Source organism: Roseinatronobacter sp. NSM, from assembly GCF_052379845.1.
In the GTDB taxonomy this organism is placed as follows: Bacteria; Pseudomonadota; Alphaproteobacteria; order Rhodobacterales; family Rhodobacteraceae; genus Roseinatronobacter.
This window is the reverse complement of the sequence record NZ_JBQTCF010000020.1, coordinates 1-53840: the sequence shown is the minus strand read 5'-3', so window position 1 is coordinate 53840 and position 53840 is coordinate 1. Positions and strand designations below refer to the sequence as shown.

Here is a 53840-nt window from a genome sequence, read left to right as displayed (position 1 = left end):
CTGCTGCTGTGGCGCTCACACCGGCATCTGAACTCGCGGTGTCTGCTGCTTCAGCATACCCCAAGGCCGCCCCTGAGCTACTCTCGGCTGAAAGCGCAGAACTTTGCGCTTGGTCGCGCGCGGCGATGGTGACGTTTTTGGCGGCCTCTGTGCTGTCTTTATATGCCTCTGTCTCGTCCCTGATCCCTTGTGCTTGGTCACGCGCGGCTTGGGCGTCTATCAATGCTTGGTCTACAGCGGCCAAATCTGCAATCAGCGCGTCAAGATCTTCAGGCAGAATGTCAATCAGATTTGAGAGGTCGCTGATTGCGGCATCGGTTTTTGAGTTCAGCGCTACTAGATCAACAAGGATTTGATCGATGGCTTGACCTTGTTCGTCAACCGCTACCGCGATTTTTGCCATACGTTCAGCGCTTGCCTGGCTTTCTTGCGCGGCTGTGATCTTTTTCAAATCTTCGACGCGCAATGCCCTTTTTTCAGGATTGCCCCGATCCCCGATTAAAATTTGGAGCGCCTCAAAAAGGCGGCGTTCGGTGCTGTTCATTTTCAGCCTCCGGCCATTTCGGATATATCGCCTGCCATCAGATAGCCGGTGACTGTGGCGCTGCCTTCAAACTCAAACTGCCAACGATTGTGCAGCCCGTCAGGGATGCGAAATGCGGTGTCCGCGTCTGCTGTTTCCCGAATGACAACGCCGCTGGCGATCACGCGCGTAGTGATCGCTTGACCCTCATCATCGTTTGTTTGTGTCAACCCCGCTCCAAACCCTATCGCCCCGCTGGAATGCAAAAGTCCTGAACGCCAATGGAAAACCATTGGGTCACCGGCGTCCCATTTCTTGATATTGGTGCCAGAAGATATGCCTTCCAAAAAAAACAGGCTTCCAGTCTTTATATCGTAGTGCATAGCCGCCGCTTGTATGTCGGCATTCGTGATAAAGGGCTGTTCTCCGGTCAGGTCTACGACAAGAACCGCGCGCTCGTTTGGCGCGGTTTCATACGACACCACATAAGCGCCGTCATACTGGCTTGCCACCCATGTCGAGGGGTTCAGGGCTTCCCATTGCTCGCGTGTCCACAGCTTGCGCGATATGACATCTGCGCGGCCTTGCATGATCATCACCAGACCCTCCGGCGATGGGTAAACCGCGGCATATCCGAGATCCACGATCCCGCGCGAAGATGCGCAAGGATAGTTAACCTCAATGCGTTCCATCACCATGTTTTCCGGCGCCGTTCCTTGGGCAAGATAGGGCTGGCCGGTGGTGAGGATTGCGAGGGTCGAGCCGAAGGCCGCCAGGCCCACCACGGGCGTTTCTACTGTCAGCCGATATTTGATCGGCCAAGCGTGCGGGACAAACGGCTCGGAAAACAATATTTCCTTACCTGAAAAGGCTGCCATCATGCCGTTGGGCATAGAAATAATGCCCTGCATGTCTGTGGGTGGCGTGTCATAGTCGTTGGTTTGGATAACTTCTTGAAGCGGGTGCGACGATTGTTCGTATGTGAAGCTGGACTGCGCGATTGGCTGTTCAGCTACGAAATAGAAATCCGTCACGCCAAACGCAGAAGTTTCAGAACGATAAATGCGCCTGCGGCTAACCCCCCGGCCCGGGGGGGGAGGGGCGAAGTCCGTGATTGTAACCCCAAGTGGTGGGTTCCACATGATTGGTGCAGATGGTGGCGCGGGCGGGCTTTCTTCGTCTTGATCCGTGACGTATGTGAACGTGAACAAAACGGTCTGTTCTATTTCTGGGTCGGTATCCCCAATCGCCGCAACGGTCGGGGCTGCCGCAGGCGCGGGCAGCGCGAGGTTGCGCGTGCCCCCATTTACGATCACACGGGGTTGGGCGTCACCAGTCACATAAAGACGGTCTTGCGCGACCGGCCCCGGCACCGCGTTGACGACAGACCCCCAAGAAATCCAGTTGTCCGCATGGAAGGTGAAACTGGCTGCGCTTGCTGGAAGCACATGCTCAAGTGTCGCTTCACGCAGAGGATGGATAGTGCCGTCACTCAATCGAACATTTCGCGCGATCTGAGCAAACCCAGGTTGAAGTAGCCTTGGAGCTATTCGTGGAATTTCACCAGAGAAATTTGTCGATCTTAACAGCATGCGGCCTCACAAAAAACTGAAGCCGGAGCGGATGGGCGCGCGCTGTTGACCTTTGATGCCCTGTGCAAAGTGGCTGTCACATGCGCGCTCGAATTTCGACAGGTAGTAGGAGGCCATCTTTGGGTCTGTCCATTGCTTTTGCGGCAGGGTCAGGATCTTGGACAGCGCTCCGCACGCAATAGGCTCGCCCCATTGCGTAAGAAGGAAATCCGGCATCATGTTGTATTCATCGACAATAGGATCGTCTTCTGTTCCCGCTATCAGCGACTGGCCCATTCGCGGTTTGAGGAATAACGAAACTTCCAGATATCCGGGCGAAAGGGGGAATACCGTCACAGTGTTCGGGTTGACCTGAGTGATGTATTTCGGCACGCCTTCGCCTGCATCATGCAGATTCGCCACATTTTCATGCCAGTCAGCGTCTGATGGCACATCACAATTCAGGATTTCGCCGCCCAAATACCTTGGCATGGTTGCCCTGATTTTCCGCAGGTCTTCAGACATCTGGCCGCCGCGCTCTGTATTCCCCATGTCTGAATATTGTGTCGGCGTCAGTGGCGTCTTTGGGACGCTTTCAGATGCGAATGAGGCATATTCGATTTGATGAATTGCCGCGTAATTGGGCGCGACAAGCGCCACGGTGTTCTTTCGGTCCAAATGCGTGTGACAGATTTTACGCCAGCACTTGGTGCGTTCGCAAAACTCGATTGCGGCCATTCTGATGTATTGCTCGGCCAACACGTCAGGCACGCCAGGCGCATGCGGCAGGACGTATCGCAAAAACTCTGTCAGGCGGATCGGGTTTGCCATTTTCTACCTTACTGGCTGAAGCGGGACTTGGGGGTGTCTACGTTTTGCGCCATGTCGACTTGGGTTTTGATGCCCAAAGACTGTTGGAACAGCTGATAGTGCGCTTGGGCGCGTTGTGCGGCACCTGCCACAGCGATGTCCTTTGAAAACGCCCGATAGCAGACATAGTCCACCAGACAGTTTTCATAGATGTCGGGCACCATGACATCTGCGGTGTAGGATTCGATATCCATTGGACTTGAAGGTGCGGGGATCGGGGCGGGCAGCCGTGACATGATAACTTCGATTTCCCCTGTCCCATCATTACCGGGACAGACGTAGAAAACCGAAGTGTCAAACATGTCGTCGATGATGTGTTGAACTGTCCCATTGAACGGCAGTGTGGTGTTGCTGTGCCACCCCGGCATGTGCTGGTCCAGAATCTCGCGCATGATCGGCTTTATGACCCTGCCATTGCCGACATTTTGAATGGCCCCCAGAAGGCGGTGATAGCCCTCTGGTAGTGTTTGCTTGGTTCCCGACACAAGGTTCATTGTCGTGGTCACGCTGGTCGCCGTAGGCTTTTGCAGGGCGATTTCGCGCGTGCCTGCGTTCAGGTAATTCAGCAGTTCAGGCAAGACCCAGCGCACGGCCCCTGCGTCTTGCAGTGTTGCCTGTGCGGTTTGGATCACTTGGCGCGCGGTGAAGGCCATGGGCTATTACTCCGCCTGTGCGGCGCGGTGCGCGGTGATGTCTTCGATCAGCTTGTCCATACCGGCGCGGTGGTGCGGTTTGCGGCCAAGCTCGCTTTCAAACAAAGCGCGCAGGTCCGTTTCCGTCATCGCTTCCAGCGGGATTGCATCGTCGGTGTTTGGGCCATTGTCGTCATTTGACGCGCCACCCTCGCCATGTTCACCAGTAGCTTCGCCTTCACCCTCGCCATTGGCGGCGGGTTCGGGATCAGTCTGGGGTTGGGGGTTGACAGGGGTTTCCGGCGTCCTGACCAGATCATTGATAGCGGCTTCCACATCTGCGGCCGGAATGACCTTGCCTTCGTTATAGATGCCAAATCCTTCAGGAATGGCAAGCAATCGCTCGATATGAGTGGGGTTTTCAACATCTGCGACATGCGCGCCTTTATCATTCTCGAAAAAGGCGTAGCGTGTCCCATCGGCCATTTCGATGAATGTGCCCTTGGGGCGTTTGATTTTGCTTTCGATCTTCACGGCTGGGTTTCCTTGTGCTTGAGAAAAGGGGCGAGCAGATCAACCGCCCGCCCCTGCGTCAACTATCTCTGTCTGGTCAGGCTCAGTGGATGTATTCCAGAACCAATGTCAGCTTCTTGGTTGTGCCCGCTGTGACATTGGCAGACAGGGTCACACCAATACCGCGGTGTTTGTCGCTTGGCGCGATATTGAGGCATGCAAGGACAGTTCCGGCGACTTCAGCGTTGTTCACGGCCTGAGCGGCAAAGAATTCGTTGCCTACCGTCCGCGCGTCATTCATGTCACCAGGTTCACCAGACATCAGGCCCATCGTGGCGTTTGTCGCGCCAGTGTTTTGGCCAATAAGCGTTGCACGGACAGCGCGCGTATCGGCGGGCAACAGGCCGAGTTCCAGTTTGTCGGTTGCTGCGGTGAAATCTTGGGTAAATGTGTAGGAGGAGATTGCGACCATACGCGCGCCATGGACATAGCCGGAGGGGGGCGTTTCGCGGCGCGCGGCCATCGCGGATTGGAAAAGTGCCATTGGGGTTGATCCTTATCGTAGGTGTGCGTGAAAGGGGCGCTTGCGCGCCCCAGTGATGTCTTGGATCAGGTTCCGGTTGGCCGGATGGCGTAGGTATCCAGAGCCAGTGCGCCGAAATCACGGTTGTTGAAGCGGGTCTTGGAAAAGCCAAAGATCACGCCAGCGACCACGGTGGGTTCGTTGTCATAATCTTCCATTTCTTCCTTCCACATATACCGCATGCCGCCGGGTGTGCCGTAGGCGATCACCCCTGCCTGGCGAGCGAGAAACAGCGCGCGTGCTGCCGGAAGATTTCCGCCAGTCCCGAAATCGTTGAATCGGATGACGTTTTCATGGCTGTGCAAAACCACGTTTTTGATCATCCCCAAGCTGCCCTTGAAGATCGGGTTGTTGCGACCTTCTGCTTTGCTGGCGTCAGCTTGGATTTTCACCCAGCCGTTGGTATCGGCGGTGCGCATGTCATGTTCCTGATAGGTAGACATGACGGTAACAAAGCGGTCATCACCATCGACATTAACCGGCACCATGTCAGTCGCATCGGGGTCAACGGCGCGGATCATGCGCGCATGGGTTTCAGCACGCTCGATCAGATCACGGGACATCTTGTCCGAAGTGGTGATCGTGGCCTTGCTGGTCGCAGCGCCGCCATACAGCTGGTGCGTGGCATCGGGTGTGCGCAGCGGGTTGCCAGCGTGTCCGCTGTAATCGAAGGCTTCGATGAATTCCGTATTCATCCCGCGCGCGCCGGACAGATAGATGAATTTCAGCTCATCCAGATAGGTGCGCCAGTATTCGGCCAGCCGGTCCTTGGCGATCTTGCGCATATCGTGGATAGTGCGCTTGCGGGACATGCGGCCACCAGCCGAAACAGGGTGACGGAGTTGGTCAATGATGACTTCATCGGTGAAGAAGCGCAGGTTTTCTTCCTTTCCCTTCACACGCTTGTCGCCACTTGTCGGGCGCTGGCGCAGGCGAACGGACAGATCGAAAGAGACGCGATCACCTGCATCAGACGCGATATCGAGCTTTTCTTCGATGATGTTGTTTTCACCTTTGCCCATGAATTTGCGCGAAAAATAGCCGGTGCGGGCCACATCGCGGGCAAGGGTTGCTGACCATTTCTTTTGTGCTTTTGGGTCACCCCAAGGGATAATTGTTTGAGCCATGTGTATATCCTCGGCGTCCAGAATGGTTGCGGAGGACATCCATGCCCATCACTTTCATAAAATCTACCACATGTAGATATTCATTCGCAACAATCATCTATATGTGGTGTTTTTTCGAGTGGGATGCGCTCTATCCTGACCTCGCGGGGGGCCTCGATTTCGAGCCAGGTCTTGTCACCGCGGGTTCTGGTCCCGACCTTCACAACTGTATTGTCACCGAGCCTTACACTTTCCCCCGGTTTGAGCCTGATGCACAGCGCCATTCTTATATCCTTGATTGGTGGACGATGACCGGCGAGTGGTTATGCCCGCCGGTCGTCATTGTTGTCAGGCGTCTACGTCCAGCGATGCGAAGTATTCGGCGTCTTCATCGGACAAGTTGTTCATGATCTTTTCACGTCCAGCGGCATCGGCGCGGTTGAACTGCTGTTGAAGGGCGGTCCATTTGTTTTCGACTGTCGAATTCGCCGCTGCGGACGGAACGCGGGCCAGTGTGGGCACCACATCAGGCTTTGGAACGTGCATCTTCGCCCGTGTTTCGACCTTGGACTTCGGCTTGGGTGCGGGATTGTCGACCCCCTTGAGCGGCGGTGCATCAAAACCAAGCGCGGCTGCCTCGGCCACATAGAGCTTGTGGGCGGCCTCAAGCATTTCCCTGTCAGACAGACCGGCAAAGCGCGGTGATCCTGTGACATGGCGCACATGGCGGTCATATTCTGCCATATGCTCTTTGGCGGCCAGTTCGGGGTAATCCTTGGTGAGATACTCCCGCGCGGCGGAATGGAACGCAGCCTTACGCTCCTCAAAGGCTGCGGCTTCTCGCTCCTCTGCAGCTTGTTCAAGTGCGGCCTGACGGGCTTCTTCTTTGGCCTGATCGACTTGATCCAGCGCGGCTTGCAGTTCATCATCGGTCATATCGCCATCACGCCACTTGTCCATGGCTTCTTGACGTTCTTCCTTGGCCTTGGTGTTGATGAACTCGATCTGTTCAGCGGTCAGTTCAACAGGTGCAGTGCTTTGCTCCTGCACAGCGGCAGGGGCGGGCGCCGGCTCCGGTTTCGGTTCTGGGTCTGGCTGGGGGGCGGCGGCGGCCTGTGTTTCATCCTCGACCTGATCAGGATCATCGCCAGGATCATCGTCATCACCGTTCAGGGCGGCCAGTTCTTCATCCGACAGCAGTTCAAGCACGTGTTTTTCGTGATCCGCCAGTTCGTCATCGCCAAACTCATCTTCCCGTTCGGCGTCATCGGATGCATTGGCATCATCATCCTGATTGTCCTGATCATCTGCCAAGATGGGTAGATCGTCGTCGCGGTCCTTCAGTTCGTCTTTATCAGCCATAGTTGGGTCTCCTTACTACACGGGTTGCTGTTCTTGCGCGGCCATGGCGGCCCCTTGCTCCATCATCGCCTGTTGTTCAGGGCTGACGGGTGGTTCTTCACCACCTTGCAGGGCGGCTATGCCTTGCATGGACTTCTGTTCTGCTCCTTCCTGAATGACATCGGCGGTTGCAGTGGCCTGTGGCGGGCTGGCCAGCATTGTCAGCGCCAGTTCCAGTGCCGCGCGCTTCTGGTCGATGTCTGCGCCTGGGAGGGATTGCAGGAGTTTGGCGGCGTTGGCCCCCTCCTTTTCGGCTTGGGCCATGGACTTCGCGGCATCGCCTTCGGCTTTGGCGATCTGCGCCGCCGCCATCCTGCGTTCCATTTCTGCGGCCTCTGCCTTTTGCTTCTCGCGGGCGTCACGCTCAGGATCAGGCACATTCGGATCAGCGTCAGGATCTTCCATGCCGGTGATGTTGCGGATGCGCTTCACGATTTCTTCGCGGCTGGGCACGTCCATGGCTTCGACAACCAAATCAAGCAGCACCATGACAACCTGCGGGGCAACGGGGGCAAGTTGTGTCATTAGCTCCATAAGTTCGACAACCTGCGCCTGACGCAGCGATGCGTTCCAGTCGTCATCGGATATGATGTAATCGGCCTTGGTCAGTGTGATGTCGTTTTCCGGCATACCCTCGTTGTTGACGGTGACAAAATCGGGTTGCCCACGGCTGTTCGTGATGCGGAACTTCTTTTCCTCGGTCATAAACTGCTCGACCAAGGATAGCATCTTTTCACCGTGATACTGCTTGCTGGCGCGCAGAGCATCGAATGGCTTGGCCGTTGATACTGCACCTTGCTCTTGTCGGGCCATGATGGCGCGACCGGATACAGCGTTTGTTGTGCGCCCCATAGCTTCGTCTGTGACCCCGGAAAGCGTCTGGATCATCTGCATCGACATCTGCATCACTGACAAATGTGCAGCGGAAAGCTCGCGATCTGCATCGATCTTCAGTTCTTTGCCCGCCTTCTTAACGATCACGGCATCGGGGTTTTTGACTTCCTCGGCATATGCATCGATATCGGCAACTGCACCTTCATCCATGATGGTTTTATTGCTGGACAGGATAGCCAGTGCCTTGGAAAAGCGCTTGTTGATGTCTTTCTGGGCGTCCACCATGTTCCTGACCACACCATACGGCTCGCCGGTCTTTGCGCGGCGGTAGCACCACATCGGCGAGAACGGATAGCGGTTGTGGCGATACGGGCTTTCAGACAGCCAAAGCACGGATCGTGTGGTCATCACCATGACATAAGTGCGGAAGGTCAGCCGCTTTCTGATTTCAGCTTCACCGGATTCAACCTGTGCACGGTGCCCACGGCTGAGTTCGTCATATATTTCGCCGGTGAACTCGCCGCCGGACATGACATCGGTGGTTTCTGGCAGCTTGAACCATGCTTCGATCAGCCTGACACGCTCGCGGGTGGCTGAAGGATGCTCTATCGATGAGTATCCGTTGCGGACGCCATCATATTCAGCCGCATCCATGGCATCATCACCATAGCGGTCGATACTGCCCCCGAACTCCTCTGCGGCGGCGGCCGACATTTCGATATGTTCCTTGCGCTTGGGGAACATTGCGATAGCGGTGTCGGTATCCACCCATTTGGTGCGGAAGATGTAGCGCGCATCGGACAGATCGCGTTCGCGGGCCTGACTGTCCCAGATGATATTGCGCCACGATTCCGACCGGTCATAGATTGGCTCGCCATCGGTATCTTCCTGGACACCGCATTCCATGAACGACAACCCAGCTTTTACCATTTCTTCAAATGCATCAGAAAATGCGAACTGCGATTTGTTTGCGTCAGACAGATATTTCAGGATCTCGGATTTGCGCTGCGCGGGCTGGGATGCTTCTTTTTTGCGAGGCAGAATCTTGTAGTCGGTTCGTGCGCGCCGTTCGCTGCCAATGATCCAGTTGATGGATTGTGAAATCACGTTCAGAACCATCGGTTCCTGTCCACGATCCTTCAGGATTTGCTCGTCGTCGGGGTCCCATTGGTGGCTGTCATAGAAATCTTCATCACGTTCCATCCGGGCACGCCAATCGGCCTGTCTGTCCAGTTCGCGCAGGTAGTGACTGATCAGCCTGTCGTGCAGGTTTGATGCCTTTTCGCCATCCAGCTTTTTATCGCCAATGGCGGCCAGCGGTTTTTCACCGAAAAGGTGGCTGGACGTTTTGAGCCTGTCAATCGGGCTGTCCTGCTTGAAGCGCGATTCAATCGCTGATTTGCGTGTCTCAGATGATGCCATGGTCATCACTCACTTCGATATCTTTGACGCGGCCAGTGGCGTTGTCGATGACTTCCATTTCGGCGGTGACTTCGCGCGGGACATCTTCGAAGCGCGGCGGGATGGTCAGCAGATCATGCAGGCAGTCGCGCACGATGCCGATAATCTTCATCGGGTTACGGGGGTTGTAGGGGTTGTAGCCAAGGTTGGCGCAGAACATGCCGGCTGAAATCAGACAGTCCTGAAAATCGCCGGTTTCCTCGGCCCAGACATGGGCGCGGGATAGCGGGACGATGCAGGGTGTGATGCGCTGGTTGCTGATTATCGCGCCCTTGGGCACCAGAACCAGACAGGGTTCCCATTTTCCACCGCGGCGCAGCCATGTCTTATAGACAAGGACATCGCCCCGCGAGATGGGCGGGCCATAGGTCACAGTCAGATCGATGGCGGGCCGGTAGTGTTCGGTGCCATCGCTGTCTGATGTGTCCACATGCTGCGCTTTTTGCTGCACATTGTTGGGTGTGATTAACTGGTTCATGCCGCCATGCCCCCTTTGGTCCGCCTGCGCGGGCGTTGCTGCGAGTTGATCAGGCGCGGGTCATAGCCCTGCGCCCATTGCCGTAGTGCGTCAGCTGCTTCGGAATGACCGGCCAGCTTTTCGGGTTCATGCGACCAGACGCCCAGGCGGGCGTTCCACTTCTTGCCGTATAGTTCCAGATGATCCAGACCGGCCTTGCAGCCTTCTTCATCAAACCATGCGCGGCTGAACGCTTCGCGGGTTTCCTGAATGCCATGCTGAATGGTCTGCACGCGGGGGACGATTTCAAATGACCAGTCCGGTGCCAATTCCTCCAGCGCCTCAATGGGGGCACCTACACGGTCCTGAAGCTGCCGGACATGTGAGGCGTCATGCGGAAGGAAGTGCTTGCCAAACAGCCAGCCGGTTTCACGCAAGAGCCTGACGTAATAGGCATAGCCTTCGCCCCAGCCCTCGATATAGCGCAAGAACCGCTCCTGCGGGCCGATATGCTGCATGATCCAGATGCCGGTGCCATCGCCTGCGCCGATGTCCCAGAAGGTGTGGCACAATACATTTGAGACATGCGGGATTTTTGTGATACGGCCTGACGCGCGCGCTGCGGCCAGCTGCGCGGTATAGAACTTGCCCTCGATACTCCGGCGCCAGCATTCTTCAGGGCTGGATGGCATTTCGCGCCACATCTTTTCGTTGTCGCCCGAAAAGTCATTTTCGAGCTTGGCCACATACCACGCGCGCTGTTCGATAGTGATATGTGTAGATTGCTCGCGGGCTATCGTGTCGAAATATTCGTGCTGTTCAGGCGTGATGGTGATGTTCGCGGCTTGGTTCGCGTCCAGTCTGTATCCGGGGTCTTTCCACCATGGAAAGAAGTGGAATTTGAATTCCGTGATGCTGGGTTTCTTGCCTGTCTGGCTCTGCCGCTCCGCGCGTGTCGCTATCTCGAAAAATTCGCCTTCTTGCCCCTCTGCGGTGGATTCAATGACAGCTATACCGGTGGTTGGCACGGCAGGCAGTGAGCCTGTGACAATTTCGATAGCTTTTTCGGGGAATTTTGCCGCTATCTTGCCCATTTCGGATATGTGCAGGCGATGGATCGTGCCCGAACGCATTGATGTCGCTACGCGGATTGAACTGTTGTTGTGCGCGAACAAAAGCTCCTTGGCGCTTTCGCGCGCTAATAGGAATGATGATTTCACGCTTTCCGGCAGGTTGTGATAGGCGAACTTCACTTTGTCGCGGAAAATGACTTCTGCATCGTCTAGGCTGTGTGCAATGATGCCGCAGCGCTGGTCGGCATTGAACAACGCATGATCTAACCAGATGATTGCGATCAGCGTAGTAAACCCGAGCTGGCGCGCTTTCAGAATCACATTCCGATAGTGCAGCGCCGCGAGAAATTTCCGCTGGTTCACATTGGGGATGAACGGCGTGACAAATCCTGCACCATCCCCGCCTTCTGTCTTGACCATGATCTTGTAAAGCTGTCCGCTGAATATCCGCCATTCCCATGACGCCAGACATGCCTTCATTTCCTCCGCTGTTTGAGGAACAAAGTCAGGCGATATCTTTGCGTTGATCGGTGCGGTTGCGGTTGCTGTCACGGCTTATTCTTCCACCACCACCAGCCCCATGGCACCCAACGCGGCCAGACCGTCCATACCAGCGCACCACACAAGCGGCGCTTCCGGCGTGGCGTCATCGGCTTGCATGATCGGCGCTTCGGGGTCTGGTTCACCGTTGCAGGCTTCAGGCACCCAAGGCCCGCAGGGACCGGACGCAATCGCAAACGCCCGCCCGCCTGCGTCCTGCCAGATCGGGCGGTCCCCGGTCAGATGTGTGGCGCTGCGGCCCTCAATCAGTTCAGCAACCGTCACTGTTGGCGTGTGGTTCATAGCGTCACCCCCGATGCATATGCCAGCGCCCTCTCAACAATGCGGCGCTGTGTTGGTGTGATTGCAGCAGGGATCAGCGCCCCGCCGTAGATGCGGCCAGCGGAATATGTGGTGCCCGCGCTGCCGATATGCGCCAGGCCGACAAGCGGCGAAAAGCTGCCCGCCGTTGTGTTGATCGTCGCGGCCTGCCCGTTGCGCCACGCTTCTGGCGCTGCGGCCCCGGCCACGCGCACCATGTCCACCTGACGCCCCGCCACGGATTGCGTTGAAAAATCCACCTGATTATCGGTGCTTTCGTTGCGCCAGCGCAGCCCGCTGGACACGGTTTTGGTAAAGCGCCCTGTGCCGCCGAAAATGATCCCCTCATTCGGGGCGGCGGGCAGAAACGCCACATCATGCGCGGCCGCGAGTGTGTAGGATGTCTGCCCGCTGAACGCTGCTGATAGCGTGAGCCGGTCATCAACGCCGTCCTTGCGCATGTAATAGACGCTGCGCTGTCCCTCCTCGGTCACGTCAAACCCGTTTGCGCCCGTGACCTGCACTGCGCTGGGGGCGCTGGCCTGTTCCAGTTGCGGTGCCGATATGTCCAGGGTGATGTCGATGGGGCCGCTCGCATGGATCAGTTGCAGCACACCGCCTGTGTTCGTCACGCTTTCTGGTGCGATACCACCGGACGCAACGCGCCGCAGATCACTTTCTATCGTGCTGAGAAAACTGCCGCCATTGGTTGCGCCCAGAAACCCGCTTGTGCTGAAATGTGTGTTGATCAGCGCCACACCAGAAATGTTTGCACTGCTGCCGCCAACCTGCTGCACCCATGCTGACCCCGTCCATGTTTGGCCCGTCGCGCTGGAAACCGACGCGGGGGGCGTGAAGTTGATCTGGATGTTTCCCGTGGGTGTGCCGTTCAGCCGGATGCGGATATTCGGTCTGCCGCTCTTTGGGGCCAGCGATACGATCTCAACCTCGCCAGTGGCGATATTCACAAGGCTCCAGCCTGTCGGCAGCGCCCCCCCGGCACCCAATACGCCCACTGCCGCGCCATCCATACGGTTGTTCGGCAGGCGGTTGCGCAGCCCCGATGCGGGGTGCCGGCCATAGGCCGGACGGGCTGATGGTGTATCTTGCACCGCAAACAGTGCCCCGCCTGTGTCTCGGATGGCTGCGATACCGCCGCCAAACGTAGCGGGCGTGGTGCCTGCGGTGTCGGAAAATACCGTTTCGGGGTCGATCACGAATGCGTTGTTCGCGCCGACTGCTGCGCCAAGAGCCGCGTTGATGTTGTTGAGCAGGTTGAGTTTGGGACCGGCGGTCACGAAATATTCGCCGCACGCGATTTCGGACTGCCCGATTGCGGTCAGCAACGGGTTTATCCGTTCGCGCGTTGCGCCCAGATCGGGATCATCGGCACGCGCTGCGGCCCCGAAGTAGAAGTCATGGATGGCCAACGTTTTCAGCGCTTTGACTTCGCCGCTGTCGCCGCCCTGATTTGCGGGATCGGGGTTAATCGGGGTTGTGATAAAACTCATTCTTCGTCACTCCATGAACAATCAAACGGCGCATATGGGCCGTCATCTGGCGTTGTGCCGGGGGTTGGGTATGCGCAGTCAAACACGGCTCCGTTGATGCCCCCGACTGCGCTGTGCCAATGCGCGCTGGCGGGCACGGCGCAAACAAACCGCGACCCATCCAGATAGCCCGGAAACAGGCGCGTGATGCTGCGCAGCGCGGCGGGCAGGGTGCGGCCCGTCAGCCCATGGCCGGGCAGTATCATGCCGCGTGCGCGCAGGTTATGACCGGCAAGCAATCGCATCAGGTAACTGGATTCGCGGTGAGGACCACAGCTGTTCCAGACCCGCGCAAATATAAAACTTCGCCCGATTCGAGTTGCAGCGATGTCGGTTTGTCTGGCTCTGCTGACAGCCCGGTGGTTGTCGGGGCCGATGTCGCCACCCACCAGCGCACGTTGCGGTTTAGCGCTTCAAATGTGACCGGCCCTTCGCCCTCTGCGACTGCCTGCCAGCTTGTTGTAAGGTTCACGTCCACAGCTATTCCTCATCCATGTCTGTTGCGATTGGCGCAGCGCTGCCGCGCGCATTGATTTCCTTGATAGCTTCAGCAAGCGTATCGGTTCGTTGCTGTGCGGCCCTGTCACCGAGTCCCAGATGCTTGCCCAGTTTCTCCAGGGCTGACATCTTGTCCCAGGTTTTGATCTTGTGGACATGCTCAATGACCTTGTCGCCATTCTCATCGACGCCTGCGGGCTGTGCCACGACTTCCAGCGATGCGATTGCGCCGGCGGTATCATCATCCCAGTTCTGGGGGTTCAGAAGATGACCATCAGGGCTTAGGACTTTGCGAAGATCCGAGAAGGCGACTTTCGCCATCTCCTCGATGATCCGGTCAAGTGTGACCTCTGTTCGCTTCTGGGCGTCGAGTTGGCGTTCTTTGATACGGGCAACAATTGCAGGTTTCTGCATGTTTTCTGCACCGATACGATGAGCGGTCTTTTCGCTGTATCCAGCACGCTTTGCGGCCTGAGTTGCGTTCAGGTCGATCAGGTATTCGTCAACGAATTTCTCTTGTTTGTCTGTCAGTCCGGCCATAGCACCACGTCCTGCGTGCGTTTGGCGGATATTGTGCAGCATTTGGTGCCGCATCACAACATCTAGATTAAATGGGCTGATCTATAAAAAAAAAGCCCCGCATTGCGTGCGAGGCTCTACATGTTGTGGTTGTGCTGCATCTACATCGTCGCCATGGCCATGAAAACAATGACTGTATAGGGCAGGGCGATAAGCGCGGTGAAGCCAAGGCGCTTTGTGAATCCCCAGTTGTTTCGCTCCGCGATCCACATACAGGCGATGATGACAGCGAATATTGAGAGGGGTAGCAAATAGATCATGGTGTGGGTTCTCCTTTGGTCGCTCGGGTATTGTGCAGATCGGGTGGTTTTAATCCAGCTTAATTCCTCCCTCTGTCAGCTTTCGACGGAGCATCATCAAGCTGACAGATCGCGATTTGTATTTTCGTGGGGTGCAGGCGACATGGTGCTTGATCGGCTCGCTGGGGTTGTTGGGGTTCTCGACCAGCAGGAAGGGATGCCCTTTTCCCGTTGGCCGGTGCAGCTCATATGGAAGGCCAAGATCGTCAAGCAATCGCGCGCAGTCGATGTAGCATTGATTGCGGCGCACTTTCGCGATTAATCTCATGCGAGACATCAGTTTGCCCTCGCAAATTCACCATGAAGCCTTATCGCGGCTTTCCGATATGCATCATGGGCTTCTTCAGCCGTTTCATACTGGCCAAGCCTGTATGATTTTCTATTTACCATTATGGCAGAAAACCACTTGCCCGTGTCTTTTCGAAAATATGCGCCCTTAAGGCCTGACGTGTTGTTCTTGCTCTTGGGAGAATTGTGTTGATTTTGGGACTTGCAGGTAGAAAACGCCCCGCATGGGCATGATTTCTTAATCGTCATGTCGTTTCCTTTGGCTTGTTGAGGATTTGGTAGGTTTTCTGGGCGCGCAGCAGCGCCTTGACGGTGGGTGCGTAGGTTTCAGCGAACTCCCCGGCCCTTCGGTCGCGCAGGCTCTCGTAGAACGCGATCTTGCAAGGCAACTGGCTGGCGTGGAACGTCTCCGCCCATTTCCGGCCGCGCAGGTGGATATGCTGGCCATCGGCTGTGACAGTGGCGGTCAGCATGCGATCCCCATTTCTCTGAGCTTATCAGCGCTGACCTTGCCGCGATCGACAATGATGCGGGCGATGCTTGGGCTTATCGCTGACTGGACTACGTTCTTGCCCGCCGTGATCTGTGCCTCCCAGAATTCAGCGACCTTGGCAGGGTCTGCCGCTGGCCTGACTTCGCGCTTTGCCTTGCCCGCTGCGGTTTCAATGAAGCTGGACAGCGCCTTGGGGCTGTGGGGTGGATCACGATGATGCTCTCGGCTCTTGCGGACAGCCGCGATGATCTGGGCTTCAGACAGCCCCATTTCTCGCCAAGACCCGACCAGTGCTTGTGCGTCATCGTCCAGCCACCTATCGGGCGGATCATCAGCGGTTGGGTATCCAGCGGCCCAAGCCAATTCTTCAAGAAATCCAACCCCCGCCTTTGCGCGCTTGCGCGCTTTAGGAGGAGGAATAGATTTATCTATTTCTTCTCCTATATAGCCTCTAGCGTCTGGACTCTGGGGCTTAACGCCACCCTTAACCTTTGGGTTATCCAACGGCAAATTTTCCCTTTCTTTTAAAAGGCTTGGGTTGCCCCCCTTACGGCCATTATTGCGAGCATTTCCCGCCTTCTTCGCCATGCGTGACAATTTGCGCGAGTAGATCACGCCCTCTCTCGTGCGGGAGAAAACGCCAGCCGATTCGAGTTCACCAAGCAATGCTGTGATCTCGTCGGGAGGCGCTCCTACCAACACGGCGAGCTGCGTATCAGTCGGGCGATGGCCGCTGACAAGAAGATGACCGTAAGGTTTGGCTTCGTGCATAAGGCAAATTATGTCGATCCAAAGACCGCGTGCCGCCATGCTGCACATCTTAAGGCGGGGATCAGACCGCCAATCGGTTGTGTAGAACTTGACCCAAGGTTGTTTTTGAGTGGCCATTACAATGCCCTCTTGCGCTTGTAGACAAGATCACGGGGCAGGGGCGGTGCATTGGGCTTGCGCGGGGCGCGGGCCTCTTGTGCCATCATTCGGGCCAGATCCTCCTGTATTTCATCGTATGAGGCGTTGGGCGCGGTCACAGAAACGATGACGCCGCCCATGGGGCGGTGTGGGGCGTGAATCGTGTGGGATATCGCGAACAGGCTGTCATCGACGCCCAGTGCTAGCGCTATGCCATCCAGCGCGCTTTTCTGCGCACCTACTACGCCATCCTCATCGAACCTGCGCAGATTTGGGGGGAAGATATGCAGATGCACCTTCCACTTACCCTCACGGTCCCTTGGGACTTCCTGCCTGCCAATGACTTCCTTGGCGGCATAGTGGGCATACTCCTTCTGGACCTTCGCCTTGTCCTGCCACTTGCTCCAGTGGTTGGATCGGATGAAGTTCGGCCAGACCTCTTTGGCAGGCCATGGCAAAACCACCCGAATGATGCTCAATTTGCTGCTCATAATGCAAACTCCGGCTGCCGCCAGTCGTTTCGATCCAGCCAGCGAAAATCAGGGGTTGCGGGCGTATCATTGGGAAAGTTCAACCTCGCCCATTCGCCATGCAATGACGCCGCAAGCCGGTCATACTCACGGGCGGCGAGTTCCTCGGTTGCAAATCCGTGGACGGTGTGTGCTTTGCGGTTTATGTAGATTTGGGCGTAAAACTTTCCCGACCGCGATCTATAGACGCCCTTAAACCGCTTACCCAACTTCGCTGAACGATTGAGACCATTTTGCGCTTGAGTGCATGGACGAAGATTTAACCGGCTGTTGTTTAGGCCATCACCATCTATGTGATCCGCCCTGCCACCGATGATCAGGTTGTGCAGGTATATACCACCTTTGCTTTGCCCCCTTCGTCGCAGGCGAATATAGCGGGTGCGACCCCGCGCCTCGGAGTGCGGGCGAAAGCCTTTAAGAACCGAAAGGTCATTTTCGTCGATGATGAATGATCTGCCGCAGGGTAATGAAACTTTGATCATATCGCCAGCACCCCTTGCCTGTAATCATTGCGATTCAGGAGCCGGAATCCCGGCTCTGGTAGCCCCCGCGCGCCACTCCATGAACGCGGGTCATCTCGGTCGAAAATAAACCACGCATTGCGCTGAGGCGGGGAACCTTGGCCGGTGAAGTCGATCTTAAACCGGAGTAGGTAGCAATAACTGAACGGGTTTTCGTCAAGCAACTCGCCAAGGCCGTTCTTACGCGCGGCGGGCCAGTCCCATGACAGAAGAAGGGCCATATAGCGCCAGTCTGGCATGTTCAAAGCATGGCGCAGCCATCGACCATGGCCATCGCGGGCATTGATCTGATCATAGGGCGGGTTTGTGATGATTGCGCCGCCCCGGCTGCGGTAGCAGGTGAAGTAATCTGCGGTCCAGCTATCAGGGCAGCCGCGGTCGATCAGGTCTGACGCACTGCAAGCAATACCGAATGCGCGGATCTCGCGCACCATGGCACCATCACCGCAGGCGGGTTCCCATACCGGGGCCAGTTCGCGGATGCGGTCACCATCAGCATGCAGTAGCGCGCGGATCGCTTCGGGCTGGCCGGTGCGGTAGAAATCATCCTTGCGCCGTGCTTCCACCGGCCTACGCTGGTCGGGCAGGTCGATATCGAAGCTGGGGGCGGTGTTCTTCGCCTTGGGCTTCATTGCGCGGAACAGGGACTTGGCTGATTGCGTCATGCGCTGGCATCCATCACCGGTTCAACTGCCAGATGCGCGCAGTTCGCGGCGACAAGGGCCTGCGCCAGTGGCGGGCAGACTGAATTCCCGCACATGCGGGTCTGTTCTGTCTTGGTCATCACGCGGTCGTCATGGCCGCGATCGATGATGTAGCTGTCGTCAAAGCCCTGTGCGCGGAATTGTTCGCGCGGGGTCAGCATGCGCATGCCAATATCTGTGATGGCATATGTCTGGCCGTTGATTTCGACCGTGACCAGACCAAAGGTGTCGCGTGTTGCCAGCGTGTGCAGTGGGTCGGACACGTCCTGCCCGATGCCTTGGCCGTAGTATTTCTGTAAGAATGTCGCAATCAGGGCGCTGTGCTGGCCGCCAGCGCATAGTGTCGGGTGGGGTGTATCAATGCCCACATCACGCCGCGTCTTGCCGTGCATGCTTAGAAGGGATGCGGCCACAACCTGCTGCTGTGTCCCGCGTGTCGTCAAAGTGCTGACCGGCGCTGTGGCGGAGCGTCCTGCATTGGACCCCATGCGCGGACCTGCATTGTGCTGGGCCAGAAAGGCGCTGACAGCCATCATATGCGCGCCGCCTGCGGTGATGGTATGGGTCGGCTCATCCGCCGCCGTGAAGGGCTTGCCTGCGTTGCGCATGGTCATCAGGTGGGGCGCAATGAGAGCGTGCCGGTTGGCAGTGGTCACCGTGGTAATTGGCGCGTCAAGCGTCTGAGCGCGCTGTAGGCCGCCTTCACCGTCGCCATAGTAGCTGACCAGCGTGGGCACAACCAAACAGCTATCAGCCTTTGTTGTCAGGGTCTGTAAGGGCTTTGTCGTGGGGCGTTCGGGGCTTTGCCCCATCCTGCCACCACAGCCGACAATGAAAGGCTGTTTCGCCTCGATCACATAGCGCATGACGCCGCGCGCGATGCGGCGCAGGGTTGCGCCCTTCAAGGGTCGGACAGCGCGCAGGCCGTGCTTGGCCATGATTTCCGCGCTGCTGTCAAAGATGGACGGGCAGGGTAGTGACCAGTCGATGATTTCCGCAGCCGTGCGCCATGGCAGCCGTGTGCCGGCATCCACTTCGGCGCTATCAGGTGCTGCATGTGTGGGCGTTGGCCAGATGATTGGCAGGCCATCGCGGCGGGCGATGATGAACAGCCGCTTGCGGATGGTTGGTGCACCATAGTCGCAGGCGCGCAGGATGCGCCATTCGACCTTATAGCCAAGGCGGCGCAAGCGCTTTACCCATTCACGGAACGTGTCACCCTTGTGGGCCGGATCGGGCTTGTGATCAGCGGTCAGCGGCCCCCAGTCCTGAAATTCCTCGACGTTTTCGAGCATGATGACATCGGGCGCGACACGTTCGGCCCAGTGAACAACCACCCAAGCAAGATCCCTGATGTTCTTCTCGACCGGCTTGCCGCCCTTGGCTTTGCTGTGGTGCTTGCAGTCAGGGCTGAACCACGCCAGCCCGACCTTGCGCCCACGGCAAACTTCTTCGGGGTCGATCGAATAGACCGAATTCGCCAGGTGCAATGTGGTCGGGTGGTTCGCTGCATGCATGGACAGGGCAGCGGGGTCGTGGTTAATCGCTACATCGGGGCTGCGATGCAGCGCCAGTTCTATGCCTGTCGACGCGCCACCGCCACCGGCGAAGCTGTCGACTATCATGGGGCGGGGATCAATCCGGCGGGGTTGCGCGGGAAAGCTGAACAACATGTCCTGCATAATGTGTGCCTTTTTTATTCGCGGGGACCGGATCGAAAAAGCGCTTTGCGCGCTGTATTGAGGCGTCAAAGCCCCTTTTCGTAGGGCAGCCCTGCAAGGCGGTTTGCGTGCGCCTTCCTGCGCCGCCTGACCAGATCAGCGGCGCGAATGTTGGCGGGGGTTGGGGTTCTGTTAGTCCGCGTTCTGGGGGGCGATGGGGGCGATGGGGGCGATGTAAGGCGCAATGCCTCGCGCGGCGCGACCTCGGCCACCCCGAGCGATCCAAATACGGATGCGAGTAAAGGCAAAACTGCCGATGAAATGCCAAGACGCTTCATGTCAAAATCCTTTTGATGTGGGGGTAGAGCGCGGGCCGGAACTGCGTAGGAGCGCAGACCTTCCAAAATGCGAGGCGGAGCATATGTGCCGCGCTCAGCATGACCAATAAAGTCCAAGGGCTTCATTGGTCGAGCAAAACGCGCCATGATATTTCTTTGCGGCGATATCGTAAGCCTTTGCCGCGTCCACTTCGTTTTCGTATGTTCCGAGATGGATTGTCTTTTTGTTGACCTTTATTCGAGACCCCCATTTAGATTTGCACTTCGCGACATACACACCTTTGAATTTGCTGGCCCCACCTCGCGGCTTGGTGTTTCGCCAGTTTCCGCTTCCCTCGTTGATGCGAAGATTGCATTGGCGATTGTCCATCTTGTCACCATTGATATGGTCAATGAATCCTGACGCATCTTCGCCAGCCCTCATTTTCCAAAGGACGCGATGTAAAAACAGAGGCCTGCGCCCCCACATGATTCTCGCATAGCCTTTTTGTGTAATCGTCAACCCGACAGGCACGCCTTTGAACCGCGATGTCTTTGGTTTTCGCCATAGCAGGGTGGTGCCATCTGGGGCGATTTCAAACCTTTCAAGCAATTCATTTATGCTTGGGTATGGCCTTGTCTTCATGGTGTTACCCTCGAAAAGGGGCGGGCCATGACAGCCCGCCAGTTTCCAACAGGGCAGTTGCGCGGATAACCCGCCGCGCGCGGGGTCTGGTGTGGGGTTATGACGCGGGCCATCATTCGCACAGCCCATATTGCGATGAGCACGAAAATTCATCCTCTGCGCTTGAGAGCAGGTCATACTGACGCCCGCCCCTCGTGGTCTTTGCCCAATCGAAAACCCTATGAGCATTCGGCCAATTCGCGGCGGCAATCGCGGCGGGGCGCTCATCTGTGGGCAGTTTCTTGATCCTTCTCCCCATAGTTGCGCCCTCTGGGGTCAGATCGGAGGCGAAGAACGTGGCCGCACCCCTCTTTGAGGCCTGCTTCACAATCCATTCCCATTGCGCCAGCTTCTCGATGACTTCAGAATACATGCGCCCGATTAGCGCCAGTTCGGCCTTGTTCGCATTGATGCACGGGAAACAGCCGACCCGACCAAAACCTTGAAGGTATAGCGGATTTGGCCTCAATCCCCTATGTGCCGCCCATGCGAAAACATTTTCGGCGGTCCAGTGGATGATTGGTCGAAACAACAGGATGTCATGCGGCTTATCCGACCGGCGCACGCGCTGAAACATGGGCGCGGTGCGGCGGTTTAGGCTCTCATCGCGCCGCACGCCGAGCCACTGCACCACTCTCCCGCACTCAAGCGCTGGATCAACCACGGCATCAGCCATGGCGCGCGCTTTAAGGAACTCGGTGCAAAACTGTGCGCGGCGACTGGGGAAGCGCCCCTTCCAGATGCACAAGTCAAGAAAGGGGTTTCCGGTCGGCTGCAAGATATCCAATGCGCGCGCAACAATGGTTTCTGGGACACCATCTTCGGGCCACTTTTCAGCAACATATTTGCGTTTTTTGGCAATCTGCTCGGAAAAATCAGCGCGCGCAATGTTCAGTTCCTTGCCTAGAAAATCGGCCAGATAGTGCGCGTAATCCCAAGTTATCTGATTTTCGTTGCCGGTGTCCGCCATCCATAGATCGAAGGCCTGTCCGCGATCTGCGGCAATCAGCGCGACTGCTGCGCTGTCTTTGCCGCCACTTATGTTGATGATGTGCCGTGACCGCTGGGAGGAGGAAGCGGCCACGGCTGGCCCTGCCACGGGAGGGTGTGACAGGGGCTTCATGCGGCCAGCCTCAGCGCTTGCTTGGCCCCTGGTATCGTGTCGCGGGCATAGTTGACCGCCCAGCCCTTTGGTTCGGTGACGTAATTCCACCAGTTTCGACTGGTGCGCTCATCGACTGAGAAAAACAGCGCGACATGCAAGTGTGACTGGAAGTGCGCATGCAGGAAATCGCCCCACTTGTCGCGGAACTGCCGCCGGTATGCCATCGGGTCGGCGGGCAATCCGGCGAACACGCCGCCACCAACGCCGGATGACCCGCCACCTTCAATAGTGGCATCGTGGGCCTGCAACTTATGCGGAGGCAGACATGACATTAAGCAGCCCCTTTTCGTTGCTGCCTATTTTGCTGCTCAACGGGCAAAAACCATACGGCAGGCGGAACCTCTCCATTCGACCAGGTGTCGATCTTTTTGATTGTATCGCGCCCCGGTTGCTTGGCGCGCGACATTATTTCGGAAAGATACGAGCGCGAGATACCGATCTCATTCGCTGCATCTTCTTGGCGCAACTCGCGCTTGCGTATGTAGTCTGTGAGCGTCATCATGAACGCAATGTCGCAAATAGCGATAATAAGATCAAGACCCAATGTCGTTATTTTCGACAGCGGGAAATTTGGCATTTGTGTAGAGCTTTGCCATGAAGTTGAGAATCAGAAAAATCAGGCAGGCGATGGGCCTGACGCTCGAACAACTCGCGACCACAGCGGGAATATCTCGCTCATACCTAAATGAGTTGGAGTTGGGTGCAAAAACCATCAATGCCAACAGGCTCGATCAGGTGGCGAGGGCACTTTCTGTTCGTGTTGAAGATTTAATTGACAGGGAGCCGGTCCCGATAGCTGTTGCTGGACGTGTAGGCGCGGGCGCGCGGATTCCGTTGGTAGATGGCTTTGAAAAAGGTTCGGGGTTGTTCCATGTGGCGTGCCCGCCGCAACTTCCCGTTCACAATATAGCCGCAGTCGAAGTGGTCGGCGATTCCATGATGCCAGCATTTTCTTCAGGAAGCGTTCTATTCTTTACAAGGCACGCACATGAAGGGGTGCTCGATGAAGACATAGGGCGCACCTGTATCATTGAGGATTCGGAGGGGAACGCGTGGGTGAAGCTGCTAAAACGAGGATCAGAGCCGGGGCTGTTCAATTTGGTATCGTTAAACCCGACATCCGAATCGGCGTGGGATCAAAGGGTGAAGTGGGCGGCCCGCGTCCGAATGTCACTTCCAGAAGACTTGGTAGAGCGGCTGGATTGATCTTCGCCGGTATCTTTGCGTCCGCTGTCGCGAGTGCTGACGATCATACCGTGATAGAGGGAGAAAAATTCAGTCCCAGCGCGCGCGAATGCATCAACGCATTAGAGAACGGCACCCTTATTGCACCACTTCAGGACAGCAACCGTAGGGGCCAAGTTTTTGTTTTCTATCGAGGTTCAGTCTATACAATTATAATTCATTTTAATGGTCTGGTCTGCCATGGAGTAAGACTGTCGCTATAATCGACATTTTCTATTGACATGATTTGTCGCTATGTGCGACTAATGCCTTCATTCGATAATGGAGGCACGCAATGCTTGATCGCCCCGATGACAGGGCCGCCCGACTGGCGGAAGATTTTGAAACCCACCAAGGCCGCATCCAGCCGATGACATGGGACGACTTGCCCGGTGTTGTGCAGTGGTGCTTATGGCTTTGTGCGCTGGCCGCGATCGCGATTGCGACATCGCTTCTGGCGCTGTTGGTGTTGAACCTATCTCTGGGTTCCGCCGCAGTTCTGGCCGATCCCCTTGCTGGGGCGCCGTGGTGATGGCTGGGGTCGATGATGATATCGTCGCGCTGGCAAATGCCGCGTTTATTGCATCCCGTTCAGCGAGTAAATCGGGCGACCATCGTGCCGCGCGCCTGCGCGAACTGGCCGGTGAAACGATGGATATGGCGGATGGCTTTGAGCGGCCCGCGCCAGTGTTCAGATCACGCCGTTCGGTGCCAGCACAGGCGGGGGTGGCATGATGGTCAAGGATATTCGCCCGATCCGCATTGATGGCGATGTGGCCTATGTGCCTCTCACCAAAGGGTATGAAGCCATCATAGATGCAGCAGATGTGCCTTTGGTTGAGGGGTATAATTGGACAGCGAAAGAGAGTGGCGAAACGGCCTATGCATATAGGAAAACCAGAAAGGGGGGAGTTCAGGAAATATACTATATGCATCGAGTTATCTGCTCAGCAAAAGCCGGAAAGGAAGTCGATCATAAGGACATGAATGGCCTAAACAATCGGCGGAACAATTTGCGTCCGGCGAGTCGAAGTCAAAATATAAGCAATACGCGCGTCAGGCGCGACAATAAGTCTAGCATCAAAGGCGTTCAGTGGAACGCGAACGCCAAAAAATATGCCGCCTCGATACACATTGAGGGCAAAAAAAAGCACCTTGGATACTTTCAGAACGCAGAAGAAGCTCATGCCGCTTATTGCTGTGCGGCGTCTAAGCTACACGGCGAATTTGCGAGGTTCGAGTGATGGCTATGCGAATGCCAACCCCGCCCAGCGTTGCTTTTGCATGGTGGAAGTCTGCAATCGCAGGCGAAGCCCCCCCGCGTCACGATGGCTTACCAGAGTGCGGTTACTACCGCACACGCCTTGTAAAAGGCGGACCTTTCGTTGCGGCAAGAATATGGCTGCACAGAGAAATTGACCTAACAACAGGGGAATTGTCTGAGCCAGAAGAATACAGATGTGAAATTGATGGCATGCCGAGAAATGCCGCAACAGCTTGGACTTATTTAGAGCCGATAAGTCGTGATGACTACAATCGGCTGCTTCACCGCCGCAACCTGATCCCCGAAATGCAGGCCAGCATGGCCAAGGTGGATCTTGTATCCATCCCAATCCTACCGGAGTGAGAATATTGCAAACCTACTGGCTTAAATTCACCGATGGCAGCACAGGCTATTGCGAAGGCCAAAGCGCATACGATGCTGTGAAGATTGCCGAACACATCACGGGCAAGACAGTCGAGTTGGAACCTAACCACAAGTATTCGCCGGAAAAAGGCGAAACGGTCAAGACGAACCCTTACCCAGTCGCGGGGATGATCTGGCAGCACGATCACCCAGTTCACGGTAAGACGCCCGCCTTTTGTTACCGCAAGGGTCAGTGCGTAGGTCGCACAGCGTGCCCGCAATCCTATTCCTGCACGGAGTGATGCTGTGGGTTGGAAAGCGCATCAAAGCACATGGCCGAACGGTCGCAAATTCTGGACCGTTGAGGATCGCCAAAACAACAAAGCGCGCGTTGGCGCGAAGGGCGGGATCACCAAGTTTCATGACCGCGCCCAAGCTAAGGCCGAAGTTGACAGGCTCAACGGTAAAGACGCGGTCGAGGAAAACCCGCTGATTGAACAGTAAACCCAAGGAGACGAAACCAATGAATGATCAAACAGGACTGCCCCCGAAAGATCACAACAATCCGCCGGAGGCGATTGTAATGCCTGTCCTGCCGGGGGAGGCGACACCGGAACAAATCGAGCGGGCGCAGAAGGCCGCTGTAGCCAAGACTGGCGGCGGCGATCAAGAGCTTGTCGCCTTCAGCCCAGACAAGCATGCGGAACTTTCCGCCCATGTTGCCGTGTTCTGCGATGCCGCTGGCAAGTGGCTGGACATCAAGCAGGTCCAGAGCGCGGAGCAATCCGAACGCCTGACCGATTTTGTGACCGGTGCGCGCGGCCTTTTCAAGCGTGTCGATGAGGCGCGGAAAGAGGCCAAGAAACCGTGGGACGATCTGGGCCAGATGGTGCAGGACGCTTACACGCCGTTGACTGCAAAACTGGATAAGCTGGGCAAGTCCATGAAGGCGATGCAGGCCGACTGGCTGGCGCGCGAGAATGCCCGCATCGCCAAGGAACGTGCCGAGGCCGAGGCAAAGGCCCGTGCCGAGCGTGAAGCCGCCCAGAAGGCCGCACAGGAGGCCGCAGCCCGCAATGACATCAGCGGGCAGGTCGAGGCCGAGGAAGCACTGAAAGCCGCGCAGAAGGCCGAGAAACAGGCCGCCAAGCCCGTCAAGGCGCAGGCCGGCTCCGCGACCGGCGGCGGGCGCAAGATGAGCCTGCGCACCACCAAGCATGCCCGCGTCACCAACAAGCGCGCGTGCTTTATGTATTTCCAGAACGATCCGGCGGTTGATGAGCTTCTGGAACGTCTGGCCACTGCCGCTGTTCGTTCCGGCAACATCACCGAGGCCAATAAGGCTTTGGCCGGGGTCGATATCTACACGAAGGAGGGCGCGGCATGAGCGCGATTGTCAGCACGAAACCGCTTCGCCAAGTCCAGCAGGTGCGTGAGCTTCTTTCAAACACCGCTGCGCGTGACCAGCTTTCGGCAGTAGCCGCCAAGCACATGAACCCTGAACGCATGATGCGGGTGGTTGCCAATGCGATCCGCACGACACCAAAGCTGCAACAATGCGAGCCGATGTCATTCCTTGGGGCGCTCATGCAGTGTGCATCTCTTGGTCTAGAGCCAAATACGATCTTGGGGCACGCTTATCTGATCCCTTTCGACAAGAAGGAGAAGAATGACAGGACCGGAAAGTGGGAGGTTGTCAGAACCGATGTGCAGTTGATCGTCGGCTACAAGGGCCTGATCGATCTTGCGCGCCGTTCCGGTCATATCACCAGCCTGTCGGCCAATATCCACTATTCCGATGATGAGTTGTGGGAATATGAGGAAGGCACGGAAGCGCGCTTGCGCCATCGTCCCGGCCCCATGGAGGGGGCCAAGCTGCATGCCTATGCCATTGCCAAATTCAAGGATGGTGGCCATGCCTATGTGGTGCTTCCTTGGGCGCATGTGATGAAAATCCGTGACGGTTCGCAGGGCTGGCAGTCTGCTGTGAAGTTCAAGAAAACCGCAGATTCACCATGGCTGAAGCATGAAGATGAAATGGCGAAGAAAACCGCCATCCGCGCGCTTGCCAAGTATCTGCCGCTTTCCGTCGAGTTCATGGACGCGATGACAGTTGATGACAGCAAGGCAGACTATCGGGCCTTTGCTATGGACCCAAGCGCAGGCATTGCCCCGATTGAGGATGATTATATCGAGGGCGAGGCTGACGAACAGGCCATCGAGCAATCAAGAACCGATCAAGAAAGCACCGCGCCCAAGCCCCAGCAAAACAAGGCCGAAAAGCCTACCGAAGCTGAAAAGCGCACCACCCAGTCAAGACCTGATCAAGAGCAGGAACGCCCGTCACGTCATAAGAAAGTGGAGCCATCATTTGACGGGCAGCTCCCCTTGGGTGGCGATGAAGACGCGCCAGAAGTTGATCTGGAGCGCTGGGAAGCTCTGGCCGACATGATCATCGATGAAGTCAAGGATTCCAGCCCTGATGAGGTCGAGGAAATGTATGGCGACCAAATCACGCAGATGGAGGGAACGCCAGCGCTGAAGAAACTGGCGGCGAGGGTTCGCGCCGCAATCGACGCCAAGAAGTAATCACCACACCAGAAAAGGAGAAGTGCCGTGCTTGATGACAGCGTGCAGGAATATTTAGAGGCTGGGGTTCGCGGGGCATCAGCAAAAGCCATTGCTGCACGTCTGGGCGGTTTCGGCCAGCAGACCGGAGACTACCCGCATGATGCGGATGATTTCGGGCGTTGCGAGGCGCTTCTGGAAGCTGTTCCGGAATTCCGTGCGCGGCTGGGTGAAATGGCCGATGTCAACGCCTACTGGCATCATCTGGTAGCTGTCTGGGATGAAATCTCAGCGGCAAACGATAGGTCAAAATACATCAGGCAAGTAATCGCGCCGATTGAAAAGCTGGACCCATCTTTCGCGCGCATGAGCAACATCGCGTCTATGCGTATCGGCAACTCAATCACCTTTTCAAACGAGCAATTCAAGGCCGCGCGCGCGGCAAAGGAGGGCCGCGTGCCGATGAAGGAAACGCCGGAAGATCAGGCTGTCCGCAATGACGCATACAATGTCACTGCCGACGAGTTGCGCCAGTTCATCGAACGGTTTGAGCATCTGGACGCTGAAAAGAAGGACATTGCCGATCAGCAGAAAGAAGTGATGGCAGAAGCCAAGGGGCGTGGCTACGACACCAAGGTTTTGCGCAAAATCATCGCGATGCGGAAACGCGCGCCCGACGACATCGCCGAGGAAGAAGCGGTTCTGGACCTGTATAAAGCCGCGCTTGGCATGATCTGACCAACCCCGCGCGCCGGGGCAATCCGGCGCGCATGTGCAGCATAAGGAGCGGCAAAATGCCCTTGAGTGATGACAAAATCAAAGCGCTTTCGATCGTATCGCAGCAACTGCGTGAGGAGGGTGCAGAACAGAAGATTGCCGATATGGCGCTGGCCATCACCAAGGGCCAATACCCTGACGAGGATCATGACAACATGGGCGCTATCAAACTGTTGGTGGATACCGCGGCGATGATGATGGTTGACGCCCCGAACCGCCCCAAATGCTGCCAGTTTTGTGAACTGAAGTTCATCGCAAACCACCTTCAGGCGATGAGTTTGGCCTATTCGCGCGCGCGCGATGAAAAGAAAGGGCGCGATCGTGCAGGTTGACCTTCAAACGATGAGGGCGTTGCGGTCAGGCTATGCGGCGCTGGCCATACAGAACCCCGAATTCTTCCCGATCTTCGAGCGCATTGATGAGGACTTTGCCGAGCAGGAAGCGCTTGCCTCTGGCGACCCGGTGACATTGGCGCGCGCGCACCTTGAAAAGCGGGGCAGGGCCGCATGAGCAGCGAAAAGTGCAGCACATATGAACTGATCTGCAAGGGCTACACGCCCAGCGGGCGGGCTATCGAGTTATCGCCGATCCAGCACCACCCGCGCGTCAGTTCGTTTCTGGTGCCCAAGCAAAGGGTCAGGATCATCGATGAAGCCTACCGGCAGGTCGGGCAGGTCATGCGCTGCCATGTCATGAAAATAGAAATGCCTGACGCACTGGCGTCATTCAACGGGCTGAACCCAGAAACAGACAGTATCGCAAGGAGTGAATGACCAAATGAATATTCCTGTGTTCAAAGACCACGACTTCGCATCGCGACACCAAGACATGATTGCCCGCGCTATGGCCGTGTCTGTCGGCAGGGAAAGCGGCCGGCACATTAGCTTGCGGTTCACTGCATCCGCCACCTCGATGAAAGGCAAGTTCAGGCCCGGAAGCATGGCGTCCAGGATCATCGAGAAAATGGACCCCGAACGGGTCTACACCGCGACCGATATGGCCAATGAGCTTGGGGTTGAGCGGGCGAAAGTTGGCTATGCGCTGTCAGACATGGTGGCGCGCGGGCAGGTGCAAAAAGTCGCGGGCAAGCCCGGTGGACCGAGTTTCTATCAGAAATCGCAGGGGTGAATGGAATGCGCAAGGTCGATGAGTGGATTGGAAAGAGCGACGACACCCCCATACCGGCACGGGTAAAGCTGCGTGTTTTTGAGGATCATGGCGGCAGGTGTGCGGAGTCAGGGCGCAAGATAGGCCCTGGCGATAAGTGGGAGTGCGACCACAAGATCGCGATCATCAACGGTGGCGAAAACCGTGAGAGCAATTTGCAGCCCGTTCTGGCCGAGCCGCACAAAGCCAAGACCAAGCAAGACGTGAAGCGCAAGGCCAAGATCGCGCGGGTTCGCAAAAGCCATCTGGGCATCCAGCAGACCAAAAAGAAGATACCGTATCGCCGCTTTGATGGAACAGCGGTTTTCCCGAAATGAAGGAACAAAAAATGCCCAACCACTCCGAGGACCGCGCATGACCGGCTACATCCAACAACTCGAACGCGCACTGGCGCAACACGCGGACCAGTGCATGGCGCTGCGCCTTGCGCTTGCCGCGCACCCCATGGTGCCCGCGCGCGCCCTTCAGCGCTGTCACCCCGCCGCAAGGTGCTGCGTGATGGCAGGCATCATGCACAACCCGACTGTGGACCGCGCGATCACTTACGCCATGCGCGGCACGAATGAAGCGGCCAGCCGCGCCGACCATTCCGCCGACCCGCGCGCAATCCACCTGCACCAGATCTCCAAAGCCCTGCATGCGCTGCTGTTTGCGAACACCCCCGACCAGCTGGCCGCGATCCGCATCATGCTGACCCATATCCAACCAGAAGGAATCACCATGTCAACGACACCGAAATCCAACATCCCCGTCATGATCACGACCAAGCACCGCGGCGTATTTGCCGGTCTGGTGCCGGGCGATCAGGACCTGACAGCCAGCACCATGGCACTGAACAGCGCGCGCATGGCCATTTACTGGGGCACCACGCGCGGCCTCATGGAGCTGTGTGAAACGGGCCCGACGGCAAAAAGCAGGATCAGCGCGCCCGCAGATATCCCGGTGCTGCATGACATCACCGCTGTATTTCACATCACGCCAGAGGCTTGGGCCAAATGGCAGGCGGCGTGAAGCCCGATGATCCGCTGCTCACCATTGACGATATTATCAGGAGCGGTGCCTGCGTGTCAGGCGCCTATGCCACCCTGAGACGTATCGCCAGGCGCGTGAGTGCAGCGATGCCCGCAAGTCATATCCGCAAGCTGCTGAGTGAAGAAGAGCAGCGATACGTGGATCAGGCAGAAGCGAAGCGCAACGGCTACGGCGACGGCGACGGCTACGGCGACGGCGACGGCGACGGCGACGGCTAACCGTAGGGATCGCGCATGCGCAATCGGTCCGGAACAAAATTCAACAGAAAGGAACTGTTATGGCATCTCGAATTCTTGCGGCCCGTCAGGCTGGTATGACTTTGCAAAGCGCACGTGCACTGATCGCCAACCCGACACCCACACACAGCCCGTTCCTGCGCCGCTTGGCATGCGCCGCTTGGCATGCGATGCCCTGCGCGCCGCGCGCGAAGCGCAGACCCGCCTTGAGTATAGTGCAGACACATTCAGGGATCAGGGCTGCCATAGCCGTGCAAAGGCATGTGACAAGGCCGCGTTGGCGCTTCAGGCGGCCATATCCAAAGCAGGTGCGTGATTACAGCGCCAGAGGCTTGATCAGATCACGCGCCAGTTCAAGGCTGGCACCGGCACCATAGCGTTCCCTGTTCAATCGGTGGCCAAAAACATCGCGGCGCACCCGTTCATCTATTCCCGCTGCCAGCATGCGATCCTCAAAGGAATGCCGCAGTGAATACATGCTGTGTTCAGGGGTTTCCAAGAGGCCATTGGCGCGCAGATACTTGTTCACCGTGGCTGATAAGGACGCACGATCACGATAGCGCGGGAACCCATCAGGAAACAGCTTGAACGCCTCCAGACTGACACCCAAGAGCGGGATCTTGCGCCGCGCATACTGGCTTTTCAACTGCCTGCCCACTGGCTCGATGCTGATATGTGGAACCGCATGATCCAGATGGATTTGATCTGGCCCAAGCGATGCACCTTCGCTCGGCCTGTAGCCGGTATTCACCATTCCCAACAGAATCGCGCGTGCTTCCGCGTTCAGCCCGTCCAGCGCGCCGGGGGCCAGTATCTTTGTGGTGATCCACTCCACCGAGAATGCCGGTCGCGTTTTCTTATCGCCTTCCTTGATGCTCAAATCGGACAATGGCAGATCAAGGCCAAGGCGCTTCATCTTGTTCACGGTGCGCAGGACATTCGCGATATGGATGATGTCCTTGTTTGCGCTGTTGGCGGTCAAGCCCTTATCCCTGATACGCTCAAGCCACCATTCACGGAAATCGAGCATGTCATCTGCGCTGACCGCCGCGATTTCGACATCACCGATTACACTGATCAGATTGTTGATGGCTTTGATGCGAGGATTGCGCCAGCGCCTGATCTGGTCCTCGCTTTTGCCCATGATCCGGTCATCTGCCAGCTTCCAGAATTCCTTGAGGCATTGCGACAGTGTGAGTTCGGGCTTGCGCACGCCGCCCATGATGGCCTCTGCCTCTACAGGATCAATAGACCCGTCCTTGCGCATGGTTGCCATCGCCCTGGCATAGAAGTCGGCCTTGGGCAGCTTCGCCACCTGTGCGGCCGGAAGATACCGGAACCCCCTGATGCCTGCGAGGCTCTTTGCCGCGGCAAGACGTGCATCATAATCATCGGTATCGCCATGCAGCTTGGCTTCCCATGCTTCCAACATTTCTTCCCAGACCGCACCGGCCTTTCGGCGGGCGACATCTTCAAGGTCCGTGTGCAAGCTGATCCACACATATTCGCGTGGTTCTATATCCGCGAACCGCTTGGGCACGCGCTTGCGAAAGTGGAGACGGCCGTTTCGATTTACGAATTTCATGGCCGGATCATGCCTTGATTCCGGTCGCCAACGCAAGCGCCAAATGTGCAGCAAAACGGACAAGAATGTGCAGCAAAAGTTTAGAAAATCGCCTTGGCGATTGTCTTATGTGTTGTTTTTATTTGATTTATTGCCAGAAAAGTGGCGGATGGGGTGGGATTCGAACCCACGGTAGGCTTTCACCTACGCTGGTTTTCAAGACCAGAGCCTTAAACCACTCGGCCACCCATCCGGTTTTTGCTTCGTATCCGCAGACATGGCGAAGTGCAAGATATGCCGTATTCGATTTTCGCGGATTGGCAAGAAAGGTGACATGCGAGAAGAGGCGCTTGGGGGGGGGGGGGGCGCGATTTTGGGGCGAGGAAAAAATTGCCCCTGGATCTGTAATCATTCCAGAGTTTGATCTGCATCAAGGCGGCATCCTCGCGTTTGCGTGATCTTACCCCTGACACGCGAGAGTTAAGCAGGGTAATGGCCCGAAGATGGAGGATCAAATGACCCCAAGACTGATGATGCGCACCAGTGCAACGGCGATGGTTCTGGCGATGGGCGCAAGTGCGCTGCAGGCCAGCGATGTTGCCGAATATCTGGATTTTTTCGAACCACTTCCGGCGATTGCCCCGATTCCAGCGAATAATTCGCTGACGCCTGAAAAGATCGAACTGGGCAAAATGCTGTTTTTTGAACCCCGTATTTCGGGGTCGGGTGTGATCAGCTGCGCAACCTGCCACAACCCCGCGCTGGGGTGGTCGGACCGTATTCCCACCGCTGTGGGCCATGATGGTCAGGTGGGCAACCGCAACACGCCAACAGTGCTGAACTCGGGCTTTTTGGGATCGCAATTCTGGGACGGGCGCGAACCTGATCTGGAAGGGCAGGCCCTTGGCCCGATCGAGGCCGAGATCGAGATGAACATGGATCTGGAAGCCGCCATCCGGCGCCTGAAGGAATTTGACATCTACCATGAGCATTTCGCCGCCGCCTTCCCGGGCGAAGAGGACCCGATCCGCGCTGAAAATATCGCTTTTGCGATTGCCAGCTTTGAACGCACACTGAATACGCCGAATTCGCCCTTTGACCGCTATCTGCGCGGGGATGAGGGCGCGATGACCGGCCAGCAGGTCGAGGGGATGAAACTGTTTGTCGATGCGGGCTGCGTGGCCTGCCATAATGGCCCCGCGCTGACCGACAGTAATTTCCACCGGTTCGAGTTGCCGGGCTCCACGGATGAAGGGCGCTTCATTGTGACCGGCGATGAGATGGATCGGTTTGCCTTCCGCACGCCCACATTGCGCAACGTGGCTGTAACCTATCCGTATTTCAACAACGGATCGGTGGAGAACCTGCAAGATGCCGTGCAGCTGATGGGCCAGCAAATGCTGGGGCAGGATTTCACCACAGATGAGTTGGACAGCCTTGTGGCCTTCATGCATGCGCTGACGGGCGAAATGCCTGCGCTGGAAATTCCTGCGCTGCCATAAGCGGTTGACTGTGAAACAGAAAACGCCCGCCATAGTCTGGCGGGCGTTTTTTTATACATGCGAAACGGGTGTTACAGGCTTGCGTCCAGCGCCGCGATAATCGCATCGCCCATGCCCGATGTGGTGACTGGCACGCCACCTTCTGGCCCCATCAGGTCGGCGGTGCGCACGCCATCGGCCAGAACCTGCTGGATTGCGGCTTCCAGACGCGCGGCTTCATTGCCCTGATCGAAGCTGTAGCGCAGCGCCATGGCAAAACTCAGGATGCACGCAATCGGGTTTGCCTTGGCCTGACCGGCAATGTCGGGGGCAGACCCGTGGACGGGTTCATACAGCGCTTTGGGCCGGCCATTGGCCATAGGCGCGCCAAGGCTGGCCGAGGGCAACATGCCAAGGCTGCCGGTCAGCATGGCCGCACAATCCGACAGCAGGTCGCCAAACAGGTTGTCGGTCACAATCACGTCGAACTGTTTGGGCCAGCGCACCAGTTGCATGGCGCCGTTATCTGCATACATATGTGACAGCTCGACTTCGGGGTAATCCTTGGCCACTTCGGTGACCACCTCGCGCCACAGAATGCCCGATTCCATGACATTGGCTTTTTCCATGGAACACAGTTTCTTGCCCCGGCGCATGGCCAGTTCAAACGCTGATCTTGCCACGCGCGCAATCTCGGATTCGGTGTAGCGCTGGGTATTGATGCCCACGCGTTCATTGCCTTCCTCAAAAATGCCGCGCGGTTCGCCGAAATACACACCAGATGTCAGTTCGCGCACGATCATGATATCAAGGCCCGCGACCACATCCTTCTTCAGCGACGAAAAATCGGCCAGCGCATCGAAACATTGCGCGGGGCGCAGGTTCGAAAACAGGTCCATTTCCTTGCGCAACCGCAACAGCCCGCGTTCGGGTTTGACGCTGAAATCAAGGTTGTCATATTTCGGCCCGCCCACTGCGCCCAGAAGCACAGCATCCACAGCCAGCGCGCGCGCCATTGTGTCATCATGCAAGGGCGTTCCATGCGCGTCATAGGCGGCCCCGCCGACCAGATCTTCGGACACATCGAAGGCCAGGCCGCGTTTGGCACCGAACCAGTCGATAATCTTGCGCACTTCGGCCATGACTTCGGGACCGATCCCGTCTCCGGGCAGGATAAGCAGGGTTGGGTTGGACATGTCAGCTCCTCTTGCAGGTTTGATGTTCGCTACCGCCAAGCATGGGGCAGGTCAAGGTGACGTGGCCTTTACTTTGGCACGGGGGCGCAGATGTGCTATGATACAACGCCTACGCAACTTATGGAGGGACGCATGACACGACACCTGATTGACCCCCCGCGCCACGGCATGGACACATCGCTTCTGGCGCGGTTCATCCGCATTGCCCGTCGGCAGGGCATGCACCACTCCAAGGAAGCCGTCGCACGCCGCAGGCCCATGCGCGACCTTGCCCGCGCGCCAGCCTATAGCCGCATTGCGCGCGGCAGGGCCGTTTAGCGCGGCGGGCTGTGCCCTTTGGCAAACGCAGTTTTGGCCCGCCCCCAAAGCGGCCTTCACCTTTGGCTGAAATATGCTAGACCCGCTGCCATAGCTTGATGCAGCGCGCGCGGGGCAGGTGATGAGTGCAGGTCAGTTCGATGCCATCCTTATTGGCCGCAACGAAGGCGAACGCCTGATCCGTTCGCTTGCCTGCGCAACCCGCCATGCGCGACATGTTGTCTATGTCGACAGCGGGTCCGTCGATAACAGTGTTGCGCATGCGCGCGCGGCGGGGGCGCAGGTCGTGGAACTTGACCCTGCGCGCCCCTTCAGCGCGGCGCGTGCGCGCAATGAAGGGTTTGCCGCATTGGGGCCAGACTGCGCCGAATTTGTGCATTTCATTGACGGCGATTGCATCCTTGCCCCCGACTGGCCCGCAACTGCGCTGGCGTTTTTGCAAGACCACCCCCAAGCCGCGCTGGTGCATGGTCACCACCGCGAGGACGCGCCAGATGCCTCGGTCTATAATTGGCTGACGGATCAGGAATGGAAAATGGCCCCCGGTCCGGCTGCGGGCGGGTTGGGCATGTTCATGGGGCGCGCGGCGGCCTTTGCGGCGGTGGGGGGCTTTCGGGATGGCATGATCGCCGCCGAGGATGACGAGCTGTTCTTGCGCCTGCGTGCCGCAGGCTGGCAGACATGGTGCGTGGCTGACGTGATGTCGGGCCATGATGTGGGACTGTTCAGCTTCCGGGGCTGGTTCCGCCGCATGATCCGCGCAGGGCACAGCTTTTCGGAACTGGGGGTGCTGCACCCCGGCGCGGCGCGCGCATCGCGGCTGCGCGCGGTGGTCTGGGCGGGGGTGCTGCCGGTGCTGGCGCTGCTGGGCCTGTTGGTCTGGCTGCCGCTGGTGGCGCTGGTGGTGGCGCTTTATGCGCTGTCGCTGGCGCGGCTGTGGCGGCGCTGCATGGCGCAAGGGCTGCCCGCAGGCCGCGCGGCCCGTGCGGCGGCGCTGTTGATGATGTGCAAATTCGCCAATCTTTACGGCATGGCAACCTATTGGGTGCGCAGATTTCGCCGCAGTGACGCCAGAATTATTGAATACCGATAACCCGCTGACGCAGAATCAGCGGATAGCACAGGGGGCAGAATGCCACAGCGGGAAGTGACGGTTGGTCTGGTGGGCGCAGGCTATATTGCGCAATGGCATGCAAATGTGCTGGCGCAGGTGCCGGGCGTGCGGCTGGTGGGGGTGTGCGACCCTGCCCAAAGCGCTGCACAGGGGCTGGCATTGGCCCATGGCGTGCGCGCCTTTGACAGCCTTGATGCCATGATGTCCGCGTGTCGCTGCGATGCCGTGCATATTCTGACACCGCCGCATCTGCATGAACCGCTGGCGCTGCAGGCGCTGGCGCTGGGCGCGCATGTGCTGGTTGAAAAACCCTTCGCGCCCAGCCCAACTGCGGCGCGCAATATGGTGGCCGCCGCCCATTCGGCACAGCGCCAGATTGCGGTCAATCACAATTTTCTGGGTCTGCCGTCCTACCGGCGGTTGCGCGCAGCACTGGATCAGGGGCTGATCGGGCGGGTGGATCAGGCGCGCATTCACTGGCATTTTCCGCTGCAACCGCTGCGCACAGGGCCCTTCGGGTTGTGGATGCTGCAAAGCGCTGAGAACCTGATGCTGGAACTGGGGCCGCATCTGCACGCCTTCGCGCAGGATCTGTTCGGGCCGATGGATGACATCGCGCTGCGCCTGTCGCGGCCTGTGACATTGCCCACGGGCGTGACGCTGCCACAGGGCTGGTGCGTGCAGGGGCGTGCGGGGGAAACCGAAATCACCTTGTCGGTGTCGCTGGTCGAAGGGGCTGATGACAGGTCTGTGTCCCTGCGCGGGTCCGCAGGCGCGGCGCGGCTGGATTTTGCCAATGACACCTTGCTGATTGACCGGGCCAATGCGTCCGATATCGTGCTGAACCCCTTGCGCGCCGAACTGGCGCGGGCAGGCGGGCATCTGCGCGAAGGGCTGCGCAATGCTGCCCTACAAGCCCGGTCGCTGAACCGGCGTCAACCCTATGCACTGGGGTTTGAGGGGGTGTTTGCCGCGTTTTACGGGGCCATCGCGCAGGGCGGCGCGGTGCCACAGGCCGTTGCAGGGGACAGCGCTGTGGCGGTCATGGACAGTGTCGCGCAAGTCAGCGCGCAATTGCCCCGCAAACCCGCCGCGCCCGCGCCCGCTGTCACGGCGCCCGCGCAGGCGCCGCAAGTGCTGGTCATTGGCGGCACGGGGTTTGTGGGCCGTGAATTGGTGGCCCAGCTTGCCACACAGGGCAAACATGTGGGCGTGTTAAGCCGTGCGCGCACCAACCCCTTCGCGGGGCTGGACGGGCGGGTTACCATGGTGTCCGCATCTGTGCAGGACAAGGACGCGCTGCAACAGGCCATGGCCGGGGTGGAATGTGTCTATCACCTTGCGCGTGCGGAAGAACCCACATGGGAGGGGTATTTGCAAAATGATGTGGGCGTCACGGAAAATCTGGCCAAGGCTGCGATTGCGGCAGGGGTGGGCAGGTTCATCTATACGGGCACCATCGCATCCTATGACGCATCCCGCCCCGGGCGCATAATTTCCGAGAGCACAGAGTTCGGCGACATGTCGCGCCGCAACCTGTATGCGCGGTCAAAAGCGCTGTGCGAAGCGCGGCTGATGGCGCTGCATAAGGATGCTGGATTGCCGCTGGTGATCGCGCGCCCCGGTATTGTGGTGGGGCCGGGCGGGCCGTTGCAGCATTGGGGCATTGGCCGCTGGCACGGGGCAGGGGCGGTGCGGGTCTGGGGGGACGGGCGAAACACGCTGCCCTTCGTGCTGAATGAGGATGTGGCGCGTGCGCTGGTTCTGATGGCGCAACAGGACGGGATAGACGGGCAATCCTTCAACCTTGTCGGTGCGCCGCTGCTGTCCGCGCAAGACTGGTTTGACGCCATCGCCGCCCATACGGGCACGCGGATTGCTGTTTCCAAGGGCAATCTGACGCTGTTCTGGGGCATGGACTGGGTGAAATATGCGCTGAAACGCTATGCGCTCAAGCGCAAGGGGCTGGAGCGTCCCTTGCTGGCCGACTGGCGGTCGCGCGCGCATCTGTCGCCCTTCGCCAATGACCGCGCCTGTCAGGTTCTGGGCTGGGTGCCAGAGGGGGACCGGGACATCTTCATCCGCAAGGCACTGGACCCGAAGGCGTTGTTCGGGTTTTGACGCGCGCGGCTTGCGCGACAGGAAAGCGAATGCGCGCCGGTTGGCGTTGGGCTGTTGCGGACATTGGGGGATGCCCAAGGTGCGGAGCAAAGGCCGCAGGCCGCCGCACTATCGGCGGGCCGTCCCGCGGCCTGCCGATACCTCTGGTGACACGCCAAGCCTTGAAAGTCGGAATATGCCGCGTGCATAAAGTGAACTTCACTGGCGTCGGATCGGCAGACCCCGGCCCGCCGACAGCGCGGGCTTTGTCCAAGGGCGAAGGGCAGCTTCAGGCCCATCGCGCAACTGGCGAAAACGCCTGACCCTGCGCTAATCACGCACCACATAGACCGATTGCTTCGCATGGCGCACCACCCGCGCGGCATTGGGGCCAAGCAGATAGTCGCGCGCCTCTGGCCGATGGGCGGCCATGATGATGACATCCACATCCAGCTTGTCGGCCGCGCGCAGGATTTCATCGTAAATATTGCCATGCAACACATGCGGATGCACATCAATGGACCCGGGCACATTTGCGCGCACCCATTTGCGCATCGCTTCGGTGAATTGCAAAAGCGCGGCCTGTTCAAACCCTTTCTGGAAAAACGCCCCCACCATGGACAGGCCGAAATCCGGCAACACACTGACAATGTGCAATTCGCCCCCGTCACGCAGCATTTTCTGCGCCTCGCCCATGGGTTTGACCCAGGATGCAGGCTGCGACATGTCGATGGGCAGCAAAATCTTCATGGCCATCAGCGTTCCCTTCGTGATGTGGCCCTAGAAGGCCGGTTGCGTCTGCCTGCGCCGCTGCAGCAGGATAACCGCCAAAAGCAGCAGCAACGCGGGAATGAAGAACAGCTGCGCAGGCCAACGGTCCGCCGGGCGCAGCACCGCGACCAGTTCCACGGGATCAGGCGCGTAGAAGTCGAAATCCTGCAACGCTGTCTGATAGGGCGTGCCGAACATGGGTTCATCCAGCGCAACCCCATCTTCAGCGGGCAGAATCAACAATCCGGTGGCGTCCAGGCGCTGGTCAGGGGGCGTATCATCCACTGGCAGCGACAAGGTTAAGCTGCGCGTCTGGCCTGTGGCAAAATCCGGCCCCGCAATTTCAATGCGCAAGGTGCTGTCTGGCGGCAAGTCACGCAAGACCTGTTCAAATTCCGCGCCCGGCAGGCGGTTGAATTCGGGTTGCACACGGTCCAGCCAGAAATTCGGCACAAACAGCGTGAACGCCACCAGCAACAGCGCGGCGGATTCATGCCATCTGGACCGCGCAAGGAAATAGCCCTGTGTGGCCGCCGCAAACAGCAACATCGCAATTGTCGCCACCACGAAAATGAACGCGGCCTGCAAAATGCCCGCTGTCGTGCCCAGATCCACGCCATACAGAATTAGCGTGGGGTTATAGATAAACAGAAACGGCAGCGCCAGCGTGCGCAGGCTGTAGAAAAACGCCTGAAACCCTGTCTGGATGGGATCGCCCCCCGACACCGCCGAGGCCGCGAAACTGGCCAGCCCCACAGGCGGGGTCACATCGGCCATCAGCCCGAAATAGAACACGAACAGATGCGCGGCAATCAGCGGAATCAGCAACCCTTCCTGTGCCCCAAGGCTGACCACGACAGACGCCATCAGCGACGATACCACGATGTAATTCGCCGTTGTCGGCAGCCCCAGCCCCAAGATCAGCGAAAACGCCCCCACCAGCAGCAGCATCAAAAACAGATTGCCAAGCGCCAGAAATTCCACCAGCCCCGCCAGTTCCGTGCCAATGGGCGTGCGGGTGACAGTGCCCACGATGATACCGGCCGCAGCTGTTGCCACGCCAATGCCGATCATGTTGCGCGCACCTGCAATCAACCCTTCAATCAGGTCGTTGAACCCGGCACGCGCCTGTTCCATCATGTCACCTGAGCGGCGGAACAGCGCCTTCAGCGGGCGTTGCGTGATGATGATGAACAGCATCATCGCCACTGCAAAAAACGCGGATTTGGCAGGTGACTGGCGTTCCACCATCAAAAACCAGACCAACACGACAATCGGCAACAGGAAATGCAGGCCCGTGGGCACCACATCCTTCATGACCGGCATCTTGATGTCTTCTGCGTTGGGGTCGTCCATTTCCAGATCAGGGCGTTGCGCCGCAACATAGATCGCCCCCAGATAGACGGCCATAACCGCCGCCAGCGTGATGATCCCCGACAGGCCCGGCACCACAGCGCGCAGCCCGTTCACGCCCGCGACCACAGCATAAAACCCCACACCTGCAATCACGAAACCCGCAAACACCTTCAGGAACATCTGCGTCAGGCTGCGCGAAGGGCCAAGCGCCTTCATGCCCGATTTCAGCGCTTCCAGATGCACGATGTAAATCAGCGCAATATACGAAATCACCGCCGGGATGAAGGCGTGCTTGATCACCTCCAGATAGGAAATGCCCACGAATTCGACCATCAGAAACGCCGCAGCGCCCATCACCGGCGGCATGATCTGGCCATTGACGGAACTGGACACTTCAACCGCGCCCGCCTTCTCGGATGAAAAGCCCACGCGCTTCATCAACGGTATGGTGAATGTGCCGGTGGTCACCACATTGGCGATGGAGGAGCCCGAAATCAGCCCTGTCGCGCCAGACCCGACCACAGCCGCCTTCGCAGGGCCGCCGCGCAAATGGCCAAGGCCCGCAAACGCCATCTTGATGAAATAATTTCCCGCCCCCGCCTTGTCCAGCAGCGACCCGAACAGCACGAACAGGAACACAAATGCGGTCGACACCCCCAGCGGAATGCCGAACACGCCCACATTGGTGTCATACCACTGGGTGTTGATAATCCCGTTGAAGGACCGGCCCGAATGCTCAATCAGTTCCGGTATCAGCCAGCCCGTGCCGAAATAGGAATAGGCCAGAAACACGGCCCCCACGATGGTCAGCGCAGGCCCCAGCGCGCGGCGTGACGCTTCCAGCAGCAACACCAGCCCCATGGCCCCGATAATCACTTGCGGATAGATGACATCAATCTGCCAGCCCAGAATATTCCAGTCCAGTTGCCATTGTTCCAACCGGCCCTGCCGCGCGGTGTTGGAAATCTCGCGCGAGAACCAGAACACATAGAACGCCGCCCCCGACGCCAGTATCGCCAGCACCCAGTCAAACAGCGGCACACGGTCCCGCGGCGAGGATTTGAACGCGGGATAGGCCAGAAATGCCAGAAACAGCGCGAATGTCAGGTGCAAGGGGCGTGTCTGGTCGGACCCGATGATGTTTAGCCCCGGTATTTGGGGGGCAAGGGCGAATTGCGGGTCGGCAATCCACAGCTGGAACAGCGACCACACCAGCGCGACGCCGGAAATCAGCAGGGCCACAGCGCGGTTTTTGGGATTGCGCGCGCCGGAATCCGTGCTGGCAACCAGATCCTGAAGTTCGGAATCGCTGAATTTGCGTTCCTGTTCCGCCATGACCAAACCCCCTGAATATGTATGCTTTTTCGTTTGGAAATGCCCCGGATTTTGGTGTCCGGGTGGCCCTGAGGGGCAAATGCAGGGGCGGCCCGACATCAGGGCCGCCCCCGGCGTGATCTTAGTCGATCAGGCCCGCTTCACGGAAATAGCGCGCAGCCCCGTCATGCAGGGGCGCAGACAGACCGTCGCTGACCATTTCTTCGGGGACCAGATTTTCAAACGCAGGGTGCAGCCCGCGGAAGGTGTCCATCCCTTCAAAGATGGCCTTGGTCACTTCATACACCACATCTTCGGGGACATTGGCCGATGTCACGAAGGTGGCACCCACACCGAAGGTCGTCACATCATTGTCGGACCCGCGATACATGCCACCGGGAATGGTGGCCATGCGGTAATAGTCGCGGTCATCCACCAGCGCGCGGATGGTGTCGTTATCGGCATTGACCAGCACTGTGTCACAGGCGGTCGTGGCTTCCTGAATGGCACCCGACGGGTGGCCCACAGTATAGACGATGGCGTCGATATTGTTGTCGCACATCGCCTGTGCCTGTTCGCCCGCCTGCAATTCGGACACCACCGCGAATGTGTCCATGTCCCAGCCCATGGCGTCCATCACCACTTCCATTGTGCCGCGCTGGCCCGAACCGGGGTTGCCGATATTGACGCGCTTGCCAGCCAGATCATCGAAACTGGCAATCCCGGAATCGCTGCGTGCCACCACAGTGAAGGGTTCGGGGTGCAACGAGAAAACGGCGCGCAGGTCTTCATGCGGGCCATCTTCTTCAAAGCTGGAACTGCCGTTAAAGGCGTGGAACTGCCAGTCCGACTGCGCCACACCGAATTCCAACTCGCCCGAGCGCAGCGCGTTGATGTTGAAAATCGACCCGCCTGTGGATTCCACACCGCAGCGAATGCCATGTTCCGCGCGGCCCGCATTGACCAAACGGCAGATCGACCCGCCCGCAGGATAGTAAACTCCCGTCACACCGCCGGTGCCGATGGAAATAAAGGTCTGTTGTGCCAGTGCGGCGCTGCCCATCAGCGCGCCTGCGGTCAGCACCCCTGCTGTGAAAATCTTGTTCATTCATACCTCCAAGGATTTGCGATCTTAGGTCGCGTGTCGTTGGGACGTTGCGCTGGAATTCCGCGAGGAACCGCGCGGCCCAATGCAATTAGTGGACACCAGCCCAGATACGGAGTCAACCCGCGCCGTTGGGGCAGTGCGGATGATTCAACCTTTGATTGCATTCCCAAGTTGCGTTGCACGGGCCGGAATTCAGCGCAGCTCCGCCCCCCACACACTCAGGCCGCGAAAATACCCGATGTATCTGCAAAGCCCTTCACCTCAATCGGGTTGCCGGACGGGTCGCGGAAAAACATCGTCCATTGCTCGCCCGGTTGCCCTTCGAACCGCAGGCTGGGGGGCAGGATGAATTCAACTCCCGCGTGTGTCAGGCGGTCTGCTAGGGCGGCAAACCGCGCCACATCCAGCACCAGCCCGAAATGCGGCATGGGCACCATATGCGCGCCCACGCGGCCTGTGGGGGCATTGGCAAACGGCGTGCCCAGATGCAGGCTGATCTGATGGCCGAAGAAATCGAAATCCACCCATGTATCGGTGCTGCGCCCTTCCGCGCAGCCCAGAACGCCGCCGTAAAAGGCGCGCGCTTCGTCAAGGTCACGCACATGATAGGCGAAATGAAAGGGCATCAGCATGGGGGTATTTCCTTATGGTTCGGGCCAAAGAGCGGGGCTTTGCACAGCGCTAGCGCAGCTTCGCGCGCGCATCAAGCATTTCGCCCTCTGGACGCTGCGCGCCATGCCACCTATAAGGCGGCCCATGTTCGGACCATGGATCATTCAGCGAATTAGCGTCCCGGCACTCTGACGCGCCCGGAGTGCCGGGTTCCCTTTGGCGCCTGCATGTTCCCCCAATTCGCAAGGTATCCGAAAATGACTGACACCCCCGACTATAAAGACACGCTGTTTCTGCCGCAGACCGATTTTCCCATGCGCGCAGGCCTGCCCGCCCGCGAACCCGACTGGCTGGCCCGCTGGGAACGGCTTGGCATCTATGACCGGCTGCGCGAAGGCGCGCAGGGCCGCAAGCCGTTTATCCTGCATGACGGCCCCCCCTATGCCAATGGCCACCTGCATATCGGCCACGCGCTGAACAAGGTGCTGAAGGATATGGTGGTGCGGTCCCAGCAGATGCTGGGGCGCGATGCGCGCTATGTGCCGGGCTGGGATTGCCACGGCCTGCCGATTGAATGGAAGATCGAAGAACAATACCGCGCCGCAGGGCTGGACAAGGACAAGGTGGGGATTGTTGATTTCCGTCAGGAATGCCGCCGCTTTGCCGAAGGCTGGATCGACATCCAGCGCGAGGAATTCAAGCGTCTGGGTATCACTGGCAAATGGGACAAGCCCTATCTGACGATGGATTACCACGCCGAGGCCGTGATCGCGGATGAGTTCATGAAACTGCTGATGAACGGCACGCTCTATCAGGGGTCCAAACCCGTGATGTGGTCACCGGTGGAAAAAACCGCGCTGGCCGAGGCGGAGGTGGAGTATCACGAGCATACCAGCCACACGATCTGGGTGAAGTTTCCCGTGGTGGATTTCGGGGATGCGGCCGAAGAATTGAGTATTTTTGGCAAGATGAAACCTGTGTCGGTCGTCATCTGGACCACGACGCCCTGGACCATCCCGCAAAACCGCGCTGTGTGTTTTGGGCCGGGCATTGACTATGGGCTGTATGAAGTGTCGCAGGTGCTGGAGGGCGGCAAGGAGGATGTCGGCGAGTTGGTGGTGCTGGCGGATGCGCTGGCGCAAAGCGCGTTGGGGGCGGCCAAGGTGGTGGCCGAGCGTAAGCGTGCTGTGTCGGCGGCGGAACTTGGCGCGCTGGTGCTTGCGCACCCGTTCCGTGGGGTTGAGGGCGCGCAGGGCGAGTGGGATTTCGATGTGCCCATGCTGCCCGGCGACCATGTGACCGATGAGGCGGGCACAGGGTTTGTGCATACTGCCCCCAGCCATGGCGATGATGACTATCAGATCGGGCTGAGACATGGCCTGCCCATGACCTATAATGTGCTGGAAGATGGCAGCTACCGCGCGGACTTGCCGCTGTTCGGGGGCGAGGTCATCATCAAGCCTGATGGCAAGGAAGGCGGCGCGAATGTCGCCGTGATCAAGCAACTGGCCTATGCGGGCGCGCTGTTTGCCAAGGGCAAGCTGCGCCACAGCTACCCCCATAGCTGGCGGTCCAAAGCGCCGCTGATCTATCGCAACACGGCGCAATGGTTCGCGGCTATCGACAAGCCGCTTGATGACGGCATGGGCGCGCATGGCGACACCATCCGCGCGCGGGCGCTGGAATCCATTGACCGTCTGGTGAAATGGACGCCGCAGACCGGGCGCAACCGGCTGTATTCCATGATTGAAGCGCGCCCCGACTGGGTGCTGTCGCGTCAACGTGCATGGGGTGTGCCGCTGACCTGTTTTGTCAAAACCGGCGCGAAACCGGGTGATGCGGATTTCCTGCTGCGTGATGCGGCGGTGAATGCCCGCATCAAGGCTGCGTTTGAAGATCATGGCGCGGATATCTGGTATACGGACGGGTTCAAGGCGCGCATGCTGGAAGGCTTGCACGACCCTGACGCCTATAGCCAGGTGTTCGATGTGCTGGATGTGTGGTTTGATTCCGGGTCCACCCATGCGTTTGTGCTGCGTGACCGCGAGGATGGCGCGGCGGACGGGATTGCGGATCTGTATCTGGAAGGGACCGACCAGCACCGGGGCTGGTTCCATTCCTCCATGTTGCAAGCCTGCGCCACCAAGGGGCGCGCGCCCTATCACGGGGTGTTGACGCATGGCTTCACGTTGGATGAAAAGGGCATGAAAATGTCCAAATCGCTGGGCAATACTGTGGCCCCGCAGGAAATCATTGACGAATATGGCGCGGATATCCTGCGCTTGTGGGTCGCGCAAAGCGACTACACTGCTGATCTGCGCATCGGCAAAGAGATCCTGAAAGGGGTGGCCGACAGTTACCGCCGGTTGCGCAACACCATGCGCTTCATGCTGGGCAATCTGGACGGGTTCAGTGATGCCGAGCGCGTGGCCCCCGCAGAGATGCCGGAACTGGAGCAATGGGTGCTGCACCGGCTGGCCGAACTGGATGTCGAGGTGCGCAAAGGCTATGCCGCCTATGATTTTCAGGGCGTGTTCCAGAAGCTGTTTACCTTTGCAACCACGGACCTGTCGGCGTTCTATTTCGACATCCGCAAGGACGCGCTGTATTGCGATGCGCAGGGCAGCCCCCGCCGCCGTGCTGCGCGCAGCGTGCTGGACCTGTTGTTCCACCGCCTGACCACATGGCTGGCCCCTGTGCTGGTCTTCACCATGGAAGATGTGTGGCTGTCGCGTTTTTCCGGCGATGACGCGTCGGTGCATTTGCAGGACTTCCCCGACACGCCCGCAGATTGGCGCAATGACGCCCTGGCGCAGAAATGGGCGGGCATTCGCGCGGCGCGCCGCGTGGTCACTGCCGCCCTGGAGGTGCAGCGCCGCGACAAGGTGATCGGCGCGTCACTGGAAGCGGCCCCTGTGGTGCATGTGCGCGATGAGGCCGTGATGGCGGCGCTGAAATCGGTGGATTTTGCCGATATCTGCATCACATCCGCGCTGTCGCTGACGCCAGACCCCATCCCGGCCGAGGCCTTCCGCATGCCTGAAGTGCAGGGTGTGGGCGTGGTGTTTGACCGTGCAGACGGGCAGAAATGCCAGCGCTGCTGGAAGATCAGCCCGGATGTGGGCCATCACAAACACCCCGGCACCTGTGCGCGGTGTAACACGGCACTGGGCTGAAACGCACAGATGAAACTGCCCCGCACCCCTTGAAGTCACACATATTCACATACATGATTATGTGTGACTTCAAGGAAGGGGAAGATATGAAACTGCGTGTTGTAACGGGGCTATTGATGGGAACGATGATGTCCGTCATCATGTCGGGCTTCATCACTTTTGTGAATACCGGGTTTGACGCGGGCTTTGCCGCGCGCTGGTTTTATGCATGGGCGGTGGCATGGGTCATTGCCGTGCCGTTGGCGGTGATGGTCGGCCCGATTGCGCGCAAATGGGCGGAAGTGCTGGTGCGGGCGTGACTTGACCCCGCGCCGCCCTATCTGCGCGCCCATGGGCAACAGGGGGCGCAGGCCATGAAACGGGCATTGGTGATCGGGGCATCGGGGGGAATTGGCGGCGCGCTTGCCTTGGCCTTGCAGGGGCAGGGCTGGCGCGTCACGGGCCTGTCGCGCAGCCACGACGGGCTGGACATCACGCAAGAGGCGTCGGTGGCCCGTCATCTGGGCGCGCTGTCGGGCACATTCCAGCGCATTGTCATTGCCACGGGCGCGCTGGAAATTGACGGGCACCGCCCTGAAAAGGCGCTGAAACAGCTGGACCCTGCGGCGATGGCCGCGCAATTTGCGGTCAACACCATCGGGCCTGCGCTGGTCATGAAACACGCGCTGGGGGTGCTGGCGCGCGATGAACCTTCGGTTATGGTGGCGCTGTCGGCGCGCGTGGGGTCGATTGGCGATAATCGCGCGGGGGGCTGGCACAGTTACCGCGCCGCCAAATCCGCGCTGAACCAGATTGTCCGTGGCGCGGCAGTGGAACTGGCGCGCAGCCATCCGCAAGCCGCCTGTGTGGCGCTGCATCCGGGCACTGTGGCCACGCCGTTTACGGAAAAATACCTTGGCCGCCACCCGGCTGTTGCCCCCGATCAGGCCGCGCAACGGCTGCTGGCGGTCATGGACAGTCTGACGCCCGCTGACACGGGCCAGTTTTTTGACTACGCGCGAAAGCCTGTCCCATGGTGAGGCTGGTTCTGGTGCTGGGGGATCAGTTATCCGACACGCTTTCGGCATTGCACCAAGCCGACAAGGCGCGCGATGTGGTTGTCATGGCCGAAGTCGGCACCGAGGCGGGCTATGTCCCCCATCACCCCAAGAAGATTGCCTTCATTTTCGCCGCCATGCGCAAATTCGCGCAATCCTTGCGCGATCAGGGCTGGAACCTGGCCTATACGCGGCTGGATGATGCCGGTAACGCAGGGTCCATTCCCGCCGAACTGCTGCGCCGCGCACAGGAATTCGGCGCGGGGCAGGTGCTGGCCACGCAGCCGGGGGAATGGCGGCTGATACAGGCGCTGCAGGACATGCCGCTGCATGTGACCCTGCTGCCCGATACCCGTTTCTTGTGCAGCAATGACGACTTTGCCCAATGGGCGCAGGGCCGCAAATCCCTGCGGATGGAGTTTTTTTATCGTGAAATGCGCCGCAAAACCGGGTTGTTGATGGATGGCGACCAGCCCGAAGGCGGCAAGTGGAATTTCGACCACGACAACCGCAAACCCGTGCGTGGCGATCTGTTCCGCCAAGCCCCGCCTGCTGCGCCGTCCGATCCGGTGGTGGAGGATGTGCTGGAGTTGGTGGAAGCCCGCTTCGCGGATAATTTCGGGCAGTTGCGCCCGTTCACGTTTCACACCGACAGGGCCGGGGCCTTGCGCGCGCTGGATCATTTCATCACCCATGCCTTGCCGGATTTCGGCAGCTATCAGGATGCGATGCTGTCGGATGATCCGTATCTGTATCATGCGGTCATCGGGCTTTATTTGAATGTGGGCCTGTTGCACCCGCTGGAAGTGTGCCAGCGCGCGGAGGATGCCTATAGACGCGGCCATGCACCGCTGAATTCGGTCGAAGGGTTCATTCGCCAGATCATCGGCTGGCGCGAATTCATACGCGGCATCTATTTTCTGGAAGGGCCGGAATATACACAGCGCAACGCGCTGGATCACACCCGCGATCTGCCTGCGTTGTATTGGGGCGGGCCTACGCGCATGAACTGCCTGTCCCATGCGGTGGGGCAAACACGCGATCTGGCCTATGCGCACCATATCCAGCGGCTGATGGTGACGGGCAATTTTGCACTGCTGGCAGGGGTGGACCCGGCGCAGGTGCATGAATGGTATCTGGCCGTCTATGCCGATGCCTATGAATGGGTCGAAGCGCCAAACACCCTTGGGATGTCGCAATTTGCCGATGGGGGGGTGGTGGGCTCCAAACCCTATGTCAGTTCGGGGGCCTATATCGACAGAATGTCGGATTACTGCAAATCCTGCCACTACAAGGTCAAGGACAAGACCGGCGCGCGGGCCTGCCCGTTCAACCTGCTGTATTGGCATTTTCTGGACCGCCACCGCGACCGCTTTGCGAAAAACCCGCGCATGGCACAGATGTATCGCACATGGGACCGGATGGATGACGCGCATTGCCAACAGGTGCTGGCGGGTGCCGGCGCGTTCCTAAGCCGGATGGAGGATGGCCAGATCATCTGATCTTGCCCCTTGCCGCCGCGCAACCGCTCGCCTATCCCTGTGGGTATGGATGAACCACGCTACACCGCCCTGTTGAAATCGCTTCCCGCCACTGTCCCCTTTGTCGGGCCAGAGGCCCATATGCGCGCCTCTGGCCGCCCCTTCGCTGCGCGGCTGGGTGCCAATGAAAGCGGCTTTGGCCCGTCCCCGCATGCCGTGGCCGCCATGCAGGCTGCCGCCGCTGATGTGTGGATGTATGGCGACAGCGAATGTCATGATCTGCGCCACGCGCTGGCCGCCCATCACGGGGTAGGCGCGGAAAACATTGTCATAGGCGAAGGGATTGACGGGCTTTTGGGCCTGCTGGTGCGTATGATGGTCGACAAGGGCGATGCGGTCGTCACCTCGGACGGGGCCTATCCGACCTTCAATTACCATGTGGCGGGGTTTGGCGGGGTGCTGCATAAGGTGCCTTACCGCGATGATTATCAAGACCCCGCAGCGCTGCTGACGCGCGCGGAAGAAACCGGCGCGAAACTGCTGTATTTCTGCAACCCCGACAACCCGATGGGCAGCTGGCATTCCGCGCGCATTGTCCAGCGCATGATTGACGCTGTGCCAGATGGCACGCTGTTGGTGCTGGACGAAGCCTATGTTGATGCCGCCCCGGACGGAACCGCCCCCGCGCTGAACCCCGATGATATGCGCGTTATTCGTCTGCGCACCTTCTCCAAGCTCTACGGGCTGGCGGGGTTGCGGGTGGGCTATGCGATTGGCGCGGCCCCGCTGATTGCCATGTTCGACCGTGTCCGCAACCATTTCGGCATGGGGCGCATTGCGCAGGCGGGGGCTTTGGCGGCGCTGCGCGATCAGGCATGGCTGGCGCAGGTGCGCGCACAGCTTGGCGCGGCGCGTGCACATCTTGCGCATATCGCCGCAGATAACGGCTTGCATGCGCTGCCATCGGCCACGAATTTTGTCACCATGGATTGCGGGCGCGACGGGAATTTCGCGCGTGCCCTGTTGCGCGAATTGATGGCGCGGGATGTGTTCGTGCGCATGCCCGCAGTTGCGCCGATGGATCGGTGCATCCGCGTCAGCGCCGCCCCCGAAGCGGAGTTGCAGGTCTTCGCCCGCGTTTTGCCGCAGGCGCTGAAAGCCTGTGACTAAGCCTTCACGCAGACGTGTATTTCCTTCCAGTTGATGGAGGGTGCTAATCCTTGCGGCCAATGAAAACCGGAGGATATGAAAAATGCGGAAAACACCCCTTGTGACAGGATTTCTGGCCTTTGTTGCCGGTGGCGTATTGGTGGCGGGGGTCGGGTTTGCGTCCAGCCATATGGCGCATGGCGGGCATGGTGGCCATGGCGGTGCTGAACCCCACGCGGGCGAGACTACGCATGATACTCATGCGGGCCACCAGATGGCGCCCGCCCCCGAAGGCGCAAACGACGCGACACTTGCCTATATCGCGGCCAATGCCGCCATGCATGCGGCGATGGATATCGAGTTCACCAATGATGCGGATGCAGATTTCATTCGCGGCATGATCCCGCACCATGAAGGGGCGGTGGCAATGGCAGAAATCGTGCTGCAATACGGGCAAGACCCCGAAGTGGCAGAACTGGCGCGCGACGTCATCGCTGCCCAGCAACAGGAAATCAGCTGGATGCGCGACTGGCTGGAACAGCGCGGATATTAGGGCATATCGCGCAAAAGCGGAAACCGGCTTTGCGCAAAAAGACACGCGACACCCTACCGTTACAGTGGGTCGCGTGACTGCGGATGAACGCGGCACGCTTTAACAGCGCGCGGGCGTTGCAGGTTGGGGCGGGGGCGCATGCGCCCCCGTTTTGCTGCGCGGGTCAATACCATTGCCCGATGGCCGACAGCGCAACCCCGACCCCGTTTGCGCGCGCCCCCGCGCTGGTCCATGCATCAAACTGGCAGCCCCCTGTTGTGGGCGTGCTGATGGTGGCCGCATGGAAACTGGCACCTTGGGCGCTGGCGGTCACATGGGGCGCGCTGGCAAAGGGCAGGGGAAATGCCCAGGATGTGGGCGCGGCGCTGCTTTGGGTGGGGCGTGTGGCCCAGACGCGCTGCACCCCGTTTGACAGGCGTTCATACTGGCCATCTGCGGTGCTGCCGGTTTCGGGCGCGCGCTCCAGCACCCATTGGCCCGCGTGATGGCGCGCGATTGTGTCGCAATCAGTGCGGATGAAACCGGCAGGCAATGCCGCGCCTGTGGGGGTCACACAGGGCAGCGCGGGGCCGGAATCCAGCGCCAGCGTGGCCGCGCCGGTATTGGCGGCCGTCGCGCGAAAGCGCAGGTCCAGCCCGTCGGGCAGGGGGGCTGCAAATCCCGCCCCGCTGGTCAGCGCCAGCGCATTGGCACTGCCCCCCACCGGCACGCGCAAAAGTGGCGTGGCCGCCAGCAACCCCGCGCTGTCCCCCACTTTCAGCAACCGCCCCGCTGTGGCGTCCTGAGGGGTTTGGGTGATGGCCCCCCCGCTGGCCAGACCACTGCCCGTATCCAGACGCAGCGCATCTTGCCATGTGGTGCCGTCCGCGCTGGTCTTGATGGTGAAATCATCATTGCCCGCCAGCCCCATTTCTGCCCGCCCCGCCCAGTCGGACTGGAACAGTACGCTTGCGGTCTGGCCGGGCGCGGCCTTGTTGATCTTCATCTGATGGCCGGTGCCAGTATGGGTGAACAGGCTTGCATCGCCTGCCACGGCCAGCCGGTTGGTGGCATCGGCACTGGTCTGGATACCCAGACTGTCAATCGCCGGGGCAAGCACGTCTGGCTCTCGCCATTGTGCGCCGTCAAAAAACAACAGGCGGCTTTCATCCAGCACCATGGCCAGCCAGCCGGCGACAGGGGACAGGAAATCCCATATGTCGCCATCGCGCAGCGCAATCTGCCCGGCCTGTCCTGCCCATTCGCCCCCCGCACCGGCAGGGACCAGATAGCATGCGCCGTTCAGCGCGGTCAGGGGGGGCAGGGTCAGCGTGCGACTGGCCACCGAAAGCTGGACCACCACATCCAGCACGCGCAGCGCTTCGTTATGGGTGACGTGTTTTTGGGCCTGCGCGGGCTGGATATAGGGCAAGGACAACCGGGCAGAAGATTCAGGAAGGGTGGGCATTGCGCAAACCTTTTTGACATGAGTATCGCGCCACCATAGCGCGCGCGCCTTAACCCCTGCCAAGCACAGCGCGCGGTCCCTTGGCGGATTGCAAATGTTTCACAGGTTCACTAGGCATAGATCTGGTTTGCACAAGAATCGGGCGTGATGCATGAAAATTGGCCTTTTCTTTCTGGTGGTCGGGTATCTTCTCAGCCAGTTCTACCGCTCGTTTCTGGCGGTGCTGGCGGGGATGTTGCAAACCGATCTGGGGGTCAGCGCGGATGATCTGGCGCTGTCATCGGGGCTGTGGTTTCTGGCCTTTGCGCTGATGCAATTGCCGGTGGGCTGGGCGCTGGACCGATTCGGGCCGCGCCGCAGCACGGCGCTGGTTCTGGGCCTTGGGGGGACGGGCGGCGCGCTGGCCTTTGCGATGGCGCAAAATGCGCTGCATCTGCATGTGGCGATGGTGCTGTTGGGGGTGGGATGTGCGCCAGTGCTGATGGCCGCCTACTATATTTTCGCGCGCATCTATCCGCCGGCGATTTTTGCAACCCTTGCGGGCGCGGTCATCGGGTTTGGCAGTCTGGGCAATATTCTGGGGGCGCTGCCGCTGGCATGGGCTGCAGAAGCGTTTGGCTGGCGCGGCACGTTGCTTGCGCTCGCCGTGGTCACAGCGGCCATTGCGGTGGTGTTGTGGTTTGTGATTCAGGACCCGCCTGCGGTGCAAGCCCCCGAAGGCGCGCGGGGCAGTTTGCTGGATTTGCTGAAGATTCCCGCACTTTGGGTGATCCTGCCCTTGCTGGCGGTGAACTACGCGCCCGCAGCGGGGTTGCGTGGCCTGTGGGCGGGGCCGTATTTCACCGATGTGTATGGCGCCAGCGCCACGCAGGTGGGGCAGTTCACGTTGCTGATGGCCTGTGCGATGATTGTGGGAAATTTCGCCTATGGACCGCTGGACCGGCTGCTGGGCACGCGCAAATGGGTCATTCTGGCGGGCAACACGCTGGGGGGGCTGTGCCTGCTGGCGCTGTGGCTGGTGCCGGTGCCGGGGATGTGGACCAGTGCGCTCATGCTGGCGGCTGTGGGGCTGTTTGGCGCGTCCTTTCCGCTGATGATGGCGCATGGGCGCAGCTTTTTTCCTGCCCATCTGATGGGGCGGGGGGTGACATTGCTGAACCTGTTTTCGATAGGCGGGGTGGGGGTGCTGCAGATGCTGAGCGGGCGCGTGCATTCCGCCGCCGCGCCCTTGCCGGTTGAAGCGCCCTATCAGTCGGTATTTGCGTTTTTCGCAGTGGTGATGCTGGCGGGGTGCGTGATCTATGCTTTTGCCAGGGATCGGGTGGACTGAGGCGGTTTTCGGGGTGGT

The 53840-nt window shown here is 58.9% G+C and carries 64 protein-coding genes and 1 tRNA gene (1 of these 65 running past the window's edge); 28 read left to right on the top strand and 37 right to left on the bottom strand.

The window, feature by feature from the left end; genetic code table 11:
* From ACTZWY_RS12065 to ACTZWY_RS11980, 18 genes are all read right to left on the bottom strand, one after another.
* Window positions 1-403, bottom strand: the start of a protein-coding gene (locus tag ACTZWY_RS12065) for a hypothetical protein (protein WP_444790964.1). The gene continues 1748 nt to the left of window position 1, outside the view; the window shows 403 of its 2151 coding nt (coding positions 1-403); the start codon lies at window positions 401-403; the stop codon falls past the left edge of the window.
* A 143-nt stretch (window positions 404-546) separates the two neighbouring features.
* Window positions 547-2115, bottom strand: a complete 1569-nt coding sequence (locus tag ACTZWY_RS12060) for a hypothetical protein (RefSeq protein ID WP_444790963.1) — start codon at window positions 2113-2115, stop codon at window positions 547-549.
* 6 nt (window positions 2116-2121) lie between these two features.
* Window positions 2122-2925: a hypothetical protein gene (locus ACTZWY_RS12055; protein ID WP_444790962.1), complete on the bottom strand. Its 804-nt coding sequence runs from the start codon at window positions 2923-2925 to the stop codon at window positions 2122-2124.
* Between the two features lie 8 nt (window positions 2926-2933).
* Window positions 2934-3617: a phage adaptor protein gene (locus ACTZWY_RS12050; protein WP_444790961.1), complete on the bottom strand. Its 684-nt coding sequence runs from the start codon at window positions 3615-3617 to the stop codon at window positions 2934-2936.
* A gap of 6 nt (window positions 3618-3623) precedes the next feature.
* The gene (locus ACTZWY_RS12045) at window positions 3624-4130 is read right to left on the bottom strand and encodes a hypothetical protein (RefSeq protein WP_444790960.1); all 507 of its coding nucleotides are present in this window, start codon (window positions 4128-4130) and stop codon (window positions 3624-3626) included.
* A gap of 82 nt (window positions 4131-4212) precedes the next feature.
* Entirely contained in the window at window positions 4213-4653 is a 441-nt protein-coding gene (locus tag ACTZWY_RS12040) for a hypothetical protein (RefSeq protein WP_444790959.1), read from the bottom strand.
* Window positions 4654-4718: 65 nt separating this feature from the next.
* Window positions 4719-5858 carry a N4-gp56 family major capsid protein gene (locus tag ACTZWY_RS12035; protein ID WP_444790958.1) on the bottom strand — a complete coding sequence of 380 codons (1140 nt, stop codon included), beginning with the start codon at window positions 5856-5858 and terminating at the stop codon, window positions 4719-4721.
* 41 nt (window positions 5859-5899) lie between these two features.
* Window positions 5900-6082: a carbon storage regulator gene (locus tag ACTZWY_RS12030; protein ID WP_444790957.1), complete on the bottom strand. Its 183-nt coding sequence runs from the start codon at window positions 6080-6082 to the stop codon at window positions 5900-5902.
* 64 nt (window positions 6083-6146) lie between these two features.
* Entirely contained in the window at window positions 6147-7160 is a 1014-nt protein-coding gene (locus ACTZWY_RS12025) for a hypothetical protein (RefSeq protein ID WP_444790956.1), read from the bottom strand.
* A gap of 15 nt (window positions 7161-7175) precedes the next feature.
* Window positions 7176-9455 carry a portal protein gene (locus ACTZWY_RS12020; RefSeq protein ID WP_444790955.1) on the bottom strand — a complete coding sequence of 760 codons (2280 nt, stop codon included), beginning with the start codon at window positions 9453-9455 and terminating at the stop codon, window positions 7176-7178.
* On the bottom strand, window positions 9442-9972 hold the full coding sequence (locus tag ACTZWY_RS12015; protein WP_444790954.1) for a hypothetical protein: 531 nt from the start codon (window positions 9970-9972) through the stop codon (window positions 9442-9444). Before ACTZWY_RS12015 ends, ACTZWY_RS12020 begins: the two co-directional genes overlap by 14 nt.
* Window positions 9969-11504 (bottom strand): hypothetical protein, encoded by a 1536-nt coding sequence (locus ACTZWY_RS12010; RefSeq protein WP_444790953.1) that lies wholly within the window; start codon window positions 11502-11504, stop codon window positions 9969-9971. The genes ACTZWY_RS12015 and ACTZWY_RS12010 overlap by 4 nt, the downstream gene beginning before the upstream one ends.
* Window positions 11505-11579: 75 nt before the next feature.
* Window positions 11580-11867 carry a hypothetical protein gene (locus tag ACTZWY_RS12005; RefSeq protein ID WP_444790952.1) on the bottom strand — a complete coding sequence of 96 codons (288 nt, stop codon included), beginning with the start codon at window positions 11865-11867 and terminating at the stop codon, window positions 11580-11582.
* A complete protein-coding gene (locus tag ACTZWY_RS12000; protein WP_444790951.1) occupies window positions 11864-13396 on the bottom strand; it encodes a hypothetical protein in 1533 nt (510 codons plus the stop codon). The genes ACTZWY_RS12005 and ACTZWY_RS12000 overlap by 4 nt, the downstream gene beginning before the upstream one ends.
* Window positions 13393-13680 carry a hypothetical protein gene (locus ACTZWY_RS11995; RefSeq protein ID WP_444790950.1) on the bottom strand — a complete coding sequence of 96 codons (288 nt, stop codon included), beginning with the start codon at window positions 13678-13680 and terminating at the stop codon, window positions 13393-13395. The genes ACTZWY_RS12000 and ACTZWY_RS11995 overlap by 4 nt, the downstream gene beginning before the upstream one ends.
* Window positions 13680-13913 (bottom strand): hypothetical protein, encoded by a 234-nt coding sequence (locus tag ACTZWY_RS11990; protein ID WP_444790949.1) that lies wholly within the window; start codon window positions 13911-13913, stop codon window positions 13680-13682. Before ACTZWY_RS11990 ends, ACTZWY_RS11995 begins: the two co-directional genes overlap by 1 nt.
* A 2-nt stretch (window positions 13914-13915) precedes the next feature.
* On the bottom strand, window positions 13916-14473 hold the full coding sequence (locus tag ACTZWY_RS11985; RefSeq protein ID WP_444790948.1) for a terminase small subunit: 558 nt from the start codon (window positions 14471-14473) through the stop codon (window positions 13916-13918).
* Window positions 14474-14613: 140 nt separating this feature from the next.
* Entirely contained in the window at window positions 14614-14772 is a 159-nt protein-coding gene (locus tag ACTZWY_RS11980; protein WP_444790947.1) for a hypothetical protein, read from the bottom strand.
* Here ACTZWY_RS11980 and ACTZWY_RS11975 point away from each other — a divergent pair.
* Complete coding sequence (locus tag ACTZWY_RS11975; RefSeq protein ID WP_444790946.1) at window positions 14771-15073, top strand: hypothetical protein; 303 nt, start codon at window positions 14771-14773, stop codon at window positions 15071-15073. The two genes, ACTZWY_RS11980 and ACTZWY_RS11975, sit on opposite strands and share 2 nt — an antisense overlap.
* 14 nt (window positions 15074-15087) lie before the next feature.
* Here the strand turns inward: ACTZWY_RS11975 and ACTZWY_RS11970 are convergent, their stop codons facing one another.
* The 11 genes from ACTZWY_RS11970 to ACTZWY_RS11920 form a co-directional block, all read right to left on the bottom strand.
* Window positions 15088-15348: a hypothetical protein gene (locus tag ACTZWY_RS11970; RefSeq protein WP_444790945.1), complete on the bottom strand. Its 261-nt coding sequence runs from the start codon at window positions 15346-15348 to the stop codon at window positions 15088-15090.
* Window positions 15345-15572, bottom strand: coding sequence for a hypothetical protein (locus ACTZWY_RS11965; RefSeq protein WP_444790944.1), 228 nt, complete (start codon window positions 15570-15572; stop codon window positions 15345-15347). Before ACTZWY_RS11965 ends, ACTZWY_RS11970 begins: the two co-directional genes overlap by 4 nt.
* Complete coding sequence (locus tag ACTZWY_RS11960) at window positions 15566-16480, bottom strand: hypothetical protein (protein WP_444790943.1); 915 nt, start codon at window positions 16478-16480, stop codon at window positions 15566-15568. Before ACTZWY_RS11960 ends, ACTZWY_RS11965 begins: the two co-directional genes overlap by 7 nt.
* Complete coding sequence (locus tag ACTZWY_RS11955) at window positions 16480-16992, bottom strand: hypothetical protein (RefSeq protein ID WP_444790942.1); 513 nt, start codon at window positions 16990-16992, stop codon at window positions 16480-16482. Before ACTZWY_RS11955 ends, ACTZWY_RS11960 begins: the two co-directional genes overlap by 1 nt.
* The gene (locus tag ACTZWY_RS11950) at window positions 16989-17513 is read right to left on the bottom strand and encodes a hypothetical protein (protein ID WP_444790941.1); all 525 of its coding nucleotides are present in this window, start codon (window positions 17511-17513) and stop codon (window positions 16989-16991) included. Before ACTZWY_RS11950 ends, ACTZWY_RS11955 begins: the two co-directional genes overlap by 4 nt.
* Window positions 17510-18217, bottom strand: coding sequence for a hypothetical protein (locus tag ACTZWY_RS11945; protein ID WP_444790940.1), 708 nt, complete (start codon window positions 18215-18217; stop codon window positions 17510-17512). The genes ACTZWY_RS11950 and ACTZWY_RS11945 overlap by 4 nt, the downstream gene beginning before the upstream one ends.
* The gene (locus tag ACTZWY_RS11940) at window positions 18214-19938 is read right to left on the bottom strand and encodes a DNA cytosine methyltransferase (RefSeq protein WP_444790939.1); all 1725 of its coding nucleotides are present in this window, start codon (window positions 19936-19938) and stop codon (window positions 18214-18216) included. Before ACTZWY_RS11940 ends, ACTZWY_RS11945 begins: the two co-directional genes overlap by 4 nt.
* A 411-nt stretch (window positions 19939-20349) precedes the next feature.
* Window positions 20350-20880 carry an HNH endonuclease gene (locus ACTZWY_RS11935; RefSeq protein ID WP_444790938.1) on the bottom strand — a complete coding sequence of 177 codons (531 nt, stop codon included), beginning with the start codon at window positions 20878-20880 and terminating at the stop codon, window positions 20350-20352.
* A 112-nt stretch (window positions 20881-20992) separates the two neighbouring features.
* On the bottom strand, window positions 20993-22003 hold the full coding sequence (locus ACTZWY_RS11930) for a phosphoadenosine phosphosulfate reductase domain-containing protein (RefSeq protein ID WP_444790937.1): 1011 nt from the start codon (window positions 22001-22003) through the stop codon (window positions 20993-20995).
* Window positions 22004-22038: 35 nt separating this feature from the next.
* On the bottom strand, window positions 22039-22356 hold the full coding sequence (locus ACTZWY_RS11925) for a hypothetical protein (RefSeq protein ID WP_444790936.1): 318 nt from the start codon (window positions 22354-22356) through the stop codon (window positions 22039-22041).
* Entirely contained in the window at window positions 22356-22661 is a 306-nt protein-coding gene (locus tag ACTZWY_RS11920; protein ID WP_444790935.1) for a helix-turn-helix domain-containing protein, read from the bottom strand. Before ACTZWY_RS11920 ends, ACTZWY_RS11925 begins: the two co-directional genes overlap by 1 nt.
* Before the next feature lie 17 nt (window positions 22662-22678).
* On the opposite strand from ACTZWY_RS11920, the gene ACTZWY_RS11915 reads away from it, so the two are divergent.
* From ACTZWY_RS11915 to ACTZWY_RS11840, 16 genes are all read left to right on the top strand, one after another.
* Complete coding sequence (locus tag ACTZWY_RS11915; RefSeq protein ID WP_444790934.1) at window positions 22679-23290, top strand: XRE family transcriptional regulator; 612 nt, start codon at window positions 22679-22681, stop codon at window positions 23288-23290.
* 313 nt (window positions 23291-23603) lie between these two features.
* Complete coding sequence (locus ACTZWY_RS11910) at window positions 23604-23840, top strand: hypothetical protein (protein WP_444790933.1); 237 nt, start codon at window positions 23604-23606, stop codon at window positions 23838-23840.
* Window positions 23840-24043: a hypothetical protein gene (locus ACTZWY_RS11905; protein ID WP_444790932.1), complete on the top strand. Its 204-nt coding sequence runs from the start codon at window positions 23840-23842 to the stop codon at window positions 24041-24043. The genes ACTZWY_RS11910 and ACTZWY_RS11905 overlap by 1 nt, the downstream gene beginning before the upstream one ends.
* Complete coding sequence (locus tag ACTZWY_RS11900) at window positions 24040-24552, top strand: HNH endonuclease (RefSeq protein WP_444790931.1); 513 nt, start codon at window positions 24040-24042, stop codon at window positions 24550-24552. Before ACTZWY_RS11905 ends, ACTZWY_RS11900 begins: the two co-directional genes overlap by 4 nt.
* 11 nt (window positions 24553-24563) lie before the next feature.
* The gene (locus ACTZWY_RS11895) at window positions 24564-24935 is read left to right on the top strand and encodes a hypothetical protein (protein ID WP_444790930.1); all 372 of its coding nucleotides are present in this window, start codon (window positions 24564-24566) and stop codon (window positions 24933-24935) included.
* A 306-nt stretch (window positions 24936-25241) separates the two neighbouring features.
* Window positions 25242-25439, top strand: a complete 198-nt coding sequence (locus tag ACTZWY_RS11890; RefSeq protein ID WP_444790929.1) for a hypothetical protein — start codon at window positions 25242-25244, stop codon at window positions 25437-25439.
* A 19-nt stretch (window positions 25440-25458) separates the two neighbouring features.
* Window positions 25459-26322: a hypothetical protein gene (locus ACTZWY_RS11885; protein ID WP_444790928.1), complete on the top strand. Its 864-nt coding sequence runs from the start codon at window positions 25459-25461 to the stop codon at window positions 26320-26322.
* Window positions 26319-27524: a recombinase RecT gene (locus ACTZWY_RS11880; RefSeq protein WP_444790927.1), complete on the top strand. Its 1206-nt coding sequence runs from the start codon at window positions 26319-26321 to the stop codon at window positions 27522-27524. Before ACTZWY_RS11885 ends, ACTZWY_RS11880 begins: the two co-directional genes overlap by 4 nt.
* A 441-nt stretch (window positions 27525-27965) precedes the next feature.
* Entirely contained in the window at window positions 27966-28241 is a 276-nt protein-coding gene (locus tag ACTZWY_RS11875) for a DUF2312 domain-containing protein (protein ID WP_444790985.1), read from the top strand.
* Window positions 28242-28297: 56 nt separating this feature from the next.
* Window positions 28298-28612 carry a hypothetical protein gene (locus tag ACTZWY_RS11870; RefSeq protein ID WP_444790926.1) on the top strand — a complete coding sequence of 105 codons (315 nt, stop codon included), beginning with the start codon at window positions 28298-28300 and terminating at the stop codon, window positions 28610-28612.
* Complete coding sequence (locus ACTZWY_RS11865) at window positions 28602-28790, top strand: hypothetical protein (protein ID WP_444790925.1); 189 nt, start codon at window positions 28602-28604, stop codon at window positions 28788-28790. Before ACTZWY_RS11870 ends, ACTZWY_RS11865 begins: the two co-directional genes overlap by 11 nt.
* On the top strand, window positions 28787-29053 hold the full coding sequence (locus ACTZWY_RS11860; protein WP_444790924.1) for a hypothetical protein: 267 nt from the start codon (window positions 28787-28789) through the stop codon (window positions 29051-29053). The genes ACTZWY_RS11865 and ACTZWY_RS11860 overlap by 4 nt, the downstream gene beginning before the upstream one ends.
* A 166-nt stretch (window positions 29054-29219) precedes the next feature.
* Complete coding sequence (locus ACTZWY_RS11855; protein ID WP_444790923.1) at window positions 29220-29408, top strand: hypothetical protein; 189 nt, start codon at window positions 29220-29222, stop codon at window positions 29406-29408.
* A gap of 5 nt (window positions 29409-29413) precedes the next feature.
* Window positions 29414-29764 (top strand): HNH endonuclease, encoded by a 351-nt coding sequence (locus ACTZWY_RS11850; RefSeq protein WP_444790922.1) that lies wholly within the window; start codon window positions 29414-29416, stop codon window positions 29762-29764.
* Window positions 29765-29801: 37 nt separating this feature from the next.
* The gene (locus tag ACTZWY_RS11845; RefSeq protein ID WP_444790921.1) at window positions 29802-30458 is read left to right on the top strand and encodes a DUF6948 domain-containing protein; all 657 of its coding nucleotides are present in this window, start codon (window positions 29802-29804) and stop codon (window positions 30456-30458) included.
* Window positions 30443-30697 carry a hypothetical protein gene (locus ACTZWY_RS11840; RefSeq protein WP_444790920.1) on the top strand — a complete coding sequence of 85 codons (255 nt, stop codon included), beginning with the start codon at window positions 30443-30445 and terminating at the stop codon, window positions 30695-30697. The genes ACTZWY_RS11845 and ACTZWY_RS11840 overlap by 16 nt, the downstream gene beginning before the upstream one ends.
* Window positions 30698-31031: 334 nt before the next feature.
* Here the strand turns inward: ACTZWY_RS11840 and ACTZWY_RS11835 are convergent, their stop codons facing one another.
* Window positions 31032-32300 carry a DUF6538 domain-containing protein gene (locus ACTZWY_RS11835; protein WP_444790919.1) on the bottom strand — a complete coding sequence of 423 codons (1269 nt, stop codon included), beginning with the start codon at window positions 32298-32300 and terminating at the stop codon, window positions 31032-31034.
* A gap of 142 nt (window positions 32301-32442) precedes the next feature.
* A tRNA-Ser gene (locus ACTZWY_RS11830) sits at window positions 32443-32532 on the bottom strand.
* A 262-nt stretch (window positions 32533-32794) separates the two neighbouring features.
* Here ACTZWY_RS11830 and ACTZWY_RS11825 point away from each other — a divergent pair.
* Window positions 32795-33781, top strand: coding sequence for a cytochrome-c peroxidase (locus tag ACTZWY_RS11825; protein WP_444790918.1), 987 nt, complete (start codon window positions 32795-32797; stop codon window positions 33779-33781).
* Between the two features lie 71 nt (window positions 33782-33852).
* Here the strand turns inward: ACTZWY_RS11825 and leuB are convergent, their stop codons facing one another.
* Window positions 33853-34956 (bottom strand): 3-isopropylmalate dehydrogenase, encoded by a 1104-nt coding sequence (leuB, locus tag ACTZWY_RS11820; protein WP_444790917.1) that lies wholly within the window; start codon window positions 34954-34956, stop codon window positions 33853-33855.
* 132 nt (window positions 34957-35088) lie between these two features.
* On the opposite strand from leuB, the gene ACTZWY_RS11815 reads away from it, so the two are divergent.
* The 3 genes from ACTZWY_RS11815 to ACTZWY_RS11805 all read left to right on the top strand — a co-directional run bounded on the left by ACTZWY_RS11815 (window position 35089) and on the right by ACTZWY_RS11805 (window position 38509).
* Complete coding sequence (locus ACTZWY_RS11815; protein WP_444790916.1) at window positions 35089-35274, top strand: hypothetical protein; 186 nt, start codon at window positions 35089-35091, stop codon at window positions 35272-35274.
* 121 nt (window positions 35275-35395) lie between these two features.
* Window positions 35396-36367 carry a glycosyltransferase gene (locus ACTZWY_RS11810; RefSeq protein ID WP_444790915.1) on the top strand — a complete coding sequence of 324 codons (972 nt, stop codon included), beginning with the start codon at window positions 35396-35398 and terminating at the stop codon, window positions 36365-36367.
* 39 nt (window positions 36368-36406) lie between these two features.
* Window positions 36407-38509 carry an NAD-dependent epimerase/dehydratase family protein gene (locus ACTZWY_RS11805; protein ID WP_444790914.1) on the top strand — a complete coding sequence of 701 codons (2103 nt, stop codon included), beginning with the start codon at window positions 36407-36409 and terminating at the stop codon, window positions 38507-38509.
* A gap of 309 nt (window positions 38510-38818) precedes the next feature.
* On the opposite strand, the gene ACTZWY_RS11800 is transcribed toward ACTZWY_RS11805, so the two are convergent.
* The 4 genes from ACTZWY_RS11800 to ACTZWY_RS11785 all read right to left on the bottom strand — a co-directional run bounded on the left by ACTZWY_RS11800 (window position 38819) and on the right by ACTZWY_RS11785 (window position 43669).
* A complete protein-coding gene (locus ACTZWY_RS11800) occupies window positions 38819-39244 on the bottom strand; it encodes a universal stress protein (RefSeq protein WP_444790913.1) in 426 nt (141 codons plus the stop codon).
* Window positions 39245-39268: 24 nt separating this feature from the next.
* On the bottom strand, window positions 39269-41950 hold the full coding sequence (locus tag ACTZWY_RS11795; RefSeq protein WP_444790912.1) for a TRAP transporter permease: 2682 nt from the start codon (window positions 41948-41950) through the stop codon (window positions 39269-39271).
* Between the two features lie 121 nt (window positions 41951-42071).
* Window positions 42072-43037: a TAXI family TRAP transporter solute-binding subunit gene (locus tag ACTZWY_RS11790; protein ID WP_444790911.1), complete on the bottom strand. Its 966-nt coding sequence runs from the start codon at window positions 43035-43037 to the stop codon at window positions 42072-42074.
* A gap of 218 nt (window positions 43038-43255) precedes the next feature.
* Window positions 43256-43669, bottom strand: coding sequence for a VOC family protein (locus ACTZWY_RS11785; protein WP_444790910.1), 414 nt, complete (start codon window positions 43667-43669; stop codon window positions 43256-43258).
* Window positions 43670-43906: 237 nt separating this feature from the next.
* Here ACTZWY_RS11785 and ileS point away from each other — a divergent pair, with 237 nt between their 5' ends.
* The 6 genes from ileS to copM all read left to right on the top strand — a co-directional run bounded on the left by ileS (window position 43907) and on the right by copM (window position 51045).
* Window positions 43907-46825 (top strand): isoleucine--tRNA ligase, encoded by a 2919-nt coding sequence (gene ileS, locus ACTZWY_RS11780; RefSeq protein ID WP_444790909.1) that lies wholly within the window; start codon window positions 43907-43909, stop codon window positions 46823-46825.
* A gap of 86 nt (window positions 46826-46911) precedes the next feature.
* Entirely contained in the window at window positions 46912-47124 is a 213-nt protein-coding gene (locus tag ACTZWY_RS11775; RefSeq protein WP_444790908.1) for a DUF2798 domain-containing protein, read from the top strand.
* 54 nt (window positions 47125-47178) lie between these two features.
* Complete coding sequence (locus tag ACTZWY_RS11770) at window positions 47179-47844, top strand: SDR family NAD(P)-dependent oxidoreductase (RefSeq protein WP_444790907.1); 666 nt, start codon at window positions 47179-47181, stop codon at window positions 47842-47844.
* Complete coding sequence (locus tag ACTZWY_RS11765) at window positions 47838-49364, top strand: cryptochrome/photolyase family protein (RefSeq protein WP_444790906.1); 1527 nt, start codon at window positions 47838-47840, stop codon at window positions 49362-49364. The genes ACTZWY_RS11770 and ACTZWY_RS11765 overlap by 7 nt, the downstream gene beginning before the upstream one ends.
* A 45-nt stretch (window positions 49365-49409) precedes the next feature.
* A complete protein-coding gene (locus ACTZWY_RS11760) occupies window positions 49410-50513 on the top strand; it encodes a pyridoxal phosphate-dependent aminotransferase (protein ID WP_444790905.1) in 1104 nt (367 codons plus the stop codon).
* A gap of 82 nt (window positions 50514-50595) precedes the next feature.
* Window positions 50596-51045: a CopM family metallochaperone gene (copM, locus tag ACTZWY_RS11755; RefSeq protein WP_444790904.1), complete on the top strand. Its 450-nt coding sequence runs from the start codon at window positions 50596-50598 to the stop codon at window positions 51043-51045.
* 163 nt (window positions 51046-51208) lie between these two features.
* On the opposite strand, the gene ACTZWY_RS11750 is transcribed toward copM, so the two are convergent.
* A complete protein-coding gene (locus tag ACTZWY_RS11750) occupies window positions 51209-52492 on the bottom strand; it encodes a DUF2793 domain-containing protein (RefSeq protein WP_444790903.1) in 1284 nt (427 codons plus the stop codon).
* A gap of 151 nt (window positions 52493-52643) precedes the next feature.
* Between ACTZWY_RS11750 and ACTZWY_RS11745 the strand changes: the two genes are divergently transcribed.
* Entirely contained in the window at window positions 52644-53822 is a 1179-nt protein-coding gene (locus ACTZWY_RS11745; protein WP_444790902.1) for an MFS transporter, read from the top strand.
* The last annotated feature ends 18 nt before the right edge of the window (window positions 53823-53840 follow it).

Excerpts from the sequence above, each read along its gene's own strand:
- ACTZWY_RS12060 (WP_444790963.1), bottom strand. The coding sequence starts at position 2,115 with ATGCTGTTAAGATCGACAAATTTCTCTGGTGAAATTCCACGAATAGCT.
- ACTZWY_RS12055 (WP_444790962.1), bottom strand. The coding sequence starts at position 2,925 with ATGGCAAACCCGATCCGCCTGACAGAGTTTTTGCGATACGTCCTGCCG.
- ACTZWY_RS12050 (WP_444790961.1), bottom strand. The coding sequence starts at position 3,617 with ATGGCCTTCACCGCGCGCCAAGTGATCCAAACCGCACAGGCAACACTG.
- ACTZWY_RS12040 (WP_444790959.1), bottom strand. The coding sequence starts at position 4,653 with ATGGCACTTTTCCAATCCGCGATGGCCGCGCGCCGCGAAACGCCCCCC.
- ACTZWY_RS12035 (WP_444790958.1), bottom strand. The coding sequence starts at position 5,858 with ATGTCCTCCGCAACCATTCTGGACGCCGAGGATATACACATGGCTCAA.
- ACTZWY_RS12030 (WP_444790957.1), bottom strand. The coding sequence starts at position 6,082 with ATGGCGCTGTGCATCAGGCTCAAACCGGGGGAAAGTGTAAGGCTCGGT.
- ACTZWY_RS12025 (WP_444790956.1), bottom strand. The coding sequence starts at position 7,160 with ATGGCTGATAAAGACGAACTGAAGGACCGCGACGACGATCTACCCATC.
- ACTZWY_RS12020 (WP_444790955.1), bottom strand. The coding sequence starts at position 9,455 with ATGGCATCATCTGAGACACGCAAATCAGCGATTGAATCGCGCTTCAAG.
- ACTZWY_RS12015 (WP_444790954.1), bottom strand. The coding sequence starts at position 9,972 with ATGAACCAGTTAATCACACCCAACAATGTGCAGCAAAAAGCGCAGCAT.
- ACTZWY_RS12010 (WP_444790953.1), bottom strand. The coding sequence starts at position 11,504 with ATGAAGGCATGTCTGGCGTCATGGGAATGGCGGATATTCAGCGGACAG.
- ACTZWY_RS12005 (WP_444790952.1), bottom strand. The coding sequence starts at position 11,867 with ATGAACCACACGCCAACAGTGACGGTTGCTGAACTGATTGAGGGCCGC.
- ACTZWY_RS12000 (WP_444790951.1), bottom strand. The coding sequence starts at position 13,396 with ATGAGTTTTATCACAACCCCGATTAACCCCGATCCCGCAAATCAGGGC.
- ACTZWY_RS11995 (WP_444790950.1), bottom strand. The coding sequence starts at position 13,680 with ATGCGATTGCTTGCCGGTCATAACCTGCGCGCACGCGGCATGATACTG.
- ACTZWY_RS11985 (WP_444790948.1), bottom strand. The coding sequence starts at position 14,473 with ATGGCCGGACTGACAGACAAACAAGAGAAATTCGTTGACGAATACCTG.
- ACTZWY_RS11975 (WP_444790946.1), top strand. The coding sequence starts at position 14,771 with ATGGTGTGGGTTCTCCTTTGGTCGCTCGGGTATTGTGCAGATCGGGTG.
- ACTZWY_RS11980 (WP_444790947.1), bottom strand. The coding sequence starts at position 14,772 with ATGATCTATTTGCTACCCCTCTCAATATTCGCTGTCATCATCGCCTGT.
- ACTZWY_RS11970 (WP_444790945.1), bottom strand. The coding sequence starts at position 15,348 with ATGACGATTAAGAAATCATGCCCATGCGGGGCGTTTTCTACCTGCAAG.
- ACTZWY_RS11965 (WP_444790944.1), bottom strand. The coding sequence starts at position 15,572 with ATGCTGACCGCCACTGTCACAGCCGATGGCCAGCATATCCACCTGCGC.
- ACTZWY_RS11960 (WP_444790943.1), bottom strand. The coding sequence starts at position 16,480 with ATGGCCACTCAAAAACAACCTTGGGTCAAGTTCTACACAACCGATTGG.
- ACTZWY_RS11955 (WP_444790942.1), bottom strand. The coding sequence starts at position 16,992 with ATGAGCAGCAAATTGAGCATCATTCGGGTGGTTTTGCCATGGCCTGCC.
- ACTZWY_RS11950 (WP_444790941.1), bottom strand. The coding sequence starts at position 17,513 with ATGATCAAAGTTTCATTACCCTGCGGCAGATCATTCATCATCGACGAA.
- ACTZWY_RS11945 (WP_444790940.1), bottom strand. The coding sequence starts at position 18,217 with ATGACGCAATCAGCCAAGTCCCTGTTCCGCGCAATGAAGCCCAAGGCG.
- ACTZWY_RS11940 (WP_444790939.1), bottom strand. The coding sequence starts at position 19,938 with ATGCAGGACATGTTGTTCAGCTTTCCCGCGCAACCCCGCCGGATTGAT.
- ACTZWY_RS11935 (WP_444790938.1), bottom strand. The coding sequence starts at position 20,880 with ATGAAGACAAGGCCATACCCAAGCATAAATGAATTGCTTGAAAGGTTT.
- ACTZWY_RS11925 (WP_444790936.1), bottom strand. The coding sequence starts at position 22,356 with ATGTCATGTCTGCCTCCGCATAAGTTGCAGGCCCACGATGCCACTATT.
- ACTZWY_RS11920 (WP_444790935.1), bottom strand. The coding sequence starts at position 22,661 with ATGCCAAATTTCCCGCTGTCGAAAATAACGACATTGGGTCTTGATCTT.
- ACTZWY_RS11915 (WP_444790934.1), top strand. The coding sequence starts at position 22,679 with ATGAAGTTGAGAATCAGAAAAATCAGGCAGGCGATGGGCCTGACGCTC.
- ACTZWY_RS11910 (WP_444790933.1), top strand. The coding sequence starts at position 23,604 with ATGCTTGATCGCCCCGATGACAGGGCCGCCCGACTGGCGGAAGATTTT.
- ACTZWY_RS11905 (WP_444790932.1), top strand. The coding sequence starts at position 23,840 with ATGGCTGGGGTCGATGATGATATCGTCGCGCTGGCAAATGCCGCGTTT.
- ACTZWY_RS11900 (WP_444790931.1), top strand. The coding sequence starts at position 24,040 with ATGATGGTCAAGGATATTCGCCCGATCCGCATTGATGGCGATGTGGCC.
- ACTZWY_RS11895 (WP_444790930.1), top strand. The coding sequence starts at position 24,564 with ATGCCAACCCCGCCCAGCGTTGCTTTTGCATGGTGGAAGTCTGCAATC.
- ACTZWY_RS11885 (WP_444790928.1), top strand. The coding sequence starts at position 25,459 with ATGAATGATCAAACAGGACTGCCCCCGAAAGATCACAACAATCCGCCG.
- ACTZWY_RS11880 (WP_444790927.1), top strand. The coding sequence starts at position 26,319 with ATGAGCGCGATTGTCAGCACGAAACCGCTTCGCCAAGTCCAGCAGGTG.
- ACTZWY_RS11875 (WP_444790985.1), top strand. The coding sequence starts at position 27,966 with ATGAAGGAAACGCCGGAAGATCAGGCTGTCCGCAATGACGCATACAAT.
- ACTZWY_RS11870 (WP_444790926.1), top strand. The coding sequence starts at position 28,298 with ATGCCCTTGAGTGATGACAAAATCAAAGCGCTTTCGATCGTATCGCAG.
- ACTZWY_RS11860 (WP_444790924.1), top strand. The coding sequence starts at position 28,787 with ATGAGCAGCGAAAAGTGCAGCACATATGAACTGATCTGCAAGGGCTAC.
- ACTZWY_RS11855 (WP_444790923.1), top strand. The coding sequence starts at position 29,220 with ATGGCGTCCAGGATCATCGAGAAAATGGACCCCGAACGGGTCTACACC.
- ACTZWY_RS11850 (WP_444790922.1), top strand. The coding sequence starts at position 29,414 with ATGCGCAAGGTCGATGAGTGGATTGGAAAGAGCGACGACACCCCCATA.
- ACTZWY_RS11845 (WP_444790921.1), top strand. The coding sequence starts at position 29,802 with ATGACCGGCTACATCCAACAACTCGAACGCGCACTGGCGCAACACGCG.
- ACTZWY_RS11840 (WP_444790920.1), top strand. The coding sequence starts at position 30,443 with ATGGCAGGCGGCGTGAAGCCCGATGATCCGCTGCTCACCATTGACGAT.
- ACTZWY_RS11835 (WP_444790919.1), bottom strand. The coding sequence starts at position 32,300 with ATGAAATTCGTAAATCGAAACGGCCGTCTCCACTTTCGCAAGCGCGTG.
- ACTZWY_RS11825 (WP_444790918.1), top strand. The coding sequence starts at position 32,795 with ATGACCCCAAGACTGATGATGCGCACCAGTGCAACGGCGATGGTTCTG.
- leuB (WP_444790917.1), bottom strand. The coding sequence starts at position 34,956 with ATGTCCAACCCAACCCTGCTTATCCTGCCCGGAGACGGGATCGGTCCC.
- ACTZWY_RS11815 (WP_444790916.1), top strand. The coding sequence starts at position 35,089 with ATGACACGACACCTGATTGACCCCCCGCGCCACGGCATGGACACATCG.
- ACTZWY_RS11810 (WP_444790915.1), top strand. The coding sequence starts at position 35,396 with ATGAGTGCAGGTCAGTTCGATGCCATCCTTATTGGCCGCAACGAAGGC.
- ACTZWY_RS11805 (WP_444790914.1), top strand. The coding sequence starts at position 36,407 with ATGCCACAGCGGGAAGTGACGGTTGGTCTGGTGGGCGCAGGCTATATT.
- ACTZWY_RS11800 (WP_444790913.1), bottom strand. The coding sequence starts at position 39,244 with ATGGCCATGAAGATTTTGCTGCCCATCGACATGTCGCAGCCTGCATCC.
- ACTZWY_RS11795 (WP_444790912.1), bottom strand. The coding sequence starts at position 41,950 with ATGGCGGAACAGGAACGCAAATTCAGCGATTCCGAACTTCAGGATCTG.
- ACTZWY_RS11790 (WP_444790911.1), bottom strand. The coding sequence starts at position 43,037 with ATGAACAAGATTTTCACAGCAGGGGTGCTGACCGCAGGCGCGCTGATG.
- ACTZWY_RS11785 (WP_444790910.1), bottom strand. The coding sequence starts at position 43,669 with ATGCTGATGCCCTTTCATTTCGCCTATCATGTGCGTGACCTTGACGAA.
- ileS (WP_444790909.1), top strand. The coding sequence starts at position 43,907 with ATGACTGACACCCCCGACTATAAAGACACGCTGTTTCTGCCGCAGACC.
- ACTZWY_RS11775 (WP_444790908.1), top strand. The coding sequence starts at position 46,912 with ATGAAACTGCGTGTTGTAACGGGGCTATTGATGGGAACGATGATGTCC.
- ACTZWY_RS11770 (WP_444790907.1), top strand. The coding sequence starts at position 47,179 with ATGAAACGGGCATTGGTGATCGGGGCATCGGGGGGAATTGGCGGCGCG.
- ACTZWY_RS11765 (WP_444790906.1), top strand. The coding sequence starts at position 47,838 with ATGGTGAGGCTGGTTCTGGTGCTGGGGGATCAGTTATCCGACACGCTT.
- ACTZWY_RS11760 (WP_444790905.1), top strand. The coding sequence starts at position 49,410 with ATGGATGAACCACGCTACACCGCCCTGTTGAAATCGCTTCCCGCCACT.
- copM (WP_444790904.1), top strand. The coding sequence starts at position 50,596 with ATGCGGAAAACACCCCTTGTGACAGGATTTCTGGCCTTTGTTGCCGGT.
- ACTZWY_RS11750 (WP_444790903.1), bottom strand. The coding sequence starts at position 52,492 with ATGCCCACCCTTCCTGAATCTTCTGCCCGGTTGTCCTTGCCCTATATC.
- ACTZWY_RS11745 (WP_444790902.1), top strand. The coding sequence starts at position 52,644 with ATGAAAATTGGCCTTTTCTTTCTGGTGGTCGGGTATCTTCTCAGCCAG.